The organism is Aliterella atlantica CENA595, assembly GCF_000952155.1.
In the GTDB taxonomy this organism is placed as follows: Bacteria; Cyanobacteriota; Cyanobacteriia; order Cyanobacteriales; family Chroococcidiopsidaceae; genus Aliterella; species Aliterella atlantica.
In genome coordinates this window covers 1-43,598 of the sequence record NZ_JYON01000038.1, presented here as the reverse complement: position 1 = coordinate 43,598, position 43,598 = coordinate 1, and the positions used below count along the sequence as shown (strand labels likewise).

42 protein-coding genes are annotated in these 43,598 nt (G+C 42.7%); 23 read left to right on the top strand and 19 right to left on the bottom strand.

Annotated elements, in window-relative coordinates:
- Together UH38_RS23060 and UH38_RS27985 are read right to left on the bottom strand one after the other, a co-directional pair.
- The coding region (locus tag UH38_RS23060) for a hypothetical protein (RefSeq protein ID WP_045057047.1) at positions 1-332 on the bottom strand (332 nt) is incomplete at its 3' end.
- On the bottom strand, positions 325-447 hold the full coding sequence (locus UH38_RS27985) for a hypothetical protein (RefSeq protein ID WP_268748913.1): 123 nt from the start codon (positions 445-447) through the stop codon (positions 325-327). The genes UH38_RS27985 and UH38_RS23060, both read right to left, overlap by 8 nt.
- A 177-nt stretch (positions 448-624) precedes the next feature.
- On the opposite strand from UH38_RS27985, the gene UH38_RS23055 reads away from it, so the two are divergent.
- Positions 625-921 (top strand): hypothetical protein, encoded by a 297-nt coding sequence (locus UH38_RS23055; protein WP_045057057.1) that lies wholly within the window; start codon positions 625-627, stop codon positions 919-921.
- 7 nt (positions 922-928) lie between these two features.
- Here UH38_RS23055 and UH38_RS23050 read toward each other — a convergent pair whose 3' ends face one another.
- The 5 genes from UH38_RS23050 to UH38_RS27515 form a co-directional block, all read right to left on the bottom strand.
- Positions 929-1,627 (bottom strand): hypothetical protein, encoded by a 699-nt coding sequence (locus UH38_RS23050; RefSeq protein ID WP_045057046.1) that lies wholly within the window; start codon positions 1,625-1,627, stop codon positions 929-931.
- A complete protein-coding gene (locus tag UH38_RS23045) occupies positions 1,624-2,520 on the bottom strand; it encodes a hypothetical protein (RefSeq protein ID WP_045057045.1) in 897 nt (298 codons plus the stop codon). The genes UH38_RS23050 and UH38_RS23045 overlap by 4 nt, the downstream gene beginning before the upstream one ends.
- A gap of 37 nt (positions 2,521-2,557) precedes the next feature.
- Positions 2,558-6,403, bottom strand: a complete 3,846-nt coding sequence (locus UH38_RS23040) for an Eco57I restriction-modification methylase domain-containing protein (RefSeq protein WP_235355387.1) — start codon at positions 6,401-6,403, stop codon at positions 2,558-2,560.
- 58 nt (positions 6,404-6,461) lie between these two features.
- A complete protein-coding gene (locus UH38_RS23035) occupies positions 6,462-9,305 on the bottom strand; it encodes a helicase-related protein (protein ID WP_045057044.1) in 2,844 nt (947 codons plus the stop codon).
- Positions 9,306-9,567: 262 nt separating this feature from the next.
- Positions 9,568-9,717, bottom strand: coding sequence for a hypothetical protein (locus UH38_RS27515; protein WP_200892587.1), 150 nt, complete (start codon positions 9,715-9,717; stop codon positions 9,568-9,570).
- Between the two features lie 1,000 nt (positions 9,718-10,717).
- On the opposite strand from UH38_RS27515, the gene UH38_RS23030 reads away from it, so the two are divergent.
- Positions 10,718-11,539 carry a trypsin-like peptidase domain-containing protein gene (locus UH38_RS23030; RefSeq protein ID WP_045057043.1) on the top strand — a complete coding sequence of 274 codons (822 nt, stop codon included), beginning with the start codon at positions 10,718-10,720 and terminating at the stop codon, positions 11,537-11,539.
- 360 nt (positions 11,540-11,899) lie between these two features.
- Here the strand turns inward: UH38_RS23030 and UH38_RS27980 are convergent, their stop codons facing one another.
- The 5 genes from UH38_RS27980 to UH38_RS23010 form a co-directional block, all read right to left on the bottom strand.
- Positions 11,900-12,034, bottom strand: coding sequence for a hypothetical protein (locus tag UH38_RS27980; RefSeq protein ID WP_268748912.1), 135 nt, complete (start codon positions 12,032-12,034; stop codon positions 11,900-11,902).
- Between the two features lie 86 nt (positions 12,035-12,120).
- A complete protein-coding gene (locus UH38_RS23025; RefSeq protein ID WP_045057042.1) occupies positions 12,121-12,426 on the bottom strand; it encodes a hypothetical protein in 306 nt (101 codons plus the stop codon).
- Entirely contained in the window at positions 12,423-13,604 is a 1,182-nt protein-coding gene (locus UH38_RS25100) for a hypothetical protein (protein ID WP_052672542.1), read from the bottom strand. The genes UH38_RS23025 and UH38_RS25100 overlap by 4 nt, the downstream gene beginning before the upstream one ends.
- A 70-nt stretch (positions 13,605-13,674) precedes the next feature.
- Positions 13,675-14,481 carry a Rha family transcriptional regulator gene (locus UH38_RS23015; protein ID WP_045057041.1) on the bottom strand — a complete coding sequence of 269 codons (807 nt, stop codon included), beginning with the start codon at positions 14,479-14,481 and terminating at the stop codon, positions 13,675-13,677.
- A gap of 78 nt (positions 14,482-14,559) precedes the next feature.
- Positions 14,560-14,790, bottom strand: coding sequence for a helix-turn-helix transcriptional regulator (locus UH38_RS23010; protein ID WP_045057040.1), 231 nt, complete (start codon positions 14,788-14,790; stop codon positions 14,560-14,562).
- A gap of 424 nt (positions 14,791-15,214) precedes the next feature.
- On the opposite strand from UH38_RS23010, the gene UH38_RS23005 reads away from it, so the two are divergent.
- The 7 genes from UH38_RS23005 (at position 15,215) to UH38_RS22975 (ending at position 19,580) form a co-directional block, all read left to right on the top strand.
- Positions 15,215-15,934, top strand: a complete 720-nt coding sequence (locus tag UH38_RS23005; RefSeq protein WP_045057039.1) for a hypothetical protein — start codon at positions 15,215-15,217, stop codon at positions 15,932-15,934.
- A 102-nt stretch (positions 15,935-16,036) separates the two neighbouring features.
- Complete coding sequence (parS, locus tag UH38_RS23000; protein WP_235355386.1) at positions 16,037-16,510, top strand: type II RES/Xre toxin-antitoxin system antitoxin; 474 nt, start codon at positions 16,037-16,039, stop codon at positions 16,508-16,510.
- Positions 16,494-16,973: an RES family NAD+ phosphorylase gene (locus UH38_RS22995; protein WP_052672540.1), complete on the top strand. Its 480-nt coding sequence runs from the start codon at positions 16,494-16,496 to the stop codon at positions 16,971-16,973. The genes parS and UH38_RS22995 overlap by 17 nt, the downstream gene beginning before the upstream one ends.
- A gap of 122 nt (positions 16,974-17,095) precedes the next feature.
- The gene (locus UH38_RS22990; RefSeq protein ID WP_045057038.1) at positions 17,096-17,560 is read left to right on the top strand and encodes a hypothetical protein; all 465 of its coding nucleotides are present in this window, start codon (positions 17,096-17,098) and stop codon (positions 17,558-17,560) included.
- A 135-nt stretch (positions 17,561-17,695) separates the two neighbouring features.
- A complete protein-coding gene (locus UH38_RS22985) occupies positions 17,696-18,604 on the top strand; it encodes a DUF5895 domain-containing protein (protein ID WP_052672539.1) in 909 nt (302 codons plus the stop codon).
- 144 nt (positions 18,605-18,748) lie between these two features.
- Positions 18,749-18,931 (top strand): hypothetical protein, encoded by a 183-nt coding sequence (locus UH38_RS22980; RefSeq protein ID WP_045057037.1) that lies wholly within the window; start codon positions 18,749-18,751, stop codon positions 18,929-18,931.
- 262 nt (positions 18,932-19,193) lie between these two features.
- The gene (locus UH38_RS22975) at positions 19,194-19,580 is read left to right on the top strand and encodes a nuclear transport factor 2 family protein (RefSeq protein WP_045057036.1); all 387 of its coding nucleotides are present in this window, start codon (positions 19,194-19,196) and stop codon (positions 19,578-19,580) included.
- 129 nt (positions 19,581-19,709) lie between these two features.
- Here UH38_RS22975 and ilvD read toward each other — a convergent pair whose 3' ends face one another.
- A complete protein-coding gene (gene ilvD, locus UH38_RS22970) occupies positions 19,710-21,554 on the bottom strand; it encodes a dihydroxy-acid dehydratase (protein ID WP_045057035.1) in 1,845 nt (614 codons plus the stop codon).
- 231 nt (positions 21,555-21,785) lie between these two features.
- Between ilvD and UH38_RS22965 the strand changes: the two genes are divergently transcribed.
- From UH38_RS22965 to UH38_RS22945, 5 genes are read left to right on the top strand one after another with little or no spacing between them, the layout of a single operon-like run.
- Positions 21,786-21,938 carry a hypothetical protein gene (locus UH38_RS22965; protein ID WP_200892585.1) on the top strand — a complete coding sequence of 51 codons (153 nt, stop codon included), beginning with the start codon at positions 21,786-21,788 and terminating at the stop codon, positions 21,936-21,938.
- A gap of 7 nt (positions 21,939-21,945) precedes the next feature.
- Positions 21,946-22,134, top strand: a complete 189-nt coding sequence (locus UH38_RS22960; protein WP_045057033.1) for a hypothetical protein — start codon at positions 21,946-21,948, stop codon at positions 22,132-22,134.
- A gap of 60 nt (positions 22,135-22,194) precedes the next feature.
- The gene (locus tag UH38_RS22955; RefSeq protein ID WP_045057032.1) at positions 22,195-22,485 is read left to right on the top strand and encodes a hypothetical protein; all 291 of its coding nucleotides are present in this window, start codon (positions 22,195-22,197) and stop codon (positions 22,483-22,485) included.
- Positions 22,485-22,919, top strand: coding sequence for a type II toxin-antitoxin system VapC family toxin (locus UH38_RS22950; RefSeq protein ID WP_045057031.1), 435 nt, complete (start codon positions 22,485-22,487; stop codon positions 22,917-22,919). Before UH38_RS22955 ends, UH38_RS22950 begins: the two co-directional genes overlap by 1 nt.
- Positions 22,920-22,962: 43 nt before the next feature.
- Positions 22,963-23,478: a GNAT family N-acetyltransferase gene (locus UH38_RS22945; RefSeq protein WP_045057030.1), complete on the top strand. Its 516-nt coding sequence runs from the start codon at positions 22,963-22,965 to the stop codon at positions 23,476-23,478.
- 109 nt (positions 23,479-23,587) lie between these two features.
- On the opposite strand, the gene UH38_RS22940 is transcribed toward UH38_RS22945, so the two are convergent.
- Positions 23,588-24,916 carry an alpha-amylase family glycosyl hydrolase gene (locus UH38_RS22940; protein ID WP_045057029.1) on the bottom strand — a complete coding sequence of 443 codons (1,329 nt, stop codon included), beginning with the start codon at positions 24,914-24,916 and terminating at the stop codon, positions 23,588-23,590.
- A gap of 246 nt (positions 24,917-25,162) precedes the next feature.
- Between UH38_RS22940 and UH38_RS27975 the strand changes: the two genes are divergently transcribed.
- Positions 25,163-25,285, top strand: coding sequence for a hypothetical protein (locus UH38_RS27975; RefSeq protein WP_268748911.1), 123 nt, complete (start codon positions 25,163-25,165; stop codon positions 25,283-25,285).
- A gap of 69 nt (positions 25,286-25,354) precedes the next feature.
- On the opposite strand, the gene UH38_RS22935 is transcribed toward UH38_RS27975, so the two are convergent.
- On the bottom strand, positions 25,355-26,170 hold the full coding sequence (locus UH38_RS22935; RefSeq protein WP_045057028.1) for a hypothetical protein: 816 nt from the start codon (positions 26,168-26,170) through the stop codon (positions 25,355-25,357).
- Positions 26,171-26,347: 177 nt separating this feature from the next.
- Between UH38_RS22935 and UH38_RS22930 the strand changes: the two genes are divergently transcribed.
- Together UH38_RS22930 and UH38_RS22920 are read left to right on the top strand one after the other, a co-directional pair.
- Complete coding sequence (locus tag UH38_RS22930; protein WP_052672538.1) at positions 26,348-27,196, top strand: metallophosphoesterase; 849 nt, start codon at positions 26,348-26,350, stop codon at positions 27,194-27,196.
- Between the two features lie 294 nt (positions 27,197-27,490).
- Positions 27,491-27,709, top strand: coding sequence for a hypothetical protein (locus UH38_RS22920; RefSeq protein ID WP_045057026.1), 219 nt, complete (start codon positions 27,491-27,493; stop codon positions 27,707-27,709).
- Positions 27,710-27,752: 43 nt separating this feature from the next.
- Here UH38_RS22920 and UH38_RS22915 read toward each other — a convergent pair whose 3' ends face one another.
- The gene (locus tag UH38_RS22915; protein ID WP_052672537.1) at positions 27,753-28,514 is read right to left on the bottom strand and encodes a restriction endonuclease; all 762 of its coding nucleotides are present in this window, start codon (positions 28,512-28,514) and stop codon (positions 27,753-27,755) included.
- Positions 28,514-28,750 (bottom strand): hypothetical protein, encoded by a 237-nt coding sequence (locus UH38_RS26490; protein WP_235355385.1) that lies wholly within the window; start codon positions 28,748-28,750, stop codon positions 28,514-28,516. The genes UH38_RS22915 and UH38_RS26490 overlap by 1 nt, the downstream gene beginning before the upstream one ends.
- Positions 28,751-28,982: 232 nt before the next feature.
- Between UH38_RS26490 and UH38_RS22910 the strand changes: the two genes are divergently transcribed.
- From UH38_RS22910 to UH38_RS22895, 4 genes are read left to right on the top strand one after another with little or no spacing between them, the layout of a single operon-like run.
- Positions 28,983-35,006, top strand: coding sequence for a hybrid sensor histidine kinase/response regulator (locus UH38_RS22910; protein ID WP_045057025.1), 6,024 nt, complete (start codon positions 28,983-28,985; stop codon positions 35,004-35,006).
- Between the two features lie 5 nt (positions 35,007-35,011).
- Positions 35,012-37,030 carry an ATP-binding protein gene (locus UH38_RS22905; RefSeq protein WP_052672536.1) on the top strand — a complete coding sequence of 673 codons (2,019 nt, stop codon included), beginning with the start codon at positions 35,012-35,014 and terminating at the stop codon, positions 37,028-37,030.
- Positions 37,031-37,036: 6 nt separating this feature from the next.
- Positions 37,037-37,495, top strand: coding sequence for a response regulator (locus UH38_RS22900; protein WP_045057024.1), 459 nt, complete (start codon positions 37,037-37,039; stop codon positions 37,493-37,495).
- Complete coding sequence (locus UH38_RS22895; RefSeq protein ID WP_045057023.1) at positions 37,488-39,398, top strand: hybrid sensor histidine kinase/response regulator; 1,911 nt, start codon at positions 37,488-37,490, stop codon at positions 39,396-39,398. The genes UH38_RS22900 and UH38_RS22895 overlap by 8 nt, the downstream gene beginning before the upstream one ends.
- Before the next feature lie 342 nt (positions 39,399-39,740).
- Here the strand turns inward: UH38_RS22895 and UH38_RS22890 are convergent, their stop codons facing one another.
- Together UH38_RS22890 and UH38_RS22885 are read right to left on the bottom strand one after the other, a co-directional pair.
- The gene (locus UH38_RS22890) at positions 39,741-39,941 is read right to left on the bottom strand and encodes a hypothetical protein (RefSeq protein ID WP_144405760.1); all 201 of its coding nucleotides are present in this window, start codon (positions 39,939-39,941) and stop codon (positions 39,741-39,743) included.
- Between the two features lie 91 nt (positions 39,942-40,032).
- Positions 40,033-40,689, bottom strand: coding sequence for a hypothetical protein (locus UH38_RS22885; RefSeq protein ID WP_045057021.1), 657 nt, complete (start codon positions 40,687-40,689; stop codon positions 40,033-40,035).
- A 448-nt stretch (positions 40,690-41,137) separates the two neighbouring features.
- Between UH38_RS22885 and UH38_RS22880 the strand changes: the two genes are divergently transcribed.
- Positions 41,138-42,391, top strand: a complete 1,254-nt coding sequence (locus tag UH38_RS22880; RefSeq protein WP_052672535.1) for a glutamate carboxypeptidase — start codon at positions 41,138-41,140, stop codon at positions 42,389-42,391.
- Positions 42,392-43,114: 723 nt separating this feature from the next.
- Positions 43,115-43,598: SDR family NAD(P)-dependent oxidoreductase (locus UH38_RS22875; RefSeq protein WP_045057020.1), on the top strand; the 484-nt coding region annotated here is incomplete at its 3' end.

The following is a 43,598-nucleotide window of genomic DNA, read 5'->3' as shown; positions in this document are numbered from 1 at the left end:
GGTTCTTGGCGTTGGGCGGCTAAAAAGGCTTGTTCTTGATGGTGGTGGAAGTGAAAAGGTTTACCGTTTTTGGAGAAATAGCGATCGCATTCTGGATGCAGAACTCCCTGTTGTACTAATTGAGTTACAGTTGCCCCTTTTTTATAAGTGGGGTTTAGCTGCACTAAAGGATCGCTCCATAGCTTTCCCTGCTCTAGTTCTTTGGTAACAAATTCCTTAACTTTGGGGTCGCTGATTTTGAGGAAACTTTCAATATAGCGGCGGTAGTCGCCAATAACCTCATTACGAAACTGGAAAATATCTAGGGCAGGTTGGTTAGAAACGTCAGGCATACAGAAGTTTTAGTGCAGGCGATCGCTTGGTTTCTGTATTAGGATGCCCAAGTTGAGCGGATAAATCGCAGAATTTGATTACTGTATTGCCTAATTGGGTAGCAAATGGGTTCATCGCCTATTAAAAATTATTTTTTATTCTGTAGGATACTGTCATAGGCATCGGTTTTAAGTATCAGTCGGTCATTTGTCAGGAAACAGAATGTCTAGCCTTTCTCACTTTTGGCATCAGATTTGTCAAAATAGCAATCAGGACTAGCTCAATATAAATTTCTTCATGAAGGACAGAGATATGACACAGAACAGAATTGCTGAAAATAGTCAAAATATTGAAGTTAATGAAGACTTTGAAGTAATTACTCAAGTGCTTGTTAAGATAACGAAGCTTACTCCTGAGCAAATTAAGCCTCACCTTGATAGTATGGTTGAGCGGTTGAGAAAATTGAAAGGGACTCCTGCATATAAAACGACTCCAGAAGAGAGATCGCGTGCTTTTCGTGAGTGGGCGCAAAACCATGACCGAAATACGACACTTCTGTCTGATTATGCTGTCAGCCGCGAGAGCATATACGATGAATCAATATTCTAATGCAATTTTAGCCGAGTTTAATTTTAGAACGTCTAGCTTTGACAAGTTCAGGAATATATTTATTTTTTTCCTCTTGTCCATCGAAGCCAAGTCGCTCATATACATCACCACCAATTCCAGGTAACACTTCACCTTCAGAAGTGCGTTCGTCATCTTTAGCGAAAAAGAAAAACCTAAACTTGTCGTAGATATCTTTCTCAAAACTATTTTTAAGCTTTTCTTCTGCTTGAACGTACATGACTGGAGCTACTATAAATATCTTCTCAGGATCGATTTTTTGAATTAAGTCTGTAAGGTTTGTCCTAACTACACAAGCGCCAGAAATGATTGATTTTATAATAATTAAGTAATTGACAGACGGGCTGGCAGGTTCTTGGTATTTCCTTAAAATCGGTGCAATTTTTAGGTCTTCGATATCAAAAGGAGAAAAACGCTGATTCCAAAAACAAGCAAAGGCAACTGTTTTAAGCTGTTTTTCTAGACTTACAAGCATACCTTGGGCAAGAAAATCAGCATCTTCAACAGTGCAAGCAAGGTAAACATTACAATGCACGTCACCAATTTGAGATAAGATAGCATCGCCTAGATGCATACCAACCTTCGTCATAGTTTTTTGGTAGATATCTGGCGCAACACTTTTATCAGTCAGAGTATCTAGTAAAACTCGGACACTTTCATTTGCAAGATTTGAGTAGATTCTTGTCATATCAAGAAGTCCTCAAGTTCCTCAAAGCACGTAGGGCGTTTAGTCTTAATAAGTTCTTGGATTTTCCTAAACTGAGGTGTTTCAATGCTATGAGACAAATCACCCTCCATAAGTCCATTTTTGAACTCCCAATGTAAGAAACCCTTTGTCAAATTATATTGGAAATCGGGAATTTTACCTAGAATCTGTGTAACTTCAGAGTCTAGCTGCAATTCTTGACTAAAGGAACGGATATAGCAGGGAGATGAGTTTTGAGCTTTTTTTAATATGTCCATCACAGATACTTGTGACTTAGCGCTAGAAACCCAAGCACCCAGTAGCACTGTTGCTACACATTCAATCTTATCTGGGGCAGGATTATCAAAAGCACATAGATACTCTATAGCTTGTCGAAACTTAGGTTCTTTCGCAATTAACTTGACTAGCTCCCCATCGTAGGGGAAATCAATTACTTGAGTATATTCCTTAATAGCTGTAGGAATATTAGATTCTAGGTTATTTTTGAGAATCGGGTGAGAAACTACCAAGACAAGCTGTGACTCTCTTGATATAGTTTTATTAAGTTTGTATTGCTTTTGAAAGTCATCAGATGTACTTTTAAGTCCTTGTCCCCAAGCTTCATTCTTACTATTTTTGAGTTGATAATGCTGGAGAGGAGTTTCATCTTGGCAATCAACGATCAAGTCGTCAACAAAAGCAAGAATCTGGCTAGAAAGTTGAATTTCCTTACCACTTTCGATGACAGATTGTGATAGTAGAGCTATTTGATAAACAGCGAAAAAGTTTTCGTACGTATTACCTTTTGCTCCACTACTTCCGCCTCTGTTCTTGTTAACGAGGTATTCCACAACCTCGTTACCGAAAATCTCTCTAAGCTGTTCCAATACGTACATTCGTCACGTTGATAAATTCTGATAAGTACCTTTGTACTTACTTAAACATCTTATCCCATGCCTCTAGCACCAATCGCTGAGTGCGATACTCACCAAATTGTTTGATTTCGTTGTTCTTTAATACGCGGAATGTCTCGCTAGGAAAATCTGCACCGTAGACATCAGCAGGGTCTAAAATATATCGCAGTTCGTCGCGGGTCAGTCCGTAGAGTTTGGCATAGTATGCGTCTAATTCTGCTCTCAATAATGCTCGTCTGTTTGGATTCCAAATAAAGGGTTCTCCGTCATATCCCATATCTTGAGCGAAGGGTTGCATATCCCAGGCAGTGTAAACTAATTCGAGAACGCGGCTACTAATAAATTTGATGGCACTTTGGGTGTATGCTTCTGGAGGAATTACAGGGAGTTGTTTTAAGTAGTTGTGGCTAAGATGTGTCCCTCCAACTTTTTGTCTAACCACATAATCAAACACTAAACTCTGCAAGTTAGAATAAAAACAGGTTACTAGCTGATTGTTTCTTACTTGCAAAAATACTATATTCATTCCTGATGTTGCAATCAAAGGAAGGAAACTTCCAATACAAGTCCTAGAATCTGTATTTCTAGCAATATCTCTAATACCTAGCAACCATGATTTTTGCCACTTATCTCCTAAGTGCTTCTCTAATTCAGAACGATTTAACCAGTAACGAGGTTGAACAACAAAAGCGGGATTTTGTTTCATTTCGTCTGTTGCTTGAGGCAATATACCAGCATTCAAGTTAGCTTGCGTTGCACCTTCATAAGTTGAATAACGGTGATCGAACTGATGAAACATCTTAGCTTCGTAAAGTGGAACCAAGCCCTTACCTGCTTTATTCTTGAACAACGCGCTATCGCTAGTCATGTTAAATAGACCTTGTTTAAACGAAACACCCCAAGGGTTTTTACCTGTGCGCTCATTTTCCATGACAGGCACACACTGATAAATTTTCTTGGTCATATCAGCATCAGCACGAGTTCGGAAAGTAGGGCAAGTGAGGGTATTAGGATTAATTAAGGCAATTTCCTCTGAAGTTAGACTAAAATTTCGTTTTTGGTTGTTAATGTCTGCGAAATAACGACAGAAAAAGGTGAAAGCAGGCTGCTTACTTTTAACACTCTTACCCGTAATTGCTAGGATACAGAATTTAAAAGCATGATGAACTGACGGGAAGATGAAAGCCTCATTTTCAAAACCTATCAGACTCGCTAGCGATTGAGTTTTAATCAAGTCACCAAAATACTTTTTAGTCGTGTCATCAGTGGCAATTCCAACGGGAAGAATAACACCGACTCTGCCATGAGGCGAAATTACCTTTCTGGTTATTTCAGCAAATACAGCGTAAGTATTAATTTTGCCTGTAGCTGTTAAGGGAAAACGCGCAGATTCTCTTAAAAACTTATTTTGAGCATCCGCATCATGTTTGGCAAGGTCAAAGGCTTGTGCTAATACTGGGTTAGTTTGAAATAGCTGTTTAATAGCCTGTTTCCGAGCTTCTCCAGACAGTTGTGCAATACTTGGATCGCGAGACGCGAAAAACTCTTGTTCTGCAATCTGAAGCATCTCCCAAGGTGGATTACCTAATACACAATCAAACCCACCCACCTCAAATACTTCAGGAAATTCTAACGCCCAGTGGAAAAAGTGTTTTTCCTGCGCTAGCTTATTGGCTGCTTCCACTATTTTTTGTATAGACGCATTCCCCCGTAATAACTGAGTTAATGCTGCTGTTGTTGGTAAGAATTGTAGATTTTGTTCTGTCAAAAGCATAAAAAATGCTGCCGTCCACAAATTGCAGGCAGAATAGTCACGCCACCAACCTTGATCTTGACGACTTTGTTGATACTGGACTCGCTTTTGCCTGACATCACCTGTTGTAAATTCTGCGATTGCTCCCACTTTTTTAGCCGTTTGAGCATAATGCGATCGCTGATCATTTGACTGGTCAAATACTGATAGCTGCCCCTGTAAATCTGTCTCCCTTTCCTTCTTATTTCGCTTGCGGTACCGCGACGATAGCGACTTATCATCCCCTGTCACCGCCTTATAAGCTTCATCTGGGATACCTTCTTTCAAACACTCCAAATTCAGCACCCCCACAAGAGAATTACCGCACTTAATTCGGTGATCGAGAAAATTCAGTGGCAACCCGCAATTAAAGCCTTCAATCCATAAGGCTACTTTGCATAGGTCAACTGCTAATGGGTTCAAATCCACCCCATATATACAGTTCTGAATAACATCCCGAATAGCTTTGCGTAACGGTTCTAGTCCTGGCTGCGCTTCTTTTGTGCGAACCTTAGCTAACTCTTTACCAATCCGCCGCGCTGCTGCTAAAAGGAAATGTCCCGAACCACAAGCTGGATCGCAAACCTTTAAGCTTAGTAATGCTGCTTCCTGTTCTGGTTGAGTTTTCGCCGCTTGCAACTTGTCAGCAATTACAGGTTCTAAAGCACTCTTAATTAACTGTTTTACTAATTCTGGTGGCGTGTAGTAAGAACCAGTAGTTTTGCGATCGCTCCCAAACACCAAAGCAAATTGATAGATACCCTGACGCTGAATTACTTGTGGATGAAATTCTAGTAAACTTTCATATATACTACCAAGTTCCTCAACGTCTAGTACCGCATAATTTACTCGGCGCGATTGTCCTTTATCTTGATACAGCGACAAGTGGCGAATTGCTAGCAGTAAGTCATAGTTGTCAATTGCACAATCGCTCAAATCTGATAGCGTGTTAGAACCAAACAGATCGCCGTTTAAGGGCGAAAGTCCTAATAATTCTCCCCGCCAGTTTTCATCAAATAATAGAAAAGTTACGCGCAAACCTTGCCATACATCTTGGAAACCTTCACGCCGCCATCTGGGACGTTCGGCTAATGCTCTGAGGCGTTCGATGCTGTAATATTCGCGGTAGATTCTTGCCTTTTCGCTGTCTTCGCCAATCAACAACAAATCCCGCGACTCTGCCACCATGAGAAATAGCAGGCGGTAAACTAGCCGCAATAGTTGGCGATAGTAAGTTAATTCGTAACTGCGATCAAACTTTTGCCGCAGGCTTTCATTTTTGGGATGTTGAAGAAAACCAGTACCTAATGTTTTTAAGGCTTCTTCTACACCGTCACGCAGGCGATCGCGTACTCTTCCCCCTTGTTGCAACGCCTCCTGGTGGTAAAATTCCAGCAAACACTTATCGGCATCGTCCATGCCTTGAGGCAACCGAGAACGATGGAACAGGCGGTAAAATAACCCAAATGTGGCAAAGTCTTCACTTTCTAGAATCTGCTCTAGATCGAACTCAATGTAGGTAAGGCGAGTCATCAGCGAAGAATCGCGCAACAATCGCCAGCGCAAGCCGTTAGTTGCGATCGCCCACAAATGTTCTGTTTTGTTGAGATACTCTTGCACTAATCCATGTGCAGATAACCTAGGCATACCGCTAGGCGGACGCAAATCTACCTCTACCCGACAACCGATAATTTGAATCGGGGGCTGATTTTCTCCAGGTTCGGCGCGGTGGGAAATTGCATAAGTTTGTCCCTCTACAACTTCAGCTTTGGCAGTGTATACGGGGTTGTAGCCAAAACTGCGTAATAGCGGTACAGCCCACAATTCGCGGGTAATTGTCGTCGCCAAATCGTCAGCAGCTAACCGAGAGAGCGATCGCTTAAATGCCGCCCAGTAAGCTTTGGCATCACCCCAAGCTGTAGCAATTTCATCGGCTAGTTTGTCTGTTTTTGTCAACCCAAAATCTTCTGGTGCTTGCCCTTTAATACTTCCCGTCAGTACCAAAGAAGTCATATCTGGAGCTATTAAGTTGCCTGCAATTTGAACGGCTGTAAGTGTAGTCGCTACTTTCATAATATTTACGTATAAAAATTTAGGTTTAAGATTTGCGCGATCGCATGGAAAAAACTTATTAACTCTGTTGGCGTTTTCCTGGCTGGAGGATATAAACGCCCAAAATATCTACTGGCAGGTGAGGCTTGACTTGGATTTGCCCTTCTTTGGTAATTGCTCTTACCCGCCGATGGGATTGGGAAAGATGATGCGATCGCTCTAGTGCAAATAGTTCTAAGTCAGGTTCTAGTTCGCCAACTCTACTTAATACATCCTGCAATTCCATCTGTTTGATAGCTAAAGGTGCATCGCCTGAAGGAGTAGCTTGTTGCAACAAAGATGCTGCTTCTTGAGGATCTAGCCAAAGTGGGTTTGACGGCGAACCAGTAAAGCCGACAACTGCACATTCTTCTGCTAGCAATGTTTGATGTTTGGGACTATCTAATAGGTGTCGCAAGCGGATTAACAATAAAGTCGTCCGCTTTTGTACGGCATCCGTTGTCGTAAAACCGCACCGCGAAGCTTTAGGCTCTTGGCTATTATCTAGAGCATCTTCAACGATGTAACGCGCCAAACCTTCTACTAGGGCATGATTGCGTCCTACATACTCCACACCTTCCGGCGTGGGAGTTGTAAAAGAAAGCGATCGCGGTTTATCGCCTAATACTGAGGCAAGAAACTCAGGCGGTTTTGGCAGCAGCCATCCGTATTTCTTCTTGACTAAAGCGCAATTCAAGCTTGCACAAACAGAGATAACAAATCTTTCTATATCTTGCTCGTTGCCCAAAATCTCATCAGAATCAATCAACTCCTGTTCTACTTCTTCTGGCTTAATAGTGCGCTGTGCAAAACGAGTGCGGCTGACTTTTTCCCGTTCTACAGCTTTATCCCAACTTTTATGAACTTGTTCAACGCCAGAACCTTCGCTATCGAGTAAATCCAACAGCGACAACTGCACTGCATCCGTAGCACGGTCGAACAATGATTTAAAGACAGCTTCCGAGACTGTAGTGCTGTCCATCGGTACGGGAACGGTAATGCCCAAGGTCTTATGGATTTGGACGGCTTTACGAATCAAAACTTCTAGCACTGCGCCATCTACAGGGTTATCTTGACCGTAGAGCAAATAACTTTTTACTATTGGGGCAGTTTGTCCGTAGCGATCGATGCGTCCTTCTCTTTGCTCCAAGCGGTTAGGATTCCAAGGTAAGTCGTAGTGCAGAACGGCGCTAAAATGCGATTGTAAGTTGACCCCTTCACTCAAACAGTCAGTAGCCACTAGCACTCTTTGCGGATAAGATTTCAACTCTTCTAAGCGAATTTCTCGCTCGTCTTCCGAAAGTTCGCCAGTAATCGCAATTACTCGAATTTGACTGCCTTTTTTCTCTAACTTCTGTTTCAAAGCATTAGCGAGATAATTGGCTGTAGCAATATAGCGACACCAAATAATCGGATTCATACCGCCAGAGAGCAAAGATTCAACAGTAGTCATGCACGATCTCAATTTTTGATCTTTGTCGCCTTGTAATTTCTCTGCTGCTTGGACAAAAGCCTTTAACCGCCGTCTATCTGCATCTTTATAAGTTTGCTGCCCTTGTTCGATAACTATTGTCGGTTGAGCATCTACCGCGCTTTCTTGTTCTGTGCGATCGTAGACATAGGCACTCATCAGTTCGTCATCCAAAACTGGCAAGTCTTCTTGATTCTCAAGCTGCTTTGATTGCCCCAATTGCTTGCTCAAGGTTGCAATTGCGGCGGCTGGCGAAGACATGACGCAACGGATTAATGCTAAAGCCGACCAATATCTACCCCGCCTATGGGCATAGCTCATTTCTTGGGTTGTAGTTGTGACTAAGCCACGCGCAAAGTTATAGACATCTTCAAACAGTTCTCGATACTCTGGTGATAGCTTGTAGGGCTGCTCTTGCGATTCTCTTTGGGGAAAAGGTGTTTCATTACCCAACCACAACTTGACATCCGCCCGCCGTCTCTGGATGAAATGATTGGCTAACTTGTCTCGTTCGGTTGAAGATAAGCGATCGATATTTAAATGCTCAAACTCTGGTTGAATTAATCCCAATAGCGATAAGAAAGCTGATTCAATGCCACTGTGAGGAGTAGCGCTAAGTAATAACAAATGGCGATCTCGTTTTTCAGCAATTTGGCTAATTAATTGATGGCGTTGCTGCTGCGATGTATTTTTGTTATTGGGATGGGTACAAGTATGTGCCTCGTCTACGATTACTAGATCGGGGCAGTGAGTAATAAAACTTGCGCGACGACGCTCTGCTTTGGCGTAGTCTAGGCTGACGATTATATGGCGATAATAACTAAAAATATGACTATCGTTCGGGATTCCCCGTTCTAACTTAGCTGCTGTACCAGAACGGACTACTACCGCATCGATGTGGAATTTTTCTTTTAATTCCTGCTGCCATTGATCGCATAGATGGGGCGGACATAAAACTGCTATGCGTTTTACTTCACCTCGATCTAGCAGTTCGCGGGCGATTAATCCAGCTTCAATTGTCTTACCAATGCCCACGTCATCAGCAATTAACAGCCGCACTGTTTCTAGGCGCAGTGCCATCAACAAGGGAACTAGCTGATAAGGACGGGGACGCAGCGATAAACGTCCCAAACTCCTAAACGGTCCCGCACCACTTTTAAGCAAAAGACGTGCTGCATCCATTAACAGTAAGGCGGCTGCGCTATCTTTTATGCTTGTAGCTTTTGGCGATGGAAATGTTGCTGAGGTAACAGTGTCTAGTGCTAGCTGTCGATATATGCCAACTATTTCATCTTCGTTGCCACTCAAGGGACGCAAACAAACGATATCCTCATTTTCTGAGGGTAGAACCACCCACTGGCGATCTCGGCAGGTAACTATGGAACCAAGCGTATAGTCTAACGTTGCTGTCATTTCCCTATTTAGATAGGCAGCAGCAAGTAGGCGGTAAGATTTGATACCTTACTGCTGCCAACTAACTAGCTCTCTATTTTTGCTAAACTTCGTATCTGTTCTAATTTCAGAACGCTCGATCCAACATCAGTATATTCTCTGAAGAGTAATAAAATTAAGATTAACGGTTATGTATCTACACTTAGAAAACATTTCGTAAAAGTCAGTTAGTAAGTGATATTAATTAAACCTTGCCTCAACACGGTTATCTACCAACGCACCATCAGTCTGGTGAAATGACGTTCCCCCCTTCATCCTGAAGAAATACAAGTTTTTGCACAATATCGGTCACAAATACTTTAAAGTTACGATTGCTATCGAGCAATGCTAAAAACTCTCGCCCGTATTCCTGGGTAAGTCTTCGGCGTTGCATTTGATCTCTTTTCCTCAGCGCTCGATCCTCAGTTTCTAACTGAGTTATATACTTAATAATGTGTCTTGGTACAGCGTCGGTAGCACTGTACCAAAATAACTTTTACCAAGAGAAACCAAAATAAAGTACGTTTACCTTATTTTTTCTTCTTTATGGTTTCAGTAACGGTTGTTTTAGGGTGTTTTTTGGCGTACTCTGGGGTTACGAACCTTCCAGTTTCGGCGCTACGAGATGCCTTTCGGTCTTTTTCCTTAGCCATTTGTAGGTTTTACCTTAATGATATTAAGCCTGTACTCCGACCTAGCTTTTGCGTAATACGCTTAAGCCAGCACAAGCAGGAGGTCTTTAACCTCCTATCAATAAATAACTTATAAAATTCAAGTTTGGTAAAAATACAGATCCAAAAATTTTCTAACTACACGTATAAATGAATGTATTGCTTCTCTTTTATCGGTAATGAGAATAAAAGTTATGTTTGTAAATTTGAATAAGTAAATTGCTATGGTTTAAGCGATCGCCTTCGTTAACTGCCTCAATACAGCGATCTAAACCTTACTTGTATAACCTTACCCACCGATGAGGCATCAGTTTCAGAAATAGTATTGCCCTCCTCATCCTGAAACACGAGTTTCTGTACTACGTCGGCAATAAATACTCTAAATACTATTAAAACAGTAAAATCCAGTTTTGCATTTATAAAACCCATTTGAGGTCTCTAGGACCATTGCTAGTTATGGTATGTGAAAAATTACTTGCGTAAATATACGCAAATATTTCAGCAGTGTCCTTCAATTTCACCGCAATTGTACGCTTGTATAGCAGAGAAAAATTTATTTAAGTTTTCCCTAGGTAAGAATTTTAGCAGCGTGTACGCCAACATCTTTAAGCTAATTAATAGTTTATTCTGTTACTCACATTAAACTTTTTGGAAGCTAGAACCTGATCGATTATGTCAATAAGTAGTGATGTGTTTAAAGTCATAAATTAGAAATGAGTAAGTATGTACATTAACCTAATAGACCAGTTAGTTCATAGTACTGTCCGAATTGAATGTGTAACTCAGTACGGTAGTAGCTCAGGTTCAGGCTATTTCTTTGCTTTCCTTGAAACTGGAGAAAGTCATGTGCCATGCATTATTACAAATAAGCACGTTATTTCGGGTGCTTTAAGGGGCAAGTTTCATCTGACAATCCAAGGACAAGACGGTTTACCTAAACTTGGTGAACACATTTCTTGTGAATTCGATAATTTTGAATCAATGTGGCTTGAGCATCCTGATCCGGCGATTGACTTAGCTATTTTCCCAATTGCACCTTTAGTTCACCAAGCAAGAAATCAGAATATTAACTTTCACTTTACTTGCTTAAATAAATCTGTAATAGCGACAGAGGAACTGTTATTTACTCTTCCAACAATGGAAGAAATCGTTATGATCGGCTACCCCAATGGAATCTGGGATGCGAAGCATAACTTACCAATTATAAGGAGAGGAATAACCGCTACTCATCCTAAATTGCCATACAATGGTCAACCAATTTTTGTAATTGATGCAGCTTGTTTTCCGGGTTCTAGTGGCTCTCCAGTTTTTCTGGTCAACGTAGGTAGTTACGTTGATGCAACTGGCACTCTATATGTAGGAAATAGAATTGCCCTACTTGGTACTCTGTATGCTGGACCTCAGCATTCTACAACTGGAGAAATTATCATCGTTGAAGTTCCAACAGACACTAAACCAGTATCTATTTCATCTATTCCGAATAATCTTGGTTTTGTAATTCATGCCTCAAAAGTCCTTGATTTTGAAATGCTACTACAACATTAGTTAAGTGAAAATAGTGGTATGTGCTTAAACCTGTGCCTAATGTTCCGCTTAAGCGATTACTAAAAATTTTAGTTCTTTGCGAAGGCGATTTCTAGAAGCTCAAACGGAACACTAGATTGCCTGCGTTACGGATCTGGGATTTTTAGGATAACTGTTAGCATTTGAAGTCAAGCGTATTGCGTGGTGTTACGATGTGCAGTGTTAATTAACTTAGTCTACTGATTGGTCCACTGCTGTCCTTGGGTGACGTAGCATTAGTTAAACTAAGTCGTCTATGAAATCCTTGCCTCCAGTTGAATCGATTTCGACTGGACTAATTTAGTACAATGCCTTGATTAGGCTACCAAGCTAATAGGTAAGCTAAATCCTCCGCAAAGCAACAATTGGATCGAGTCGAGCAGCGCTTCGTGCTGGGATAACGCCAAAAGTCAGACCAATACTGCCAGAAACACCCACAGCAAGCAGTACGGAATTTAAGGAAATACTAGGTTTCAAGAGAGTTAGCACTCATAAGAGTGCTGTGACTCCTATACCAATGCCGATACCTGATGTCTACAATGCCAACATATTGTGACACTATGCTAATGCAGTGACCTAAACCTCACCTGAATAACTTTGCCTACCAACGAACTATCCGTCTCAGAAACAACATTCCCCTCCTCATCCTGAAACACAAGCCTCTGTACTATATCGGTAACAGTCACCCTAGCATCAGGATCGCCGTCAATCAAAGCGAGAAATTCATCCCCGTATTTGTGAGCAATTCTCTGACGTTGAGCCTCGGTTTGCCGCCGCATCGCTCTTAGTTCTGCTTCTAGTTGGGCAATGCGCTCCTTAAGAGCTTGTATGCGATGCCGAAGGCGGTTCGCTTCGCGACCATCGCTCATAGGGTTTTTCCTCCAGCCGCAATGCACTCAATTTCAGACCAAGGCAACGAGCGCAACTGGCTCCATAGCTTAGAGACACCACCGACGAAATGCACCAGGATATCTCCATCGTGCGATTGTGAATACTCCATTAAGTGACGTTTAACAGCTTCATCTGCCCATTCCCTCCAACCGCAACCAGGTTTGGTCAAGGATGGCTTTTGTCCAGACTTAACGGCGTGGATGAATAACCCAATCCCTGGTCTATTTTTCCAGGTAGCGATCGCTTGCTGGAAATACTCAAGAGCATCATCAACCTGCTCTGGATGACGGTCGAGAGCAGAAGCAAGGATAGTATTGAGGCGCAGGCTGTCTACCGATTCATTAGTTAGCGCTGATAGCTTGGTTAATAATTGAGTACGAGCAGGTGATTCCAAAACTGGCGATGGCATTGCTACTTCATTTGTGCGGTCGCTATTAGGTTGAGAAGGCTGGTTGACTGACGCAGGTGAATGTAAGCAATTAGTTGGTTGGGTAGCTGGGGATTGGGTAGAAGTAGAGGAGTCTACAGAGGTATCTTGGCAGGGCAACCCATCAAATTTGTTTTCGATGCAATCGCCAGCGACGGAAGGTAGATCCAAATCTAAATCTATCGGCTCCTTATTCGCCAATTCGTCCTTGGCTACGGGCGAAGTACGGGAGCTAGCGATAACTGCCTTATCCGATCGCTTTTCTTCCTCTTCCCTCTCCTCGATGTAAGGAGAGGTAGTTTTAGAAGTAGTAAATGCCGTATTCTTTGTAGATGATCTGCTCAAATTAGCACTATCGAGGTGTTCAAATTGAGCAGATCGATCTGTCTGATTTGAACAAATGCTAGAAATCAATACTTCCAGACGTTGGTAGTTAATGCTGTACCACTTAGTTTGATTCCACTGCCGTTTGTTGAAGCGTTCAGTTTTGAGTAGATTCAATCCTTCTAACCTGGCGATCGCACGGCGGATTGCAGATAGACTCAAGAATGGAAACTGCTCCTGCCATGCCCGATACGTATTATAAATCCAGCGACAGCCGTTGATGAGGTGGCTTGACCTTTCCAGCCAGTAATGGATTTGTTGGAGAATGACTGCTTCGTGCAAGCCAATTTCCTTAGCTAAGTCTGGTGGGAGCAATAAGGGATGAGGGGCAAGCGATGTCGTCATGCTTCTCCTCCCTGGCTGATGTATGTGGGTAGAAGAAAAGCTACCTGGAAAAAGAAATATGTATGCTGTCTCATCTGCCACCTCCTTCCCCAAGCAAAAGCTGACGATTGCCCACTTGGTAAGCGAACAAGCGCTGGATTTTGGGTAAGAGATGCCGAGGTAGCTTTAAGGTGGGATGAGCAGTCAATTCCCTTGACCAAGCCCCTGAATCCTTGCCTAGCTGCACTGAATTAAGCCATTGCCAAGTTTGCTCGTTGTTCTTGAAGCCGAGGCGCTTTGTTAGATAGCCGATGGTTATGCCGTCACTTTGGCTCTTGACTCGTCCAGTTTTGGCATCGACAGCGATGGTCTTCTCAACTACTTCGCTGCGGGTAATGACTGCATCCGGTTTACCAAGAATTAGCTCCACCATCCCAGAGCCATGCAAAGCAGCGATCGCATTTGTCGCTTGCATTAGTCGCTCTTGACTTTGGGCTGCGGCAGCTTGAGCTTGGGCTACTAGCAGTTCCAGCTTGAGGCGCTCGATTTCTTGGGACTGGGCGGGGATGACTTCTTTAAGGACTTGTTTAGCTTGAGAGAATGCTTGCACTAGCGCGACCTTGCACTCTACTACGCGCTCAGTATTACGAGAAAAGGTCATCAGCAAGGTGGCTTGTTCTTCAGTTAAATAAGCCACGCGCTCAGGACGACCGCCCTTGCTGCCTTTGAGGGGTTTCTCCGTTTCAAACCGCACAACCCCAAATGCTGCTTCTATGCGCTCAAGGTAGTTATCTAGGGTTTCCAATAGATTTTTATGTGCGATGCCTAAATTTTGGGCAATCAAGCGTGAATCAACAACTAGAACGCGATCGCGCTCTATAACTGATAAATTAGACATGGCTCATTCCTTGTAATAAGAGGGATGGCTAGGCGAAAAGCGATCGCGTCTGATCCGCCAAGACTGCACGCGATCGCTTTAACTGGTAGCTGTCGAATCAAGGTCGGATGTAACAGCCACTAATTCTTCCAAAGAGCAATTCAAAATCTGACATAAAGCTAAGGTTTGAGCAGGGGTTAGCCTTGGCTTATATATTCCTTGTTCCCAGTTGGAAACAGTTTGGTCGGTAACACCAATAGCTTGGGCTACCTGTCTTTGGGTCAGATTCAGTTGCTTTCTCAGATTCATAATTTTTTCGCCTGAACCCATGAACTCCTTTATTATATTACAAAATACTTTTACAAATTACTTTTACAAAAATGCTTGACATCTCCCAAATTACAAGTTATCTTGTAATTGTAAGGCAAAGGCAATCAGAGTAGCCTTCTACCAAACGGGAAAAGGAGCCTTCAGTCTGAATCCAAATTCCATTCATACAGCAAAGCAGCAGAGAGCGGAACTGCATCAACACCGCCCACCCCACCTTTTTGTTGTGGATGACCTGTGAAAAAGAGGAGCGAAGCCTCGGTGAGACAGACCCTACCTTAAATGGTTAACGCTTATATGCGAAGGGCAGATCAAAAAATACTTTGTTGTCAAGTTAACTGATTTTGAAAACAACAAAGCCTACAAGCGTTCTACTTTGGTCGGCGGATCGCTTGCAGGCTTTGGGTTCCCATTACAGGAGAATTCAATGCTAACTCAAGACAAATCTTTAAAGCAAGTTAAAGTTAATCAATCCCAATACGGCATCATCAATCCCAGCCGCGATATTACTACTGATGACGAACTATATCTGCGTGACTATGCGCTTGCCGCAGCAGTGATTAGTTGGGATCGAGGCACTTACAATACTCCAGCAAAAATCACGCCAGCACAAATTACCAATATTGCCCTAACTGGCGATACAGTCTGGTATCAAATTGATTTCCATCAAGCCATCCCGATAGATATAGAGACATTCCATGCTCATCGCTTGCAGATACAGCTAGGTCAAGTAGAGCAAGAACAACCAACTGGATTGGCTGGCGATTCTACCAGTTATCAGCTACGACCCAATCCAGAATTTATTAATGAGTACGAGCAAGGTAGCGCTCATGGCAGGCTAGATGCAGGGCAAGGAATACCACCAATATGCACTGAGGCTAGTTGTGCATATTCAGTAGGCTATTTGGAAGGGTATAACAGTTTTACGCAGGCGAAGGAAAAGGCAAAAGCCTCTACTACTAAGCTTCCTACTTGGTCGGTAACGTATAACAACGAGTGGGAATGGTACGTTGTTTGGGTAGGCGATCGCGCCATCGGTAGAGCATCAACCCACCAGGAAGCCGAGCGCATAGCACAGAAGTATATCGCTGGTCAGAAGTTTTGGCAGGAGCATCGGCAACGGGTGCTAGCCGCATACGACTACTAGCAATATGCAATGCGATCGCACCAGTAATGCGATCGCATTCCTCATGTCTTCAATAGTAACTGTTTGTGCCAAATGGCGTTATACTATGAGCAATTGACGTGCGTGGTTGCAAATATGGTTAGTAGTGCCAAAGCCCAATCCAGCCTCAATAGAATTCAAGACCTGCTAGGTATTGCCCAAGATCGCACTCAAAATACAGAGCCATCGCAAATGATTGCCGCAGGTATTCCAGCTAGTGCCATTGTTCGACTTAAACAGGCAACTGGATTATCAGAACAGCAAATGGCACAAACTGTAGGTATCTCTCGGCGGACTTTGAGCCGTCGCATTCAACAAGCAAATGCAGACTCAAATCAACGTCTAACTGCTGCTCAATCAGACCGACTTTATAGGTTAGCGCGGATTGTCGCGCGTGCAGTAGAAGTATTCGGTGACGAGGTGGAAGCAAAACAGTGGCTTAACGAACCGAAGCTAACACTAAATGGGCAGACACCATTAGCAGCAATTAGCACCGAACCTGGCGTAGAGCAAGTAGACCTGATGCTAGGAAGAATCGAGCATGGCATCTTCGCCTAGTATTCGAGTTTGGCGCATCTGCAATGCAAAATGGGCGGCAACAGCGTTTGATGGTACTGGAGCTAAACTATACGGCGGTAGGTGGAATCCAATTGGCGTAACTGTCGTTTACACCTCAAGCAGTCTGGCACTAGCAACTTTGGAACTGTTGGTCCACTTGGGAGTAAAAACGTCTCCACAAGCATACGTGGCGATCGCTGCTGATATCCCTAGCACTATAGCTATAGAACAGGTGGATAAGAGTAATTTACCAGTTGATTGGCGCAGAGATCCGTCGCCTTCGTCACTAGCTGCTATTGGTCAGCAGTGGGTAAGTAGAGGTAACAGTGCAGTGCTGCAAGTCCCTTCCGCAGTTATCGACGAGGAATGGAACTACTTGCTTAACCCACAGCACCTTGATTTTGCCCAGATTGCGATCGCCGCAGCTAGAGAATTTCAGTTTGACTCGCGTTTGTTTAACTGAGTTCTCACGATTGTTCTTTTCCTGTATCAACCAGCAGACACGACTGCAATGGTCGAAAGCGAATGCGATCGCGTTTATGTACCGTTGCTGTCGCTATCACTTGAAAATATGAGGTTTTAACGATGGACATTAACGAACTGACAAAGAACTTGAGCGATCGCGCCGTTGCAAGTGAACTGATTACGTGGCTGAGACAAAACGAGCTACTATCTGATAACTGTGGCAACGAAGCTACCGATACCCAGCTAGCAGAAATATTCGCCCTCCACAGCCTAGAAGAGAGCAAAATACTAGCTCAGATTCATCAGCTATTGACAGCAAGCAAACAGTCAACCCTTACCGATGCAATTGTTGACACTTGGGCTGCACCAATGTTCTCTAGGATGACTGCATCTGCTCCCAGGAAAACGCCAAAGCTAGCTGCTATCCTTTGTTGCTTACCACAGGAGGAGAGGAGTTTGATTACCGTAGCCTTGACTTACTTGTTGCAAGCAGAAGGCGATGATTTTTTGATTACCGAGCAACAAGTAAATCTAGCCGCCAGCATCCTTTGCGCTGTGGGCAAACGATCTGCATCAAATATCTAAGAGCAAGAATTCTTTTTCCAGGTAGCTCCAGTAATCCTGCCTCAAAGCAAATATGCAGACATAAACAGCAATTGCAAGCAACAAACCGCTAACAAAGTGCAACCAGTCAATACTCAAACTAACAGGAATAAAGCAATGAATCATGAACTTGAACGCGACGAGTTTATTAGCGACGAATATATAGACAAAAATGCTACCCTACCGACCGTAATTGTTCTAAACGATCAATTGCATTGCGGGTATTTTATCCCCGTCAGCACGATGGCAAAATGTGGTTGGGTGAACTTCGACGAATCGCAACTAATCGCTCATACATTTCGCTCAGGAGAAATTGAGCAAGGCATACTAATTACTAATCCTCGGATGCTTGTTTGTCCCAAGAGCGATTTATACCAGTATGATGTTGAAGCGTCGGAAAAACAACAGAAACGGGCAATAGTTGGGTTATTCGATCCAGCCCTTAAAGGCGATCGAAATATCAGGACTGAACGTTTATATTTAGTATTCTTCTTGGATGAAAACAACAGTCCTTTGCACACATCGCCCTTGAAGTACGCAGCCAGGGGTGTAAATGGGGCAACGTTTGAAACCGAAAGACGAGCATTCAAGTCGCAGCTAGAAACCTGTCATGCTCTAGTTAATCAAGTAGCAGCCAAACCGAAAAACGATCGCTTTCATGCTTTAGGAGTGTTCTGCTTCAAAACACAGGCAGAATTAGTGGGCGAGAAGCAAAACAAGTCGTGGTGCTGTCGGATAGTCAGTCATGAAAGTCCGACGACTGAGAATTGGAAAAATTACTTTATTGGCTACACAAATCTCAAAGACTATGCATGGTCAGCACTAGAACCTGGGCAGAAGATTGATGTGCTATCAATTCCAGCTTTGGAGGGGGAAGCACACGAAATGGCAGCATTGCTACCTAGTGATGAAGCAAGCTATCAGATGAGCGCTCGTACAGAAGCGTGGTCTGATGCTAGGTTGGTTGCCCAATCAACAGCAAAATCAAGCTACGAAGACGAGGAAGATGAGAGCGTTGGGTTTTGAGTAAGGGTTAATCAACTACTGCTGTTTGGAAAGTAGATTAATTCCTTTTCCAAACAGCAATTATTCCCAAACAAGTAAAACAAACAGGGGACTAGAGACACTAGCTAGTCTCCTATCTTGTAGTAACAGGCGTGAGAATCAATTATGCAACAAATAAGTTTTGCAACTAAGCAAAGAAGCTTGGAGCAATTGCAATATTATAAAGCGCACTATCAACGACTATATCCGCAAGCAAAGCAGCAAGGCAAAATTATTCTGCGTCATCACATCAAGAAGTTGAACGCGCAAATTCAACATCAGCAAGACGAATCAGTAGATAATAGCTAATGACTGTGGGGGCGATCGCACCTGGCAGCGTCGGAAATATCAGTAATGCAACTAATAGCATTATCGTTGTTGAGTAGGTATGTCTGCGCCGACTATCGATTTGGATTTAGGGGCGATCGCTAACGAAACAAGATAAGCTATCAGCCAACAGTTAATTGCTACCCTGTTTTCAGTAACTATTTATTTCCTCTGCCATTCTCCACAAAAAGTTATCTTGATATGCAAGTAAAATCAGGGAAAATAAAGCTAGTTAGACAACGCTATGTCACAAGCAGCGCAAAAAGCCGCGATCTCCCAATATTACGCTAGCCTAGCTGCTATGGATAGAGACGGCTGGTTAGAAGTCTTAGCTGCTGACGCTGTAATTTACGACCCAGTGGGCAAACCCCCTTTGAGGGTACAAGAAAATTCACCCAAGTTTTTTGACTTACTCTCTAGGTTCTACAAGCAATTTGCAATCGTGCAGGACTATGTATTTATAGTTGGTCAGAAAGCTGCTGTCAAATGGACAATGAGAGTTGTCGCCATCAATGAGCGTACTGCAAAGGCTGAAGGTATAAGCGTGTTTGAATTTGACAAGCAGGGGAAGATTGCTCTAATTGAGTCTTACTGGGATGAAGCTTCAATCAAAGGGCAGTTGGCAGGGTAGTAGAAGTTTATTGGTTGTACAATCGCTGCAAAATCTAGCTATTGCTAGCTTCAGTTGCTAGTGCTTTACCTTTTGGAAAGATAACTCCCGTACGAGACACAACGCCCATCTTTGGCTCCACGTAGTCCTCTACTCGATTGCTTCTAGGTTGCGAACCGCACCTCGATCTGCGCTCGTCGCTAGCAGCGCATATGCCTTAAGCGCCGCGCTCACCCGCCGCTGCCGAGGCTGTGCAGGCTTCCAGGCATTTTTGCCCTTTGCCTCCATTGCCACCCGCCGATTGACTAATTCCTCCACTGATAATTCTACATTAATCGTGCGCTTGAAAATATTGATTTGGATGCGATCGCCGTCCTGAATCAGCGCAATGTTACCACCCGATGCCGCCTCTGGAGAGGCATGACCGAGCGAAAGCCCTGAAGTTCCGCCTGAGAAGCGACCATCCGTCAACAACGCACACACCTTGCCTAGACCTTTAGATTTCAGGTAGCTTGTCGGATAAAGCATTTCCTGCATTCCTGGTCCCCCGCGCGGACCTTCATAGCGAATGATTACTACATCGCCTGCTTCCACTTCGTCGCGCAGAATTCCATTGACGGCGGCATCCTGGCTTTCGTAGATACGCGCCTTGCCCTCAAACACCAGAATGCTGTCGTCAACACCTGCTGTCTTGATAATACACCCACACTCCGCCAGATTGCCGTAGAGCACTGCCAATCCGCCCTCGGTGCTGAAGGCGTGCTTTAAGTTGCGGATACAGCCGTTTTCTCGATCTAGATCGAGGCAATCCCAGCGGGTTGATTGACTGAATGCTTGCTGAGTGGGAATGCCCGCAGGACCTGCCTTGAAGAAGGTGTGGACGGCTGCGTCATCGGTCTGCATCACATCCCAGCGATTGAGCGCGTCTTTCATCGTCTGACTGTGAACCGTCGGCACATCAGCGTGCAGCAGACCAGCCCGATCTAGTTCGCCAAGAATACCAGGGATGCCACCAGCCCGATGGACATCCTCAATGTGATACTTCTGGGTGTTCGGTGCGACTTTACACAGTTGGGGCACTCGGCGCGAAAGGCGATCGATGTCGCTTAAGCTAAAATCAACCTTGGCTTCCTGGGCGGCAGCTAGCAAGTGCAAAATGGTGTTTGTCGAGCCGCCCATCGCGATATCGAGCATCATGGCATTCTCGAACGCTTTGAAACTAGCGATCGAGCGCGGCAGCACCGATTCATCATTCTGCTCGTAGTAGCGGCGGGTAATGCTGACGATGGTGCGGGCGGCAAAGAGGAATAAATCTTTGCGATCGAAGTGGGTTGCCAACACAGTGCCGTTACCAGGTAAAGACAAACCGATTGCTTCGGTCAGACAGTTCATTGAATTAGCGGTGAACATACCAGAACAAGAGCCGCAGGTTGGGCAGGCGGAACGCTCGTATTCTTCCACCACCTCGTCGCTGATTTTGTCGTTAGCGGCGGCAACCATTGCATCTACCAAGTCCAGCTTGTGTTCCGCGAGCTTCGTCTTGCCCGCTTCCATCGGTCCGCCAGAGACGAACACGGCGGGAATGTTGAGCCGCAGGGCTGCCATCAACATACCAGGGGTAATCTTGTCACAGTTAGAGATGCATACCAGCGCATCGGCACAATGGGCGTTGACCATATACTCGACTGAATCGGCAATAATCTCACGCGAGGGCAGACTGTAGAGCATTCCGTCATGCCCCATCGCGATGCCATCGTCCACAGCGATCGTGTTGAATTCTTTGGCGACTCCACCAGCAGATTCAATCTCACGGCAGACTAATTGACCTAGATCCTTGAGATGAACATGACCAGGAACAAATTGGGTGAAGGAGTTAGCAACGGCAATGATGGGCTTCTCGAAGTCCTCAGTATGCATTCCAGTAGCACGCCAAAGGGCACGAGCACCCGCCATGTTGCGTCCTTGAGTGGAGGTTTTCGATCGATAGGTTGGCATGGCACGTCTGATTCACGTTATCTAACTTTCTATTTTGTATTAGTAAAGTAAGAATTAGCAATGCTAGAAGTAGGATTAATAATCTTAGTAAACAGTTAATTGCTGCTATATTTGCCAATTAGTTTAGGAAATTTTCGCCCCCACCTGTCAAAATACTTATACTGTTAAACATAGCGAGGTAAGACAATCGAACCGAGAACCTTAATTGCCCTAGAACGAGCTTATCTTTCCTTGCAAGAGATTATTGCCTCCCTATATGCCGAAGCTGAAAATGCTCTGTTTGAGGAAAATAATAACGATGCTAGCTTGCTGTTTGCTCAAGCAGATAGGCTATATGTAGTAGCAGAAAATATAGAGTCGATTATCGCTGAACAAAGGGAGTAACTGGACAATGGACGAAAAACCTACCCTAATTAAAGAGAATGCCGCACGAGCCGCTAAACTTTCATCTGATGCCGTATCTGCTATGAAAGCAGGCGATTTCCATCTAAGTAGGGCTTTACTTAAAGATGCGGTAGAAGCAGGCAGAAAATGTCAGGTATTAATCAAAGATAATCAAAATTCACCTACGGAAAGTTGATAGCATCAATATATAAAGGGGTTGCTAAAGATTTTTCACAATAAATTAGTAGATACAAATATGGAAACGAAGAAGTTGCGCTCGCATATTGGGGCAGATGGGGTTTTGCAAATCCAAACATTTACCGCTCTAAAAGATACTTTGGTCGAGGTAGTAGTAATTGTCCAGCCATTACCCGATACTGAAGCTGCACTGGCTGAGGAAGCCCAATCGCGTTGTAACGCTTGGGGAAAAAAGGTAACTAAAGAATCAATTGGTAATGCGATCGCTAAAATGCAACAGTTACGGCGAGAAGTGGCATTAGATAAAATGTCAGTTCGCTCGATGATTGATGAAGGGCGAAGATTTTAATGCAGTTTGTGTTGGACTGTTCTGTAGCAATAAGCTGGTGCTTAGTCGATGAAGATAACGATTATGCCAACAGCGTACTGACAATAATGCCGGATGCTGAGGCATTTGTACCAGGAATTTGGTCGTTAGAGATTGCCAATGTTCTACTGGTAGCCGAACGGCGTAACCGTATGAGTCAAGACCAATCCCAGGAAGCTATTGCATTATTACAGTTATTATTAATCCAAGTAGATCCGGCTACTGATGCAAACGCACTGGGTACGACGCTGATACTAGGACGACAGGAAACTTTAGCAGCTTATGATGCTGCTTATTTAGAATTGGCATTACGGTTGGGCTTACCCTTAGCAACGATTGATACTCGACTAGCGGCTGCCGCTAGTAGCTGCGGAGTAGATTTAGTCGTTGTTGATGAAGAAAAGCCTTCAAGATAGACTCTATAAGTAAGATTCCTTTGCGCTGTCAACAAACTAACAAATGATGGAAATCGTGCAAGCCGATCTTAGTCTACCTGCTCATGCTCAGGCTACGATCCAATTAATGGATGCTTACGCGCTCGATGAAATGGGTGGCGGTCAAGGTTTGTCTGACTACGTTTTGGCAAATCTGCCATCAGAGCTTGCTAAAAGAAAATCGGCTCATGTCATTCTTGCCTTCGTTGATGCCGAACCCGCAGGACTTGTGGTTTGCCTAGAAGGATTCTCTACATTTGCCTGTCAGCCATTACTGAATATTCATGATGTCATTGTTGCCTCGCCCTATCGTCGCAGAGGGTTGTCCAAACTGTTGCTCCACAAAGCTGAAGAAATTGCTTTAAATCTGGGTTGCTGCAAACTCACACTAGAGGTACTGGAAGGCAACCATGTTGCCCAGTCAGCATACAAGGCGTTTGGATTTAAAGGCTACGAGCTAAATCCACAGATGGGCAAGGCATTATTTTGGGAGAAGAAACTAACACAGGTGGCTGATAGAGCAAAAAGCCAATGTAATTGAAAGATTAGTGTGCGGTCGCAGCTCCTTAGTAACCGACTTGTGATAGCGATCGGTAAGTTTAATTAAACAAAAGTAAAGACTTTAATAAAAATACATTTGCTGAAGTTAACTACTGTGCTAGCCACATTTGAGCAGTTCTAAGAGGAATATATAAAGTAAAACGATTGCCCTCAACTTTCATCTGATGTCCGTGAATTAAGTCTACATAATCACCTGGATTTTTTAAACCCCAGGTACTAAATTCAACCCAAGTCTCTGTTCCGCCTTTATTAATAGCAACAATTCCCAAATTTCCCCTACGGAAGACTAACGTTGTATCGCTTTCAAATAAAATTACCATCAGTTGTCCGTGAACGGCATTATGGAAGCGAATCATGTTAACTAAATCTGGACGTTCGATAATATTAGTCCACCGATCTTTATCTTCAGGATGTTGCTCTGCTGATTCGTTATGGTCGGAAAATATTAAAGGAACGCCTCCATCTTTTCCCAAAATATAAGCATAAGCTAAATGCTCATCCTGCCGCTCTAATAACCAACTGCGAAAACCATTGTTATAGGGAACGTCATGATTGACAACAAAAGTCACCGCCCGATGCCAAGGTAGAGCATTGTCTTCAGCTTCGGGACGAACAAGTTTTCTTAAGGAACCACCAAAACTAAATGCCTCTCTAATTGTTCCAAATAGAGGAAAATCATAGGCAGATATCCAAGTTTCTTGAAGAAAAGGATCGATAAAAATATCCTCGTCACGATCGCTACCTGTCAAAACTTCACCAAATAAATATTTACTGGCGATTTCATCAAGATCGGCAAAATTATCAATCATCCTTTCAGTAAGGTGTTTGATTGCATCAATACGAAAGCCATCAAATCCCATTTTTGCCAGAGCAATGAACATCTTTCGTTGTTGTAATAAAACCCAAGGCGAATCATTTAGATCGGGTAAATCGCTTAAATTACCGAATATGACTCTAATTCGCTCTAGCCATTCATGAGCTTGAATATTTCCGGCTTGATTAAAATCCCAAGGCGAGAACAGACCTTCCCTTAAATTACCGTACAAGCGATTTTCTTCATATACATCTGGTTGACTTCGGTATTTCTCAAGTTCAGCTTCACCTGGAAAATTCAAGCGATCTGCTCGATTCTCATTAGCCATATGGTTAATGACTATATCAGCGTAAACTTTAACTTTAGGCTCGAACTTATGGCATTTCTCAATTAATTGTTGCAAATCTTTTTTTCCACCCAAATGAGATAACAGCACTCGGTAGTCTTTTGGTTGATAACGTTGCCACCAATCCTTGCCTTCGGGATTTGAATACAGGGGTGGCGGAACTAAAACGCTACCATAACCAGCCTTATGTATATCCTCGACTGCTTTGATAATATCTTGGTATTTCCAATTAAAAGCATGAAAAATTACGTCACGCATATCTGATTCTAAGTTTTAGCTTTAATTTTAGAAATTACGAAACTATAGATAGTTTAAAGCCGATATTTTATTAGAGTATTGAACCATGATAATCAGTGACAATAGTAAGCAGCATTACTACATTTAATTTAACTTCCCTGCTCGACCCACTCCAACCCCGCCTTAAGAGCCGCTTCAGCGCTCTCCGTAAATCTTGCGCTCCCCAAAGACTACCCCACCAGTGCTTATCAACCGGAACTGCCAGCAGTGGGCTTCGGTGTACAAGACTATCAGGGTAGTGCCGCCAATGCCGATCGCGTGATGAACTTTAGTTGTACTCATGGCGATCGCCTCTACACCAGCATTGATATCTCAGTGCTAATTTTATAGCTCCTTTTTGAGCGCTTGAGTATTACCCCAAGGTTTGAAGCTAGAACTAGAGCAGTTGCTTTGTTAAAGCTAAAATGGATAGTTCAGCACAATATTAAATCTCTGTTTAATAAAAGCAATTGTTCTTGGTACTGAAAAAGGTACTACCAAGTCTGTCTGATTATCCGCCCCAATTCCTTTCCACTTATTGAGGTCAAAATCGGGAGGATATTTGAAGCCAAACAACAGATTGCTACCGAAAAGTCGTTCAACTGCCTCAATGCCATGTAGATTTGCATTGGAGCTAATACGCTCTAACATATCATCAAAATACGGCTGCCCAACTGCTCTAGTTAAATCACTTTCACGACTTAAGTAATTAGTAATGCGTCTAGCAATATAAAAATCTTCTCCGTAGAGAAACTGCCGCTCTTGAGGGGTTAAAACTTCTGCCCAACCGTGAGCAATCAAAAACCGCGCTTGATGGACCATAATGCTGCGTTCATCTGCTCTAAGTTGCCCGTAGCGCTCGTCAGGAAGTTGCAGTGGGGTGTACCTAGTTAAATCTGCTAATAACTGGGATAGGCGCAGCACATAATAGAAAAAATCTGAGAGCGGCTGTTCCAATAAATCTCTAGTCGGGTTATAGAGCATTGTAGCCATCATTTCCGATAAGCCGTGATAGTAAAATTGCTCGTCCGTGCATCCTTGGTTCCTGATCAGTGCTGAGGCAAAGTCTAAATCTTCTGCTCTATAGTTATGCTCCTTAAGTCTTCTCTGCTTGGTAATCTCAAAATCTGAGCAGGTATCATTGCCATGAGCGATGCCATCTGGATGCAATGCACAAACTAGAAGTTCGTTATCAGCATAGAATTTACAGCGGCGGCATTCGGGTAGTTTTCGCATTGTGATACACTTAATTTTTTCAGTTAGTTGAGCAAGCTGACAGTTATTTATTAAAATGCGAAATTAACAAGCTTTAAATGCGACGAATATCTAAGCGGTTTTAGGTATGTTGAACCAGTAAGGCACACAAGCGCTGTCAGATAGTGTCAGTAAATATTTTTAGATAAATTTATACTAATGTCAAAAAGAAAGAATAGAAGAAAGTATTTACCCATTCTACTTGCCATTATTACAAGCTTTTGTCTACTAAGTTTTTATGGACTGGTTATAGAGCCGAATCGTTTTGTCGTTGCGCACCACCAACTAAATAAGCAATTTGCTGAAGCGAATAATAGTTTTAAAATTGTTCAAATCAGCGATTTACATCTTAGAAAATTTAACAACCGCTCAAAGCTTATTGCCAAACAAATTAATAAACTTAACCCAAACATTATATTATTTACTGGAGATTCAATCGATAAAGCCGAACAACTTGATGGATTTGAACACTTTTTATCGCGCCTTAATCGGCAAACAGCTAAGTATGCAGTTATGGGGAATTGGGAATACTGGGCTGATATTGACCTCAAACGTTTAACAGCAATCTATGCTAATTACAATTGCCGCTTATTAGTTAATGAAAGTATTTTACATAACTATGGCGATCGCACTATATTAATTACGGGATTAGACGATTTAACTAGCAAACCAGATTTAATGAAATCGCTTCAAGGTGTTCGCCCTCAACCGAATCACTTATTACTTGCCCACTCACCAGCATATCGAGATTTATTTTCAATTGATGAATTAGCAATGCTTAGACAATACAAACCACAATATATGTTATCAGGGCACACTCATGGCGGACAAATATCACTATTTGGCTTTACTCCTTTACGTCCGAATGGTAGCGGACGCTATATTAGTGGTTGGTATCGAGATAGTGCGCCCTGGTTATATGTATCGCGTGGACTAGGAGTTTCGGTGTTACCAGTAAGAATAGGTGTAGTTCCAGAAATTAGTTATTTTGAGTGGTTCTTGAACTGAATATGACTAGGTATTGAACTTGAGTGTGAGCTACCTCTAATTTGTGCTTGATAATTACCTTTTCCCAGTAGAGCATTTATATCATCAATAAAGTTCATTTACCTCAAATAAGAAAATGCCTTCAGAGTTACAATGGTATGTGCTGTGCAATTTAATTAATGGATTGCCTCAAATTCAGTGGTATGTATACCAGGTTGAGATAACAGGAGACTTCCTATATATTCATGCCAGAAGCGCAACTTTGGCAGAAAATACGACCCTTTTTATCATTAATGCCCAAGGAGAATTTATCTAATGAGCGTAAATAATCTCAAAAATCTCAGCACTGATGAATTAGTTAAACAGTTCAAGGAAGCTAGCCTCAGTGGTAGACCGCCTCAAGAACTGATCGGTGAGTTAAAAAATAGACCTGGTATTGCTTTTATCAATGCTACTGATTCAGCCGAAGTTACCTTAGAAAAAGCTCGAGCTGCAATCGAGCGAGTGGAGAAGGGTAATCGCCAAAGTTCGTAAGCATTGGCTGACTGCTCTTGAATGCATAACCAGCAAAGTAAAATTACCCCACAACCTTTAAGCTCTGCCCCAGTACAAAGTCAACCAGGCTTTGACCACTAAGTAAACCGATTCCATACTCCCGCAGCAATTGGTTAGCTAACTCTTCAGTTCTACCACTATGAACAAAAAATCCTCCATAGGCTTTTTCTTGGTGAATAACTTTGTGGAAGTCATGGACATGCTTAGGGTTAATATAGCCGCGATAACGCTTTGCCTGAATTAGATAAAGCCTCCCAGCAATTGTTACTCGTCCGTCTAAACCACCATCATTGCTATATTTAAAGTTATGTTCAATGTCCCAGCCTCGTTCATGACAGCAGGTTAGGAGTAACTCTTCAAAAGCGTAGGAGTTCATTTTCCGCAGAATATAGAGCGCTTTGGGCAATTGAACTCCGCCTGAACGCAGTTGCTCCAGTACAAAGTTTGCCTGTTGAATATATTGTTGATGCCTACTGCTTTTAAGGTGAACCCTCGTTGAAGCTGGCGGCTGCAACAAAGCGATGCCTTCGGCGGTATGCTCTACGACCATGCTCCGCAAACGCTCTGCGACCATCGCTTTAGGTGGAGGCAAAACTTGCGTTCTAGGAAGACTGGGCGCAGTTGTTTCCCGCGATCGCTTTTGTTCTGTAGGATTAGGCGATTGCCCAGAAGTTCGCCTTCTTTGCCGATGCTTGCGACCAAAAACGGCATTACCTACTGCTGCGATCGCCCACGCAATCAAAACCAAGCAAACAAGCCCAAACAGGAAACCAAAGATCCCCATCACTGCCTCCTCGTTAACTTATCCCACCACACCTGCGGCAACAGTACCGTCTTTCTAGTTTCCAAAGCTATCACCCGCAGATTATGACAAACGCCATCTGGTTTAGCGCAGGCTACCGCTACTGGCATTCCCATGAAGGCGATCGCACAGTAGAAGATTACTAAAGGAGTCCATACTAAATAAAAGAAAGTAGTTTGGTCGGAAGGGGTGTACTGCAAAGTATTTCGAGGCTCCACTCCATTTTAACTAATCCAACTTTTTAGTAGATCGCGTAATATTTAATGGTGGAAGAAATATAGAATTTTATCCAATTAATCACCCGAACAAATTTATTATTATGTATTGAGAATTTTTAAGGAAAGTTTAAGTTTAATTTTATACAAATAGTGTAATGATAAGACTTATAAAAAACAATTGATATATTAGTAGTCTCAATATTTTAATCATCTAAGTACAGAAAATCTTAATATGAATATTGCTGGTTATAATCTTATAGAAGTCTTTTGCGAAGGAGAAAACACTGTTATTTATCGCGCTTCTAAAGAAGTAGATTCTAGCTCTGTATTAATCAAAACACTGAAATCAGAGCAGCCGACTGCTGAAGAAATCACAAGATTAAAGCACGAATTCAAAATTCTCCACTCCTCAAATATTGATGGAGTAATTAAACCCTTGAGCCTAGAGAATTCTCAAAATGGGCTAGCTCTGATTTTTAGAGACTTTGGAGGAGAATCATTAGTAAAATTTCTTGCAGGTCGTCCTTGTAAATTGAATTGCTTTTTACAAGTTGCAATTCAACTAGCTTCAACGCTAGCACAACTTCATCAAGAAAATATTATTCATAAGAACATTAACTCGCATAACATCATTATTAATCCAACAACGGGGCAAGTTCAGATTATTGATTTTAGTATTGCCTCTTGCTTAACGAGAGAAGGTCAAATCAGTCATTCTGCCAATTTGCTCGCAGGCACTCTCGCTTATATAGCGCCCGAACAGACTGGAAGAATGAATCGATCGCTTGACTACCGCGCTGACTTTTATTCTTTAGGTGTTACTTTATATGAGATGTTGACTGGGCAGTTACCATTTCAAGCGACTGATGCGTTGGAGATTATGCACTGCCATATCGCTAGATCGCCAGTCCCGCCTCATCTTGTCGATGCGGATATTTCTGAGGCAGTATCCGATATTGTCATGAAGTTACTTGCCAAAACTGCGGAAGACCGTTATCAAAGTGCGCTAGGACTGAAGGCTGACTTAGAAATTTGTCTAAAAATGCTAGAAACCTCTGGCACTATTTCTCGATTCAAAGTAGGAGAGGTGGATTTATTTAGCCACTTTTTAATTCCAGAAAAGTTGTACGGGCGCGATCGTGAAGTTGATTTATTAATGAATGCCTTTAAGCGCGTCAGTGCTGGCAAAACTGAAGCTATGTTGGTTAAGGGTTACTCCGGCGTTGGTAAATCATCGTTAGTCAATGAAATCCACAAACCTATTGTTGGTGCTAGAGGATATTTCATCTCCGGCAAATTTGACCAATTTCAACGCAATGTTCCTTACTCAGCACTTATTAATGCTTTTCAAGCATTAGTAAAACAACTCCTGACTGAAAGCGAAACACACCTGACACAATGGCGAGCCAAACTTTCAACCGTTCTAGGCAGCAATGCCCAAGTCATCATTGATGTTGTTCCAGACGTAGAATTGATTGTAGGCAAGCAACCCGCCGCTCTAGATTTAGCACCCACAGAAGCACAAAACCGATTTAATCTTGTTTTTCAAAACTTTATTCACGTTTTCTGTTCGCGAGAACACCCTTTGGTGCTTTTTCTAGATGATTTGCAATGGGCTGATTTTGCCACGCTCAAGCTGCTAGATGCGATCGTGACCGATGCAGAAACAGGCTATTTACTTTTAATTGGAGCTTATCGAGATAATGAAGTCAGCCCCAGTCATCCTTTAATGATGACTCTTGGCTCACTGCGGGCTAAAGCCGTTGTCATTTATGAAATTACTTTAGCTTCTTTAGCCCTTGCAGATATTGGCAACCTCATTGCTGACACGCTTCATAGTGATGCAAGTTCTGTCCGACCATTGGCTGAATTAATCCTGCGTAAAACGTCAGGCAATCCATTCTTTGTCAATCAATTTCTCAAAACGCTGTATCAGGAAAGCCTATTGACCTTCGAGGCTCCATCAAAGGTCGGTAAAGCTGGCTGGCAATGGGATGTTACCCAAATTGCGGCGCTTGACATTACAGATAATGTTGTAGAATTGATGATTCAGAAGTTGCAAAAATTACCTGAATCCACTCAGCAGACGTTGCAGTTGGCAGCTTGTGTAGGGAATACGTTTGATCTGCAGACTCTTGCAATTATCTATAAGCGATCGCCAGCCACTACTTATCAAAATCTATTGCCTGCAATTGAAGGAGGTTTAATTTCAGTAACATCTGATGTAAAAATTTCACTGCAAGATGATGCGGACACTCATAGACTGGATCTCAAATCTAAATTTCTCCACGATAGAGTACAACAAGCAGCATATGCGTTAATTAATAATAGTTCTAAGCAAGCCACTCACTTGCAAATTGGTCGTTTGCTTTGGCAAAATACGTTACCAGAGACGCTATCAGAAAAGATATTTGAAATTGTCGATCACCTCAACATAGGAATTGATCTAGTTACAGGTAAAGCAGAACGAACTGAAATCGCCAAACTTAATTTAATTGCTGGACGAAAAGCCAAAGCCGCAATAGCTTATGCTGTAGCTACAGAATATTTGCAAGTGGGGATAGGATTGTTAGGAAAAGATAGCTGGACTTATCAGTACGAACTGGCATTAGCACTACATACTGAAGCAGCAGAGTTGGCATATTTGAACGGTAACTTTGAAGTAATACAGAGATTCGTTGACATAGTACAAAACTGCGCTGAAACTCTACTTGACAAAGTAAAGGTACATGAAGTCCAGATTCAAGCTCATGTCTTGCAGAACAAACTACTAGAAGCGGTTAACACGGCGCTACAAATCTTAAAGCTGTTGGGGGTAAATTTTCCGGAAAATCCAGTTCCATCTGATATTAAGCAAGCACTATCTGGAACTGCAGCAATTTTGAATGGGCAGCCAATTGAGGATTTGATTGATTTGCCTCAAATGAGCGATCCCTATAAGCTGGCAGTCATCAGGCTTTTAGCAAGTATCTTTGCTCCTGCATATATTGCTGCTCCTACACTCCTACCGTTGGTAGTGTGCAAACAAGTAGATTTATCGGTCCAATATGGTAACGCTTCCGTTTCTCCTAGCGCTTATGCTAATTATGGTCTTCTGCTTTGCGGAGTTGTAGGAGATATCGATTCGGGTTATCAGTTCGGTCAATTAGCTTTAAATCTGCTGTCAAAGTTAAATACTCAAGAAATTAAAGCTAAAACAATCGTCATAGTCAATATATTTATCCGACCTTGGAAAGAGCATTTAAGACAAACCTTAGAACCTTTGATGTCAGCTTACTCTAGCGGCATAGAGACAGGAGATTTAGAATTTGGTGCTTTTGGTCTATTGGTGTACTCCTATTTCGCTTACTATAGCGGCAAAGAACTGACTGCCCTTGAAAGAGAGATGGCACTCAACAGAGATGCTATTAATAAAATTAAGCAAAAAACAGCACTCAATTATCACGAAATTTATTGGCAGGCTACCTTAAATTTACTGGGAAAAAGTGAAAATCCCTGTCGTCTTCAAGGTGAAGCCTGCGACGAGCAGATTGGGTTGCCACTATACGAGCAAGCAAACGACAAAGCAGCAATTGCATACATATATTTGAATAAACTTTTACTTTGCTATTTATTTGAAAACTACTCAGAAGCAATTAAAAATACTGCGATAGAAGAGAATTATTTAGATGCAGTTGTTGCAACACCTCATGTTCCTCTCTTCTATTTCTACGATTCTTTAGTCAAGCTCGCAGTGTATCCTGATACTCCACAGCCAGAACAAAAAGGACTTGTTGACAAAGTAAAAGCTAATCAAGAAAAAATGCAAAGATGGGCGGATCATGCCCCAATGAATTATCTGCATAAATTTTATCTAGTTGAGGCAGAAAAGCAACGAGTTTTAGGCGAAAAAGTAGCATCAATGGAACTGTACGACCAAGCTATTGCTTTGGCTAAAGAAAACGAATACCTGAATGAAGAAGCTCTGGCGTATGAACTTGCAGCTAAATTTTATTTAGCGTGGGGAAAAGTAGCAATCGCCCAACTCTATTTCCAAAAGGCGCACTATGCTTATCAAGTTTGGGGCGCTCAAGCTAAAGTTGAGCATCTAGAAGAAAAGTATCCTCAATTTCTAGCTAGGACCTCAGTCAAGAGTGAAACAAGGGATATAAGTTTTCAACAAACTACTAATCACTCTGAAAGTAATAAAAAGCTAGATTTAACTACTGCCATGAAAGCAGCGCAAGCTCTGTCAGGCGAGATTCTTTTAAGTAACTTACTGACAACGTTGATGCAAATCTTGCTTGAGAATGCAGGTGCAGAAACAGGGATATTAATTTTAGAAAAAGACTCGAAACTCTTTATCGAAGCGACTGGGTGTATTAATCGAGATCGGATCGTCGTTCAACAATCAATCGCTGTAGAAACAAGCCAGCGCTTACCGCTATCAATCATCAATTATGTCCGGCAAACCCAGGAGAATGTGGTTTTAAATGACGCAATTCATGAGGATATTTTTACAACGGATAGCTATATTCTCCATCACCAACCAAAATCTGTATTGTGCGTGCCGATCGTTCAGCAAGGCAAGCTAATTGGCATTCTTTATCTAGAGAACAATTTAACTACGGGTGTTTTTACAGCAGAGCGAATAGAAATTTTACAACTTTTATCCTCTCAGGCTGCTATCTCAATTGAGAATGCACGTCTTTATCAAGATTTGGCAGCCGCTAACACTGACTTGAAGCAATCGCACGAACAGTTAGAAAATTATAGCAAAACACTAGAAGTAAAAGTAGAAGAGCGGACGGTGCAGCTTCGACAAGAGGTTCGTGACCGCCAACGGGCAGAAGAAACAGCCCAGTCTGCCAACCGCGCCAAAAGTGAATTTTTGGCAAACATGAGCCACGAACTTCGTACCCCGCTCAACGGTATTTTGGGCTATAGCCAAATTTTGAGTAAGAATGAAGTATTTACAGACTCTCAGAAAAATGCAATTAATGTTATCCATCGCTGCGGCGAACATTTGCTAACGTTGATTGATGATATTCTAGATTTATCAAAGATCGAAGCTCGAAAGATGGAACTTCACTTGAATGATTTCTATTTTCCGGAGTTTCTAGAAGGAATTGTAGCAATTTGTAGAATTCGCGCTGAACAAAAAGGAATCTCGTTTACTCAAAAGGCACTATCGCCCCTGCCAAAAATAGTTCAAGCTGATGAGAAACGATTGCGGCAAGTTTTGCTAAATCTTTTGGGGAATGCCGTCAAATTTACTGATAAAGGCAAAGTAACGCTTCAAGTTGGCTCTTTAGGAGCATTTGAGCCAAACACTCAATACCCTACAAAAATTCGGTTTCGCATTGAAGATACTGGCATTGGCATGACTCAAGAGCAACTACAGGAAATCTTTTTACCCTTTAAGCAAGTGGGCGAACATCGTCGGCAAACTGAAGGAACTGGATTAGGATTAGCGATCGGTCGCCAACTCGTTCGACTGATGGGAAGTGACATTCACGCCCAGAGCACTCTAGGAAAAGGCAGCATTTTTTGGTTTGATTTAGAGCTTGTTGAAATTAGTCAGGGACTGCAGTTCCCGTCTGGCGATCGCCCCTCTATTCGGGGATTTAAAGGCGAGCGCCGAAAAGTTTTGGTTGTAGATGACGATCGATCGAATCGTTTGATATTAATCAATTTGTTACAACCGCTTGGATTCCAGATATTTGAAGCGAGCGACGGACAAGAAGCGCTGCAAAAGGCTTGTCAGTTTCAGCCGGATGCGATCTTGATGGATTTGGCGATGCCTACGATGGACGGATTTGAGGCAACTCATCAAATTCGTGCCCAGCCAAATTTACAGCAAACTGTAATCATTGCAACTTCAGCTAGTGTATTTGACATGGATCGACAGCAAAGCCAAGATGTGGGTTGTAATGACTTTATACCAAAACCAATCCGCGAAGCAGAACTAATTAAGCAACTTGGGCTTTATCTAAAGCTAGAATGGATTTACGAAGACGCTAAGTGTGTGCCAAAAGATTCTGCTCAAGCTATCTTACTCAATGCTCAAACGATCGCTCCTTCTGTTGAGGAAATGTCGGTTTTACTAGATTTGGCAATGATGGGTGACTTGAAAGCGATCGCCGAGCGAGCCGCTAGGCTACAGACACTCGATCCGCAGTGGATGCCCTTTGCGGCTCACCTTATTCAACTAGCCAAAGCGTTTAGAAGACGACAAATTTTAGAATTTATTAAACAGTTTCAAATCGCTGAGTGAAAACTATGGTCGATCGGGGAACCATATTGATTGTGGACGACACGCTTACAAATCTTGAAGTTTTATTTGAGTGTCTAACCAATGCAGACTTGCGAATCTTGGTGGCTGAAGATGGAGAAGGCGCGATCGAAACCGCCAACTATGCTTTGCCCGATTTGATTTTGCTTGATATTCTGATGCCAAATCTGGACGGCTTTGAAACTTGCCGTCGATTGAAGGCGAACGAAACGACTGTAGAAATTCCAGTCATCTTTATGACCGCTCTTACTGACACCATCGATAAAGTCAAAGGCTTGAGTTTGGGCGCAGTAGATTATATCACAAAGCCGTTTCAGCAAGAAGAAGTCCTCGCTCGCGTCCAGACTCATTTAAGACTGCACAAACTTACGCAGCAACTTCGAGAACAAATGGCGCGAGAACAAGTCGCTCGTGCCGAAGCAAACGTAGAACGGAACCGAGCTACTAATATCCTAGAAAGCATTACTGATAGCTTTTTTGCGCTCGATAAAAACTGGTGCTTTACTTACTTGAACCCACAAGCCGAGCCGCTATTGCAAAGAAAGCAGCAAGATTTGCTGGGCAAAAACATTTGGGATGAGTTTCCGCAAGCAGTTGGCTCAACCTTTTATCAGCAGTATCACCGCACTCTAACCGAACAAATTGGCGTTGAATTTGAAGAATTTTATCCGCCTTTAAATTCTTGGTTTGCCGTTCATACCTATCCAACTAAAGATGGCATATGCGTTTATTTTCAAAATATTACCGAGCGAAAACAAGCGCAGCAAGAATTACAGCGTCAGTATCAGCGAGCGCAACTTTTCGCAGAAGTTACCCTCAAAATCCGTCAGTCTTTAGAACTCGAACAAATTCTGCAAAGTAGCGTCACTGAAGTACAAAAACTTCTCCAAGCCGATCGCGTGCTGATTTATCGGTTGTGGTCAGACGGAACCGGAAGCGGAGTTGCTGAGGAAGTGCTACCTGGTTGGTCAACTGCGATCGGGCGTAAATTTCCAGAAGAAGTGTTTCCGATCAATTGTCGAGAGCAATATCGTCAAGGAAAAATTTGTAATATTGCCGATGTCACCAATGAGCAAGAGAAGGTTGTACCTTGTCTAATCGAGTTTATGCAACAGTTTCAGGTCAAATCTAAGCTAGTCGTGCCGATTTTAATCAAAGCAGAACTTTGGGGGTTGCTGATTGCTCATCAATGCGATTGCCCTCGTCAGTGGACTAGCTTTGAAGTTGAGTTGCTTGAGCAACTTGCAAATCAGATTGGGATTGCTCTAGCTCAAGCACAGCTTTTAGAGCAAGAAACTCGTCAGCGTCAAGAACTCGCTCGTTCTAATGCTGAATTGCAACAGTTTGCTTATATTGCGTCTCACGATTTACAAGAACCATTGCGAATGGTGACGAGCTATCTTCAACTATTAGAGCGGCGTTACAAAGATCGCCTCGATGAGAGCGCCAACGACTTTATTGGCTACGCGGTGGAAGGCTCCATTCGCATGAAGACACTGATTAATGATTTGTTAGCCTATTCGCGGATTGGTACAGGGGGAAAAAGCTTTAAGCAAATTGATTGCCATGAAATAGTTCAGCAAGCGATTTTGAACCTCCAACTTACCATTAGTGCAAATCAGGCAGTTGTCACTTGGGATGAATTACCCAAACTTGTGGCAGATAGCACCCAACTAATTCAGCTATTTCAGAACCTGATTAGCAACGCGATTAAATTTCGGGGAACCAATTCTCCAATTATTCATATTTCAGCCAAAGCTCAAAACGAGCAATGGTTATTTCGCGTGCAAGATAACGGCATTGGCATCGATCCTCAGTACGCCGAACGAGTATTTATAATTTTTCAGCGTTTGCATAATCGCAGCGAATACCCAGGAACAGGAATTGGTTTAGCAATTTGTAAAAGAATTATAGAGCGACATAATGGGAATATATGGATAGAATCTGAACTGGGCAAAGGTTCAATTTTTTGTTTTACCATTCCAGATCAATCCGGAGGGAGTTAATCAATTTTGAGAAATTTACACCTTGAAAAACTGACTGAGATTTTGCTGGTGGAAGACAACCCTGGTGATGTTCGGCTGACTCAAGAAGTTCTCAAGGAAGGAAAAATTCTCAACAACTTGAGCGTGGTTAGCGATGGAGTTCAGGCAATCGAGTTTTTGCAAAAGCGAGGTAAATTTGCTCAATCCCCCCATCCCGACCTAATTTTGCTCGATTTAAATCTACCTCGTAAAGATGGGTGGGAAGTCCTAGCTGAAATTAAATCTAGTCCAAATTTAAAACGGATTCCAGTTGTGATCTTAACGACATCTCAAGCTGAGGAAGATATTCTTAGTGCCTACGATTGCTACGCCAATTGTTATATTGCCAAACCGATTGACTTAGAGCACTTTATTCAAGTTATTCGAGCGATCGAAGATTTTTGGCTCAATGTTGTAAAACTTCCACTAGAGGGAAAGGATGAATAATCGGCTGATTAAAGTCTTGCTTATTGAAGACAATCCTGGAGATGCACGGTTATTGCAGGAACTCTTGATGGAGGCGAAGCCCGTGCAATTTGAATTAAAGCAAGTCGATCGCTTAAGCCAGGGCTTGCAGCAACTTCAGGAAAATGATTTTAATGTAATCTTGCTGGATCTCTCTCTACCCGACACTCAAGGTCTGGAAACCTTTGTCAAACTCCACGATCGCGCTCGCAATACTCCAATTGTCGTTATTACTGGTTTGAACGATGAAACAGTCGCCATTAGTGCAGTTCAGTTAGGCGCTCAAGATTATTTGCTCAAAGATCAAGTCAATAGCGATGTGTTCGCCCGTTCGATTCGATATGCGATCGAACGCAAGCGTGCCGAACAAAAAATTCGAGAACAAGCCGCACTGCTTGACATTGCCACTGATGCAATTTTGGTGCGAGATTTGACTAGTCGCATCTTATTTTGGAATAAGGGGGCTGAACATCTCTACGGTTGGAGCGCAGAAACTGTTTTAGGGAAAACTGACGATTTGCTTTATCCGCAGTCTTCTCCTCAATCTCAAGAAGCTCAAAAAATCTTATTTGAGCAGGGTGAATGGTCTGGAGAACTGCATCAAGTTACCAAAAACGGCAAAGAAGTAATTGTTGAAAGCCGCTGGACGTTGATGCGCGATGACAATCGCCAACCCAAATCGATTCTTATCGTTGGCACAAACGTTACTGAAAGGAAAAAGCTTGAGGCTCAATTTTTCCGCGCCCAACGCCTGGAAAGTGTCGGTACGCTGGCGAGCGGTCTTGCCCACGACCTCAACAACATTCTGACTCCAATTCTCGTAACTTCTCAACTGTTGCAAATAAAGTTGCCTAGTTTGAATGAACAGAATCGACAATTGCTAAAAATGATGGAGGCGAACACAAAGCGCGGAGCAGACATAATCAAGCAAGTTCTATTATTTGCTCGTGGCATTGAAGGAGAACAAGTTGTTTTTCGGTTGGAACCCTTGATTCTAGAGATTCAGCAGATCGTGGAAGAGACGTTTCCCAAATCAATCACAACAGATGTGAACATTTGTTTAGAGCTTTGGGCTATGACTGGAAATGCCACGCAAATTCATCAAGTATTTATGAATCTTTGCATTAATGCTCGCGATGCAATGCCAGATGGAGGTACTTTGACAATTTCTGCTCAGAATGTGTTGATTGATGAGGAGCGCGCTCAAAGGAGTTTTGATGCTAAGGTAGGTTCATTCATCAAAGTAACCGTTGCAGATACGGGGATGGGCATTGCACCTGAAACGATTGATAGAATTTTCGAGCCGTTTTTCACAACAAAAGAGTATGGAAAAGGTACAGGACTTGGACTTTCAACAGTCATTGGAATTATTAAAGGTCATGCTGGCTTTGTAAATGTGGAGAGTGAAGTCGGTAAAGGAACAAAATTTAACTTCTTTTTGCCTGCACTTGTAGCAAAAGAACCAGTACAGGTCACAGATTTAGAGATATTAGTAGGAAATAATGAATTGGTATTAGTTGTCGATGATGAAGCTGCAATGCGTGAAAGTAGCAGGGTAGTCTTAGAGGCATATAACTATCAAGTGCTAACTGCCTGTAATGGGATCGAAGCACTCGAACTCTATATCAAGCACAAAGATAAAGTGAGCCTAGTGTTAATGGATCTCATGATGCCTGGTATGGACGGCTCTATTACGATTAGCACAATCCAGAGGATCAATCCAAAAGTCAAAATTATTGCAGTTAGTGGTTCAGCGTTCAGCATTGAGACTGCTAGGGAAGCAAACTCAGACATCCAAAAATTCTTACCCAAGCCTTACACGGCAGAAGAATTAGTTAAAATAGTCACTCAGGTTTGTAGAGTAAATATCTCAAAACTGATTTAGCCTAACATTGACCTAAGAAGAAATTATATTAGAGTTAGACTGATGCATTTTTTAAGACAAGATTTAAGTCACGACGGACATATACTTGCCAAGTTTTAGGCGTAGGTCAAAAAATTAGTGCGTACAACATCACGCCACTCATAATGGCGAAAGCTAGGTGGTGTTGCAAAAAATGGTAAGATAAATAATTACAATAGAGAAAATAATTCTGCCTGTTACTAATGAATCCCAAAACACCCTTCAAGTGGCGGCATTATTAGTCCAAAATTATCCTGCAATCTGTAATCGCCCACACAATCACAACTAGGCAAGCAAGTCCAAACATAAACCCAAAAATACCCATTAGTGCCTCCTCGTTAACTTATCCCACCACATCTGCGGCAAAAGCACAGTCTTCCTCGTCTCCAAAGCCATCACCCGTAGATTATGGCAGACACCATCTGGTTTGGCGCAAGCTACCGCTACTGGCATTCCCATAAATGCGATCGCACCTAGCTGTATAGATGTGGTAAAGAAGCAAACTTCTAGACTACAGAATTTCATCCTGTTCCAGACATACTCCAATTCCTTACCCCTCACCTATCTAGCATGAGCGGTCGCTCATTGTTGAATAGCTTCAGGCTCTATCCCTGAGTTAACCCTTAACTGCTGACTCTGACATACTGTACTTACCTAGTTGACCCCGATACCAGTCACCTTTCTTTGCGCCAACTGAAAGGACATTTGAGACACGCTCTCGCGCTGTGCTTCTTATCTCTTTTGGGATCTCATTGACGAATATGTTATCTATGATTGTGGCAATCTCTAATACTTGCTTTGGATGCTGCTGCATAACTTTAGATACGGCTTCAGCTAAAGAAATATTACTAAAGTCGTCTTTGACATACTCATGCCAAGTGTCGGGAGCCTTACTTGATTTCTTGACGGGTGTAGACTTCTTGCTTTGCTTGGTGCTAGCAGAGGATGAGTTCTTCTTACCTTGTTGCTTTTGAGGCTGTGGTGCTGAAGCTTTAGGAGCATCTGTCATTGCACCGTCTAACTCTGAAAGCACATCATCTGGAGCAGTAGGCTGGGATTGTTCTTCGTCAACTGGTGGTTGTGCTGGTGTTGCTACAGGCACAGTATCAGCAGTAGGTGCAGGAACAAACATATCAATCACGGTTTTCAGGCTGCGGCGTTTCTCACCGATTGATTGCAGTTGAGCGTTTAGTTCAGCTTCTTGCGCTGCTAGGTCGGCATCGGCTTCCAGTAGTTTAGTAATTGTAGGATTGGCGGGTTGGGAGTTTTGCACCGTGAAAATAGCTCAATCGAAACAACATACTCTTTATAACTTACGTTGAGTAGTAAATTTTCTCTTGATTTTGAGCAGTTCTTTAGTTCACGATAATTTAGAGGGAAAAATTTCCTAAGCTAATCGTCATTCATTTTCAGGATTGAAAGCATTACCGTAAGGGTTTTAGGAGCAAATTCCTGCAACTTAAATGCACGTTAACTTAGCAGAGAAGCTGACGACGCAGTTGCCTGAAGGAATAGTGTCTAAGCCTTGTGTTTTAATTTTCAACGCTACAATCCTTATAAATGTTATTTTTTTAACCTCGCTTGTTTCAGTGATGACGGTTATGAGGCGATCGCACTCTGGACATTGCATTGAAAATTTACTTCAATTCATACCCTTATCATGCAAAGCCAGATATATTGCTCTAATAAATCTTACAGCAGTTTTCTGGAGGTCAATTAGAATGTCCGCGAGAAGATTTATCATTTATGCAACCGTAGGCTTGTTAAGTTTCATCTTGGCGCTCGTGCTGTTAAAACATATTGGTTTGGCTGTTGCAGGTCCCGATCCGGTTCTGTATGACAAGGCTCAGAAAGCCCAAAGCGAATTCCTGACGATGCTAGAAACCATTGTCAATATTGATTCTGGAACAGGAGATCGAAAGGGAATAACACAAGTTGAGAATTTTGCGCTCCAGCAACTCAAAGCTGTTGGTGCAACTATCGAAACAAAAAATGCAGCGCCCAGTGCTGGACGTAATATTTTAGCAACAGTTCAGGGAACTGGCAAAGGTAAGATTCTGATGCTTGCCCACACAGATACCGTGTTTGAGGCAGGAACCGTCGCTCGACATCCTTTCAAAATCTTGCAGGGAAAAGCTTATGGTCCAGGTGTAATGGATGACAAGGGCGGAATCATCTTAGGAATCGAAGCCCTCAAAGTTCTGAAGGAGCTAAACTTTCAAAACTTTCGTACTATTACATTCCTAATTAATCCAGATGAAGAAACCGGATCTTTTGGCTCTCGCGAATTAATCAAAGCAACAGCGAAACAGCATGATGTGGCGCTAGTCTTAGAATTTGGTTCGCCGCAAGATAAAGTCACGTCTTGGCGCAAAGGCATTGGCTATTATGGATTTGAAGTCAAAGGTCGAACTGCCCATGCTGGGGCTGAACCTGAGAAAGGATGTAATGCACTGCTAGAGGCAGCTCATCAAGCTTTACAGCTTAGTAAATTAGCAAATCCGCAGAAGCAGACGACAGTTAATTTCACAGTTTTTCAAGCAGGCGATCGCCCGAATCAAATCCCAGACTTTGCCAAAGTTCAAGCCGATGTGCGAGTTTTGGAAGATTCGGAATACGAGCGCCTCAACCGTGACTTTACTCGCTTATCTCAAAACAAGTTGTTACCTTGCACTACCATTAGAACGATTGCTAAGAAAGGTCGTCCCCCTTTTTCCCCAAATCCTAAGACAAATGCGTTAGTCAAAAAAGCGCAAGGAATTTACCAACAAATCGGTCTAAAGCTTGGTGTCGAGGGAAGTGGTGGTGGTACAGATGGTAACTACACGGCTGCAGTTGGGACAACTACCCTAGATGCGCTCGGTCTTGTTGGTGGTGGCGCACATAGTTCAGACGAGTATATTGATTTGGAGCGCATTACTGCTCGAATTTATTTGTTATGTAAGCTGATGATAGATTTGGGAGAGTCAGGCTAATACTCTTGCTGTCACATCTTATACTATTTGGTATATCTCTGTTTAATCAATTTAGGCAGAGGAAAAGACAATCTGTATATGTAGCTTATGCACAACTGGACAAATAACTGATTCATCAGTCCGATCGGTTGTTCAAATCTAGTCAGTAACGCAGGTGTGTAAATACTGCTAACCAATGCTTAAGCCAATTGAAACAAATCAACTTTTGAATAACCAAGTGCAGATTGCACTTTACGTCAACAACTGTCCTGCTTAGGATACAAAAGTTTATCGTTCTCAAGAAGTTGGAAAATTATATTGGTACAGTGTGATTATTAACTAAGCTAATGGACACTTAATTTGCACGAAACAAGATCTAAAACTCATGCTGCAAGCTTTTTAAGATGGTAATTCGAATGTTCATCAGCTTACTATGCATCCTTATGCTGCAAGCTTTTTAAGATGGTAATTCGAATGTTCATCAGCTTACTATGCATCCTTACTTGTTTATGACTACCACTTAAATGGAACAACATACTTTTTATAGCTTACGTTAGGCAGCGAGGTATTTCTTAATAGTCCTGCTTGGTGGCAACTTATGAAGTAGATTGTCGCTCCGATAGATTAAGGATTCCAGATAATCTTAGGCAATTCGCCAACACTATCCGTATCCTGTATCAATCCTAATCAGCTTGTCCTATACTATACAGATCGATTTCTCGCCTGGGCGTTAAGGGAACTGCCATGACTGAACTAAAAGATGCCGTGGTACTGATTACGGGAGCAACAGGTGGTTTCGGACAGCAACTCACCCGACAGTTGCTTATGGCAGGGAGTCGGCTAATTCTGACGGATCTAGATGCGGTTGTTCTAGAGCAGCAGCGAGCAGCCATTGGGCAAGAGATATCAACAGGAGAGGTGCTGGCTTGCCTGGTAGCCGATCTATCTACAGCAGAGGGCTGCGATCTACTCTACAAACAGGTGCAGGTACTTAACACTCCGATTGATATTTTGATCAATAATGCTGGGATTGCAGTATTTGGGCGGATGGACGAAGTCCCCCCTGAGCAATGGGAACGGCTGATGCAGATTAACCTCCTGGCTCCCATGCGGCTGACGAGCTTATTTGTTGCCGATATGATTGCCCGACGAGCGGGACATATTGTCAACATTTCATCGGCGGCGGGTTGGGCAGCGATCGCAGGACTGACACACTATTCCACCAGCA

Bases quoted from the DNA above. Each gene is read 5' to 3' on its own strand.
- UH38_RS27985 (WP_268748913.1), bottom strand. From the start codon at position 447: ATGAACCCATTTGCTACCCAATTAGGCAATACAGTAATCAAATTCTGC.
- UH38_RS23055 (WP_045057057.1), top strand. From the start codon at position 625: ATGACACAGAACAGAATTGCTGAAAATAGTCAAAATATTGAAGTTAAT.
- UH38_RS23050 (WP_045057046.1), bottom strand. From the start codon at position 1,627: ATGACAAGAATCTACTCAAATCTTGCAAATGAAAGTGTCCGAGTTTTA.
- UH38_RS23045 (WP_045057045.1), bottom strand. From the start codon at position 2,520: ATGTACGTATTGGAACAGCTTAGAGAGATTTTCGGTAACGAGGTTGTG.
- UH38_RS23040 (WP_235355387.1), bottom strand. From the start codon at position 6,403: ATGAAAGTAGCGACTACACTTACAGCCGTTCAAATTGCAGGCAACTTA.
- UH38_RS23035 (WP_045057044.1), bottom strand. From the start codon at position 9,305: ATGACAGCAACGTTAGACTATACGCTTGGTTCCATAGTTACCTGCCGA.
- UH38_RS27515 (WP_200892587.1), bottom strand. From the start codon at position 9,717: ATGCAACGCCGAAGACTTACCCAGGAATACGGGCGAGAGTTTTTAGCA.
- UH38_RS23030 (WP_045057043.1), top strand. From the start codon at position 10,718: ATGTACATTAACCTAATAGACCAGTTAGTTCATAGTACTGTCCGAATT.
- UH38_RS23025 (WP_045057042.1), bottom strand. From the start codon at position 12,426: ATGAGCGATGGTCGCGAAGCGAACCGCCTTCGGCATCGCATACAAGCT.
- UH38_RS25100 (WP_052672542.1), bottom strand. From the start codon at position 13,604: ATGACGACATCGCTTGCCCCTCATCCCTTATTGCTCCCACCAGACTTA.
- UH38_RS23015 (WP_045057041.1), bottom strand. From the start codon at position 14,481: ATGTCTAATTTATCAGTTATAGAGCGCGATCGCGTTCTAGTTGTTGAT.
- UH38_RS23010 (WP_045057040.1), bottom strand. From the start codon at position 14,790: ATGGGTTCAGGCGAAAAAATTATGAATCTGAGAAAGCAACTGAATCTG.
- UH38_RS23005 (WP_045057039.1), top strand. From the start codon at position 15,215: ATGCTAACTCAAGACAAATCTTTAAAGCAAGTTAAAGTTAATCAATCC.
- UH38_RS22995 (WP_052672540.1), top strand. From the start codon at position 16,494: ATGGCATCTTCGCCTAGTATTCGAGTTTGGCGCATCTGCAATGCAAAA.
- UH38_RS22990 (WP_045057038.1), top strand. From the start codon at position 17,096: ATGGACATTAACGAACTGACAAAGAACTTGAGCGATCGCGCCGTTGCA.
- UH38_RS22985 (WP_052672539.1), top strand. From the start codon at position 17,696: ATGAATCATGAACTTGAACGCGACGAGTTTATTAGCGACGAATATATA.
- UH38_RS22980 (WP_045057037.1), top strand. From the start codon at position 18,749: ATGCAACAAATAAGTTTTGCAACTAAGCAAAGAAGCTTGGAGCAATTG.
- UH38_RS22975 (WP_045057036.1), top strand. From the start codon at position 19,194: ATGTCACAAGCAGCGCAAAAAGCCGCGATCTCCCAATATTACGCTAGC.
- ilvD (WP_045057035.1), bottom strand. From the start codon at position 21,554: ATGCCAACCTATCGATCGAAAACCTCCACTCAAGGACGCAACATGGCG.
- UH38_RS22960 (WP_045057033.1), top strand. From the start codon at position 21,946: ATGGACGAAAAACCTACCCTAATTAAAGAGAATGCCGCACGAGCCGCT.
- UH38_RS22955 (WP_045057032.1), top strand. From the start codon at position 22,195: ATGGAAACGAAGAAGTTGCGCTCGCATATTGGGGCAGATGGGGTTTTG.
- UH38_RS22950 (WP_045057031.1), top strand. From the start codon at position 22,485: ATGCAGTTTGTGTTGGACTGTTCTGTAGCAATAAGCTGGTGCTTAGTC.
- UH38_RS22945 (WP_045057030.1), top strand. From the start codon at position 22,963: ATGATGGAAATCGTGCAAGCCGATCTTAGTCTACCTGCTCATGCTCAG.
- UH38_RS22940 (WP_045057029.1), bottom strand. From the start codon at position 24,916: ATGCGTGACGTAATTTTTCATGCTTTTAATTGGAAATACCAAGATATT.
- UH38_RS22935 (WP_045057028.1), bottom strand. From the start codon at position 26,170: ATGCGAAAACTACCCGAATGCCGCCGCTGTAAATTCTATGCTGATAAC.
- UH38_RS22930 (WP_052672538.1), top strand. From the start codon at position 26,348: ATGTCAAAAAGAAAGAATAGAAGAAAGTATTTACCCATTCTACTTGCC.
- UH38_RS22920 (WP_045057026.1), top strand. From the start codon at position 27,491: ATGAGCGTAAATAATCTCAAAAATCTCAGCACTGATGAATTAGTTAAA.
- UH38_RS22915 (WP_052672537.1), bottom strand. From the start codon at position 28,514: ATGGGGATCTTTGGTTTCCTGTTTGGGCTTGTTTGCTTGGTTTTGATT.
- UH38_RS22910 (WP_045057025.1), top strand. From the start codon at position 28,983: ATGAATATTGCTGGTTATAATCTTATAGAAGTCTTTTGCGAAGGAGAA.
- UH38_RS22905 (WP_052672536.1), top strand. From the start codon at position 35,012: ATGGTCGATCGGGGAACCATATTGATTGTGGACGACACGCTTACAAAT.
- UH38_RS22895 (WP_045057023.1), top strand. From the start codon at position 37,488: ATGAATAATCGGCTGATTAAAGTCTTGCTTATTGAAGACAATCCTGGA.
- UH38_RS22890 (WP_144405760.1), bottom strand. From the start codon at position 39,941: ATGAAATTCTGTAGTCTAGAAGTTTGCTTCTTTACCACATCTATACAG.
- UH38_RS22880 (WP_052672535.1), top strand. From the start codon at position 41,138: ATGTCCGCGAGAAGATTTATCATTTATGCAACCGTAGGCTTGTTAAGT.